Below are 56,305 nucleotides of genomic sequence, written 5' to 3' on the forward strand. Positions count from 1 at the left end.
CAATCCAGAATTGCGAGTTCGATCCAAGAACTGTGCATGCAGCTTGATCCTTGATTCGAAAGCTGTACGGCAGGGTGCTCCGTACAGTCAACGCGCCCTAGATATCTGCTGTCAGCCTCATGAGCACCACCAAAACAGTTGCTTAGGTTGTGAAAACTGTGCTTGTCTGGTTCTTGTTGGGCGGGATGGAGCGCTTTCGATGGTTGAGGCTGGAATGAGGGGCAGATGTTTCTTAGGTCCTTGAAAAGAAATGCTAAATTACTTCTAGCCTCATGTGTTTGTTTGATTGGCTGTGCGCCGCTTGACTATTCCTCCATTTCTAAGAATGGGCGCTTTGAAGGCCGACTTTTCGTGATGTGGATTGGAGAGGGGTCTCCGTATTTGGGCGACGGGAATTTTGTTTTTGTTCCCAATCCGAATGATCCTCTTCGTTTTACACGCTACGACGCGGCTGGTAATCAGGTTGGTGAGACAATACGCCCGGAACTGATGTACACGGATGGCGGATCAATCCCTAAGCTAGCCTCTGCCTTTAGGGGCTTTTCCCCATGGGGCTACGCTCCGGCATATATGATCCACGATTGGCTCTTCATTGCTCACCACTGTTTGGTCGATGGGGTCCCAACTGAGGAAGAAGCGAAGATGAGCGACCTTACGTTTAGGGACTCGGCCGTAATCATAGCGGAATCCATCAAGGCTTTGCAGGTTTCCGGGCAGGTAAGCAGGAATGACATAGCTGCGTCTACAATCTCATCAACAGTTGCTGGACCAATCTCAAGTGCGCTTTGGAACAGAAATGGAGCTTGTGAAGGTCATCGTGTGTCTGAGGAGCACAGGATTGCAGCGCTCGCGGCATTTCCGGACGGCATTCGAGCTGATGCGGGGGACGTCGGTCTTGATCCAGACTTGCCCATTCCCGACGGCGGTTTGATCATTGGGCCAAAAGCTACAGTGATAGGCGAGTTTGGGTTCTAGCGAGGCGAAGTTTTGGTAGGTGCATCCATCAAATCTCGGCGAGCATTGATCGGTTTGGTCAGTTATCTGACCTTGGCCGCCTTTGTTCACGCCCTCCATGCTGAAGACAGCACTGAGGGATATTGCAGTCCAATTATTAACGGAGTTGCTAGCGGAGCAAACGTAACTATTGAATGCAACCTTACGCGAGAGGAAGCTATCAGCGCTAGCTCTGAGAGCTTCGAAGAGGCTTATTGGGCTTTGAGCCGACTTACTGGCCAGCAATTCAACTACCTACTGCCACTCCTGCATGCCTTCTCCCAAGATCCATCTCAAGAAAAGTGGGATGCAGTTCAAGCGGAAGTGAGTGAAATCGCCAATCTAGTTACGCACGCGCGGGAAGCTTTGTTCGTTTTTGAATCGACCCTCACGATTGATCGGAAAAATGACTTTCAAAGAATTCACGGTCTACTTTCGAGCAGACGCATTGCGCTTTTATACATTTTTGAAAACGAGTCTGCAGAATTCGAAGTTTCCGGCCTTCCAGAAGGCCTCGAAGCGATCGATGAATGGATTTCGTCGTACCAGAAACTCATGATAGACTTAGAACAAGAGATGTCGAAGGTCGTTGAAGCGATAAAGACGATTAGCAGTTGATCGGCGGTGGTCATGCACGGAGTCTGCCCTTGATGGCTTGATTTAAGCGCTGATGGGTGCATAGTTGAAGTAAATTTTCATTTTGCCGGGCTCGCCTGCTGAGGAACTCAGTTAGGTGAGACAATTTATGGGTTTTGATGGGAGACGTTATGATGAAATCTAGATTGCTTTTTACTGCTTTGATGCTGCAAGGTGCGATAGCATCCTCCACACACGCACATAGTACTTCGGAAAACGAAGTTGGCATATTTGGCCCCCCGGAGATTTTGGAGGATGAACAGCAGCTTATTGATGAAGGGCTCGGTGCAGAACAATCGGTGGTGGATCAGTTCAAAGTTTGGGAGGCTGGACAGACGTTGAAGGTTTGCTTCTATTCGGGGCAAGAAGCAGCGAAGCAGTTTTTTGTTGATACAGCAAATGTTTGGGACGAAATCACGTCTATCTCGTTCGACTTTGGTACAGCACCTTCCTTTTACGGATGTAGCGCTTCTGGAGACTATCACATCCGAGTGGCTCTGGCACCCGGGGGCGGGAACTGGTCGTACGTTGGGACTGACTCCGCCAAGGTTTCTCAAGCAAAACCCTCATTGCGTATTTCGATGGCGGAGCCATTCAGCTTGATTAGTCGGCGTTCAGTGGGTGGCACAATCCTCCATGAACTCGGGCACGCTCTTGGATTGAAACATGAGCACCAGAGCCCAGAGGCAAACTGTGAGGACGAAATTGACTGGGACAAACTGTACGCAGAGCTCGCAAAGCCGCCAAACAAATGGGACAAAGACAAGGTTGATCACAACCTTCGCCCACTTGTAGCTTCGCAGCGCTTGCGGACCAGTGAGTATGATGCAAAGTCCATAATGCACTATGCCCTCCCTGCAAGCTGGTTCAAACAAGGCAGCGCTGCTAGTTGCTACATCAAAAAGAATACCAGCCTCTCCGACTTGGACGTTGCCGCAGCGGAGGAAACGTATCCCAGTCTCCCGCAAAAACAGGATGACTACCTAAATAGGCTACACTCATCGTTGGCTGTTAGACTTGAAGAAGAGGATGCGCCCGATGAAACGCTTGCGACTCTAAGTAACTTAATCAACGCGGCGACCGCCTTTGTCCCTGACCGTGAAGTAGATGCTGATTTGCAAGGTAAGGTTACGATTATCGGTTCTCAAAGAACTTCTGGCGATTGCTCACCAATAATCAATGATGCTGGTGATGTAACAATCACCTGCAATTGATATGCGGCCATCTCATCTATTGTGGGCTTTCACCTTCACTTTTTGCGGCGTGGAGGCGTCTTCTGCAGAAGAAGTTATTACAAGTGGCCGATGCAGCCCTATAGTTATCGACGCGGGCAACGTACGCATTGATTGTGGTGGAGTACCTGAGGAAGTACTCGCACCACTCATTGAAGAAATCACTGCCCGAAGTCTTGCGCTTGATGAAGCCAACGAACGTGCGGAGAAATGGGCCGAAAGATATTTCGAAGTCGTAGATGAATACTCAAAAATTGCAGCATTTATGACCGTTGAAGAGAGGGAAAAAGCGTCTTCGCTAATTGCGAGCGGTGACATCGCCGGTGCAGAAAGTGATCTCGCAGCTTTACAGATGCAGATAGACGGCATTCGAGCGAATGCTAGAGCCGAAATGGTCCAAACGATGCAACAGATTGCTGAGCTCGGTCTAAACCCCGGTGGGGTTGTCGTTGATCGATTAAAATGGGAGGCTGGAAGTCAATTAAAAGTCTGCTTTTTTGATGGTAGCCGGGAATCACAGAAGAAGGTTGCTGATATCGCGAACAATTGGTCGTTGTATGGGAATATTTCTTTCGATTTTGGATACTCGCTTGAGGGCTTCCCCCGCGTCTGCCACCCTAATGAGAGAAATGAAATCCGAGTGTCTCTCCGTCCAAATCCCCCACGTAATACTACTTTCATCGGAAGGTCCGCACTTAGCAAAGGCCAAGATGAACCAACAATGTGGCTATACAATCATCAAGAAGGAACTGTTCTTCATGAGTTTGGTCACGCTCTTGGTCTGAGTCACGTGTTTTTCCATCCTGAGTCTTGCGTTCAGGATATCGATTTTGCTGCTGCGGTTGAGTATTTCGGGAGTAGATTTGGTTGGTCAGAGACGCACGTAAGAGTTAATTTGCGAACATTACCGGGAGACGCAGAGGGATATTCGATGTTAGGCTTTGATCCTACATCCATCATGCAGTTTAAGTTGCCTGACGAGATCTTCGCCTCGCCAGAGGACAACTGTACTAAGAACGTGGACTCACTTTCACTACAGGACAAATTGGCTATTTTCCGGATGTACCCAATTTAATTGTAAGTGTACGAGCGAAAGTCTTTTCACATAAGAATTTGCGGTAGTTTGCAGGCGGTTGATAATTACGTTGGACTACCAGTCGCAAGGTTGAAGCCAATGTTGAGGATTGGATTTGCAGCTATCAATATTTTCCAACATGCCTTGAGCATAAGAATTTCCTAACACTGCTGCTCTAGCATAGAGCGTGCGAGCCTTCCTAACATCCTTTGGTAGACACTCGCCGTAGAGATGATGTCTAGCAAGGTCGCTTATAGCATCCGGGTATTCAACCGCTGCAGCCCGTTGATAGTAGTCGACTACTTTGTTGCAATCGATAGGTACAACCAGTTCGTGGTCCAATATCCAAGCGACACCTCGATATCCTCTTGGATCATCTCTGTCTGCCAGTTCTTGCCAGATGTCGAGAGCTTCCTTCCCCTTAATTTTATCCCCTTGGTTCCACGCGTCGATCCAGAGCTCTTGCGCGCGACGGTGCATTGCAGTCGCGTTTCCCATCTGAAAGCATTGTTCTAACTCATCCGACCAATTTGTAGTCTCGCAATCCAAGACGCGTGTGTGTTCTTCAAGCGTTTTTCCCAAACGAAAGCCATCGGGCGCGCGGCAACCACGGTAAGTCAAAAACTCGGTAGAAAATGCCCTCATAACAAAGCCAAAGTGTTCGAACACATGAGCTGGTAGATAGTTATTTGTTGCTTGAAAAGAAATGTAGCTCTCACAAGCCAAGGCCTGCTCACTCATGTTCTCATAACTGAAACCTTCGTAAAGATAGGCTTCCGAGTATACAGGATTAACATCTATTGCCCGTTTGAAAGCTTCTAGCGCCTTTGGATAGTCCTTTTGCCACCAGAAGACCTTTCCCATCTCAAAATGCGCTTCGGCAAAGTACGGGTAATTCTCAATTGCCAGTCCCAGGTTTAGGAGCGCTCGCTCGTTCTGTTGTTGAATGAAAGTGACATCACCACCGACTCCAATCGCCTCAACATGTCGGAGCGCTGTTCTAAAATGCGAGATCGCTTTGCCGTATGCGGCGTGCAATTCTGCGAGTTTTATTTGAGCCGCTTCTTCGAAACGACCCCCGGGGTATCGGAGCAAGTAGTTTTCGAAATCGATCATTTTTGTAGACGAAGAAATCGCATCCCAGTACGCTTGTTCTGCAGTTAAGCCACATTTGAGATCAACTGAACCTTCAATATCTATGAAGATTGGAGAGCAATCCCCGGATGTATACAAGGATTGGATCTCTGGGGAGTTCGCGTTTGCCGGCAGGTATGGAACAGCGGAAAAAGCAACTGCGGCAAGAAATCCCTTCACAACAGAATAAGTCAAATTGTCCCCCTTGGCTTCGGGCACGAAGTTAAGATCAGAATAGACTATTGTTGACCATGCAGCAAAGGGTCTCTCTTTTTAAATTGCTCAAGTGCTCTGTTAAGTTGTTTATGTCGTCGATCGGCAAGAGCTGCAGGGTCTCTCAGTTTCGATGGTTTTTGAGAGGTATGCAGGCCTGTCTGGAAAACGAAAGAAATTTATCGGCAGGTGCTCTCGGAACTGTCTCTTGAAAACCTTGTCTCTCGCTTGGCCTGCGTTTTCGGGCGGTTGAGAAGCACCCCAGGACCGGATACTCGCTGCAGGCTGACTAAGAAGGTACTAGCTTGGCTCTGACTCGGCATTCGCCGCTGAGCCAACGGAGGTCCGGTGTTGGCAATGATTTCCAGTTGAACTCGGATCGGCTGATGGAGGATCGGACCGAAGCCATAGCAATTTAGCGCGGTTGGGGATGCTGCATGTGCGGATCGTGTGCACAGGATGTCTCGGCTCTCACCTTTGTCGTCGTGAGGGTTGAAAGAGCACGGTTGGCCCTGTTGCACGATGTGGTGGCCACTTCTACGCCGCAAGCCGCGGGACCATGCTCTCGACCAACCGCAGAAATCGTGAGTTGCGAGCCCCCGCAACCAACGATACTTGCGATGCCTCCGCCGGTCCTGCCGCGGAGGTTTTTGCTTTTCCCCCACCCGGGCGCCGGGATCGTCTGCTGCGCCCTCCCGCAACCAAATATACCAGATAAAATAAACAACATGGCGCCCCAAGGGGCGCTTCTGGCGTTCGTAGCACTGGATGTGTGGAAACACAGATTTGGCCCGAGAAATATGGACAGTTGAGCTAGGTGGATTTCCCGCTCCTGATCCGGCAGCGTGCCGGGACGAAGGAGCGACGATGGCCAGACGACCCAGACGGAACCACAGCCCTGCATTCAAGGCGAAAGTCGCATTGGCAGCTTTGAAGGGCGACAAAGCGATGAGCGAATTGGCGACGCAGTTTGACGTTCATCCGAACGAGGTCGAGCAATGGAAAGACCAGCCCCTAGGCCGCGTGACAGACGTTTTTTGACGACAAGCCGAAGGCGTCGAAGGAGCCCGAGATCGATGTCAAATCGTTGCACGCGAAGATAGGCCAGTTGACGCTGGAAAACGTTTTTTTGGGCGAAGTGCTCGCCAAGGCCGGTCTGTTGAGAACGCTTGCGGGGTCTCACGGCAGACGCAATGCTCCAGCCCTTGTCGCTCCCAGTCCTGCCAGCCGACAACCACCATCCCTTTCGTCCTTCCTCATGTGAGCTGTCTTGAAATCGTAGGCTGCATCTCTTTGACCATAAAGGACGAGGGACTGTGAACCGTTCTGGTGATGTGGCTTTTGTGGGCGGGCGGTTTCTGTTAACGTTGGTTTAACAACAATACCGCCAGAGACAGGCAGTCGAGCATATGCAAACAGGCTTTCGAGGCACCTACGTCATTTCGTGGGGGCAGACCGAAGTGGATGGTCTGCCGGGGGCGCCGGTGTCGGCATTGGCCGCCGGGGCAAGCTGGCGCTGGCGCGGGGCGCCGCTGCGGGTCGACGGGCCTGGCAATCTCCTGGAACTGGAACCTGGCGATGCGGAGCGGGATCTGCGGCGCAATGCGGCGCGGTCCGTGCGCCGGTTGGTCGGGCTGGCGATCGAACCCGGACCGCAGGGGCGGGACCGCCCGGCTGCCCGGCCGGAGGAGGACCGCCCGGAGACGGTGCTGCGGGATCGTTATTTCGTGGTGACCGACGGGCGGCGCAATTACACGGTGACGCTGATTGATGTCGGGCCCGTGCAGCGGCCGCTGTTGATGTTTGTCGATTCTCAACCTCCGAACGACAGGGACCTGTGGGTCGTCGATGTGCGGATGGACACAGGCGACCGACGCGATGTGCGGTCGCATACCGGCGTGATCTGTTTTACCCCCGGAACCATGCTGCGCACCCCTGCGGGGGCGGTACCGGTTGAACAGCTGCGGGAAGGCGACTGGATCCAGACCCGCGACAGCGGCGCCCAGCAGATCCAGTGGATTGGCGCGCGGCGGATGACCGGCGCACGGCTGTTCGTCGCGCCCGAGCTGCGCCCGGTGCGGATCAAGGGAGGGGCGCTTGGCATCGAGCGGCCCGATGCGGATCTGCTGGTCTCGCCGAGCCATCGCATGCTGCTGCGAGGGCCGCATGTGCAAAGCCTGTTCAACACGCCCGAGGTGCTGGTTGCGGCGCGCGATCTGATCAATGGTCGCGAGATTGCGGTCGATACGCAGCTGCGCGAGGTCACCTATATTCATGTCTTGTTGGCGGAGCATCAGGTGCTGTGGGCCAATGGGGTCGAGACGGAGAGCTTTCACCCCGCCCAGGCGGCGCTGAGCGCGCTGCGCGATGAGGATCGCACCCGGCTGTTGCAGCAGCTGCCGGATCTGGAAGTCGATGCGATGCGCTATGGCGAATTCGCGCGCCGCAATCTCAGCCAGCCGGAGGCGGCAATCCTGCGACATGCAGCAGCCTGACCGCCTGTCGGCCGCGCGCTGAGACCGTGCGACTGCGCCGCTCGCGGAGCCGTTTTTCCCTCTGCCTTTGGCAAGGCGCGATAGGGGCGGAAAAGCTGGTTGACTCTCTCTCGCCCTCGTCTATACACGCGGCTTCATTGGTGTTGGCGGCTCCCGCAAGGGAATGCCTGTCATGCCCGAAGAGCGCAAGGATCACCCGGTCCTTCGCGACACGGAGCAAGAGGACAACGCCCTTCGATGCAGCCCTTTGGGGTGCGACCAAAACTGAAGGAGATCAGCCGTGACCAAACGCACGTCTGCCAAGTACAAAATTGACCGCCGTATGGGCGAGAACATCTGGGGCCGTCCGAAGTCCCCGGTGAACCGTCGTGAATACGGCCCCGGCCAGCACGGCCAGCGCCGCAAGGGCAAGCTGTCGGATTTCGGTATCCAGCTGCGCGCCAAGCAGAAGCTCAAGGGCTACTACGGCGACCTGACCGAGAAGCAGTTCCGTCGCATCTACGCCGAAGCTGAGCGTGTTAAAGGCGACACAGGTGAAAACCTCATTGGTCTGCTGGAGCGCCGCCTGGACGCGGTTGTGTACCGTGCCAAATTCGTTGCAACCGTTTTTGCGGCCCGTCAGTTCGTGAACCACGGTCACGTTCTGGTCAACGGCAAGCGCGTGAACATCCCCTCCTACCGCGTGAAGGAAGGCGATGTGATCGAGGTTCGCGAGAAGTCCAAGCAAATGACCGCACTGCTGGAAGCTGTTCAGCTGGCAGAGCGTGACGTTCCTGACTACGTCGAAGCCGACCACTCCAAGATGACCGCCACTTTCGTGCGCGCACCGGGCCTGTCCGACGTGCCGTACCCGGTTGTGATGGAACCGAACCTGGTCGTCGAATTCTACGCCAAGAACTAAGTCCTGTCCGAACCGGACACGACAGAAAGGGGCTGCCATCTGGCGGCCCCTTTTTCATTTGCCACCGCAGCGGAAGGTCACTGGTGATCGCCTGGGATGACAGGCGCCACCCGCCGCTGCCGCCATTTGCGATTGCCAGCTGCCCCTTTGCGGACCTATCCTTTTTGCAGACGCCCGCTCAGAGGCGATGAACAGGAAGGTAGACGATGAAAATGACCCGTATTCTGGGGATGGCTGCAATGGCAGCTGTCACCGCAACACTCACAGCAACACTCTCATGGGCGGCGCCCCTGCGTCTGACCCCGGCCAACCCGCAACCGACGGGGCTGAAGCCGGGTCTGACGGTGCGCTATGCCTATCCCGACGACGTCAAGACGCTGCGCGCCGCTGCCAAGGCGCTGGAGGCCGGAGCTGAGGTCGGACCGCCGCTCAAGGGGCTTGACTATCGCGACACCAGCATCGGGCAGAATGCCCTCACCTCCAAACGCTCGGAGCATGTCGCGGCTGACATCCGTGGCTATGTGCGTTTTGATGCGCCGGGCATCTATACGATTGATTTCCTCACCAATGATGGCATCCGGGCGACGATCGGCGGCAAGGTGGTCGGCAAATTTGATGGTCGGCAGACCTGTCAGGAGACCTTTGCCCAGCAGGTGGAGGTGCCGCAAGCCGGCTGGTATCCGATCCATGTGCTGTATTTTCAGCGGCTGAATACCTCCTGCCTGCATATGCGCATGGGGCCGCAGGGCAGCCGTGTCACCTGGATGCCGAACAAGGCTTTTGGCCGCTGACAGGACTGCGGATTGGCGGTGACCGGTTGCGGGCGCCTGCGGCTATAGCGGCAGCGGGCGTCCTTCGGCGATGGCTTCCATGGCGAAATACGACGTGACGCTGTCCAGCTCGACACCTTCGATCAGGCGCTGGTAGACCTTGTCGTAACTGGCCATATCCTCGGTCACGACCTTCAGCTGGTAATCGTAATCGCCGCCGATGCGGTGGAAATCGACCACCTCGGGGATGGTCAGCACATGGCGGCGAAAGGTCTGCAACCATTCCGCCGAATGGTGACGTGTGCGCAGCATCACAAAGACCACCAGATCCAGCCCCAGCTGCTTGCGGTCCAGACGGGCGGTGGTGCCCTGCATCAGGCCGCTTTCGCTCAGGGTTTTCAGGCGTCGCCAGCAGGCGTTCTGCGACAGGCCGACCTGCTCTGCCAGATCGCGCTGCGAGAGGCTGGCGTCACGCTGCAGGGCGCGCAGCAGGGCCAGGTCGATGTTATCCAGCTTATGGGTCATGGCACCATCATGGCGGCGGGCATGGCGGAGTTCAATCACTCAGTGCAGCCAACGGACAAGACCGGGACATTGCAATCCGGCAAGAGGCGTCTTGCCGCTTTCCCATTGCTGCCAAGGCGGTTATTACGAGGCGGCATCAAGGAGCATCTACCATGACCCACATCGCGCCGCAGCCTGGCATATTGGACATCGCCCTTTATGAGGGCGGGGCTGCCCATGTGAAAGGGGTGAGCAATGTGACCAAGCTCTCCTCCAATGAAAACCCATTGGGGCCAAGCCCGAAAGCCATTGAGGCAATGCAGGCGGCGGTCTCTCAGATGCACCGGTATCCGAGTTCCGATCACAGCGCCCTGCGTCAGGCGATTGGCGAGGTCTACGGCCTGCCGGCGGAGCAGATCATCTGCGGGGCGGGCAGTGACGAGATTATCACCTTTCTCTGTCAGGCCTATGCGGGGCCGGGGGATGAGGTTCTGTTCACCGAGCATGGCTTTGCCATGTATCGCATCAGCGCCCTGGCGGCCGGGGCGACCCCGGTCGAGGTGGCGGAACGCGAACGCGTCACCGATGTCGATGCGCTGCTGGCCGGATGCAGCGAGCGCACGCGGCTGGTGTTCATCGCCAATCCCAACAATCCCACCGGCACGATGATCGGCACCGCTGATCTGGCCCGGCTCGCCGATGGTCTGCCACGGGGAGCACTGCTGGTGCTGGATGGCGCCTATGCGGAATATGTCGAAGATTATGACGCCGGGGCCGAGCTGGTGGCCAGCCGCGACAATGTGGTGATGACGCGCACCTTCTCCAAGATCTACGGGCTGGGTGGCGCTCGGGTCGGCTGGGGCTATGCGCCGAAAGTCATCATTGACGTGCTGAACCGGGTGCGCGGTCCGTTCAATCTGTCGTCCACCGCGCTTGCCGGGGCGGAGGCAGCGGTGCGGGATGCGGAGTATACCGAACATTGCCGTCAGGAAAACGCCAAGTGGCGCGGCTGGCTGGCCGAGGCGCTGGCGGAGTTGGGTGTGCCCTCAGACACCTCCTGTGCGAATTTCATTCTGGCGCGCTTTGCCAGCCCGGAAGAAGCGGGCGCCTGCGATGCCTTCCTTCAGTCGCGCGGGCTGATCGTGCGCCGGGTGAGCGGATACAAGCTGCCCGCAGCGCTGCGGATCACCGTGGGCGATGAGACCGCATGCAAGCAACTGGTTGCGGCTGTGAAGGCGTTCAAGGATGGCGCGGCATGAGCGCGCCGATCTACAACCGCATCGCGCTGATTGGTCTTGGCCTGATCGCCTCCTCCATGGCACATGCCATTCGCCGTGGCGGGCTGGCAGGCGAGATCACCGGCTATGCCCGCAGCGCACAGACCCGCGAGACCGCGCGCCGTATCAACTTGTGTGATCGTGTCTGCGAGACGGCTGCGGAGGCGGCGCAGGACGCTGATCTGGTCGTGCTCTGTGTGCCTGTGGGGGCGATGGATGCTGTGATGGCGGACATTGCGCCGGTGCTGAAACCCGGTGCCACGGTTTCCGACGTGGGGTCGGTCAAACGCCATGTGATCGACGCGGTGTTGCCGCATATCCCCGACGGGGTGCATTTCGTGCCGGCCCACCCATTGGCGGGCACCGAACATTCCGGGCCCGAGGCCGGGTTTGCCGAGCTTTATGACAACCGCTGGTGTCTGCTGGTGCCGGTTGAGGGCTGCGAGCGCGCCCCGGTGGACCGGTTGCGCCGGCTCTGGGAGGGGATGGGCTCCAACGTCGATGAGATGGACGCGGATCACCATGATCTGGTTCTGGCGGTGACCTCGCATGCGCCGCATCTGATTGCCTATACGATGGTCGGCGTGGCTGATGACCTGCGCCGGGTGACCGACAGCGAGGTGATCAAATACTCGGCTGCGGGATTTCGTGACTTCACCCGGATTGCCGCCTCCGATCCGACCATGTGGCGGGATGTATTCCTGACCAACAAGGATGCGACGCTGGAAATTCTGGGACGTTTCACCGAGGAGCTGTTTGCCCTGCAACGGGCCATCCGCACCGGGGATGGGGAGCATCTGCACCAGTATTTCACCCGCACCCGGGCCATCCGCCGGGGCATTATCGAGGCCGGGCAGGATACGGCGGCGCCGAACTTCGGCCGCGAGACCAAGTCATGAGGCGCGGCTGGCGGTCGGGGGCGCAGGCGGTTGCGACGGTAGCCGGGCTGATCGTCATGATCGCCGTCAGCGCCGGGGCCACTGCGGCCAATGCGCCTGACCGCTCGCTGCGGCCCAATGCGCGCCCGGATCCGGCGGCTGTCGCCGCTTTGACGCCGACGCCCGCCGCTGCTGCGGTCACCGTTTCATCGGATCTGCGCCCGCAAGGGCGACCGCCGTCTGAACAGGCCGTCGCCATGGCTGCGCTGCGCCTGCCGATGATGCCGACCGGTCCAGAGGCCTCTCTGCGTCCACATCTGCGGCCCGGCGATCTGGCGGAGAAAATCCTGTTCGGCAAACGCAAACGCCGCAAGACCTCGGTCTGCGGTGATATCGACATTCAGGGAGCAGAGGTGGGTGCCGTACCAGGGCGTCTGAACGGCTGCGGCGCAAAGAACGCGGTGCGGGTGCGCTCGGTTGCCGGGGTGACGCTCAGCCAGCAGTCGGTGATGACCTGCGACACCGCCCGCGCGCTCAAGAAATGGGTGGAGCGGGATGTGGTCAAGGCCTTTGGCCGGCGTGACAAGGTGGTGGCCCTAAGGGTGGCGGCGCATTATTCCTGCCGCACCCGGAACAACCGGCCGGGCGCAAAGATCTCAGAACATGGTCGGGCCAAGGCGATTGATATCTCGGGCTTCGTTCTGGAGAGCGGCAAGGTGATCACGGTGCTGAAAGGCTGGACCGCGCGCGCCACGCGCAAGGGGCTGCGGAAGATGTGGAAAGGTGCCTGTGGCCCGTTTGGCACCGTGCTGGGGCCGCTTTCGGACCGGTACCATCTGGATCATTTCCATCTGGACGTCGCCCGCCATCGCGGTGGTCCTTATTGCCGCTAGCGCAGGATCAGACGGGGCGCTGGACCGATCGGCAGCGGACCGAGCGTGACATAGCCGGAGCGCAAAGTCAGCGGCAGATCAAGGTCGCGATGGTTGCCGCCAAGCCCGGCAAAGACCCGCAAAACCCGCTCAATCCCGGAGCGCGCAGTCGGGTGCAGGCTGCCTGAGGCTTCGGCCATTTGCAGGATGTCCTGCCAGTTTTCAACCTGAAGCGCGAGATCGCCCTCTGGCAGGCCGGTCTCATCCAGACGCAGTTCGCCCGTCGCCTTGATGCGCATCGGGCCCCAGCGGGCCTCGGCCAGATGCAGCGATATCTGGCGCGGCTGCGGGCGGCGCAGCTCAATCGCGCTGCGGTTCCAGCTGGTGTCGAAGCCCACATTCATGTCGAGCGTGACCGTCTCCAGCCGCTCGGGAAGCCCCTCGGTCGCCGCCAGCCGCTGGCGCAACAGCGGGTGAGGGGACACACCCTGCGCATCGGCGTGGATCTGGTAGTGGTTCTGCGCATCGGTCCGCGTCATCTCCAGCAGGACCGCCTGACCGCTCAGCTCGGGTTTGCCATTGCTCTGTATCGTCCAGTTTCTGGCCATCATGTGCAGCTGTTCCAGGTCCAGCGCGGATCCCGGTGCCAGTTGCAGCTCGGCCCGCAGCCCCTCGGCGTGCAGGATCGCGGTGCTGTCGAAATAGGAGAACCGTTGTGGTGTCGGCGGCAGCAGAAGCGTCACGGTGCCGGGCCAGAGTGCAAGGCTGCGGATGTCGAGCCAATCGGCACGCCATGCGGTGCCGGTGCCCGGATCGGCGAGGGCCGGGGTGGTGATCCGGTGATGGTGATAGAGTGGATAGCCCGAGGTGCGCAGCGTGGCATAATCGGCCTGCCAACCCTGCCGCTGCTGCTCGGCAAACCAGCCATCCAGCCCCTGACGCAGGCCCCAGGCGGCAACCGCCCAGTAGAGGCTCCAGACGGAGATCGAAATGAGCAGCATTTTTGTCCAACGGATCATCATTCGGCCTCTTTTCTGGACGTGGGATTTGATGTTTATAGACCGCGATCAAAAAAGGGCCAGCGTCATGACCATGTGGGTATTTGGATACGGATCTTTGTTGTGGAATCCGGGTTTTCCGGTGGCCCGCCGCGAAGTTGCGACCCTGCCGGGCTATGCGCGGTCCTTCTGCATGAAGTCGATCCATCATCGCGGCAGCGAGGAGAAACCCGGTCTTGTGCTGGCGCTGGATGCCATCGAAGGGGCGGCCTGTACCGGAATCGCGCTGGCGGTCGAGGCTGGCCACGAAGAGCAGACCTTGCTGGAACTGCGGGCGCGGGAGCTGATTTCCTCGGCCTATGTGGAGAAGGATCTGACGGTGCAGCTGGCCAGCGGCGGGGAAGTTACCGCCGTGACCTATGTGATTGATCCCGATCATATCCAATATTGCGGCGGCATTAGCCTCGAAACTCAGGCGCAGATCATTGCCGAAGCGGTTGGGGGACGTGGCCCCAATACCGAATATCTGTTCAATACGGCCGAGCATCTGGCGGAGATCGGGCTGCGCGACGCTGATTTGGATTGGCTTGCGGCGCGTGTGCGGGATCTTGCGTCATAAAGCCTTGGCTCTTTTGAGGATTTGCCTATAGGCTCCGGTTCTGCAAGAGCACCAAAAAAAAGTGTCAGGAGCCACAGCTATGGCGCAGCCAGACCGCGAAAGCAGACCGCAGTTTTCCCAACCGGTACGCCAGATTATCATGATGCTGATCGCTCTCGGGCTGTCAGGGTTCGGGGCCTTTGTGGCGCTGCCGCGCGTTTTGCCGGTGTTTGAAGCCAACCCCTGGCTCAACGGGTTTATCGGTCTGGTGTTTGTTTTCGGCGTGATGGCCTGTTTCTGGCAGGTGCTGCAACTGATCGGGTCGGTACGCTGGATCGAGGCTTTCGCTGCCGGGGTCGCCAGAGAGGATGTTCGCCCGCCGTCGATGCTGGCACCGCTGGCGTCACTGTTGCGGTCGCGGGGCGCGCGGATGCAGCTTGGCTCATCATCGACCCGCTCTATCCTCGATTCCGTTGCGACCCGGATCGACGAAGAGCGTGAAATTACACGCTATATCGTTAACCTACTGATTTTCCTTGGCCTTCTGGGGACGTTCTATGGTCTTGCGACCACGGTGCCAGCGGTGGTCGATACCATCCGCAGCCTCGCCCCGCAGGAAGGCGAGGAAGGGATCGCAGTGTTCAACCGGCTGATGACCGGGCTTGAGGCGCAGCTGGGCGGCATGGGCGTTGCCTTTGCCTCGTCTTTGCTGGGGTTGGCGGGATCGCTGATCGTCGGGCTGCTTGAGCTGTTCGCAGGCCATGGTCAGAACCGGTTCTACCGTGAGCTTGAAGAATGGCTGTCGTCTTTTACCCGCGTCAGCTTTTCCTCAGGCGAGGAGACAGGCGGCGGTGAAAACACGGCACTTGCAGGTGTGCTGGACAGCATGACCGAGCAGATGGACGCGTTGCAGTCGATGTTTGTGCAAACCTCCGAAGCCCGCGCCGGGGTGGATCAGAAACTGTCCGAGCTGGTGGATGCGATTACAGATATGAACCGGCGGCAGGACCAAACCGAAGGCACGGCCCGGGCGCTGGAGCGGGTCGCAGTGGGGCAGGAGGCCCTGACCGAACTGATGCGCGCCCATGGCGACGTCGGGTTGGATGCCGAAAGCCGGATGCGGCTGCGCTCTATCGACGTCCAGATGCTGCGCATCCTCGAAGAAATCTCCGCCGGCCGTCAGGAGAGCCTGGCGGAGCTGCGCAAGGATATCGACCTCCTGGTCAAGGCCTTTGCCCGACCGCGTGGATTGGGTCGCACCGCACGCGGCTCCGAGGACTAAGCGATGGCCCTGTCACGTCGCACCGGACAACGTTTTCAGGCCTCGATCTGGCCGGGGTTCGTGGATGCGATGACGGGTCTGTTGCTGGTCCTGATGTTTCTTCTGACCATCTTCATGGTGGTTCAATTTGTGCTGCGCGAGACGATTTCGGGGCAGGAAAGTCAGCTGGATGAACTGGCCGCGGAAGTCGGGGCGCTGGCGGATGCGCTTGGGCTGGAGGAGCGGGCCAACAGCCAGTTGCAGGCCCGTCTTGGCGCCTTGTCGGCGACGCTCGGCACCACGCAGGGCGCGCTTGAGGCTGCCGAGGCGGAGCTGTCGGCGGCGCGCGGAGAGATCAGCGATTTTGAGGCGCAGGTTGCGCAGCTGTTGCTTCGCCAGGAGGAGGCCAATGCCACGATCAGTGATCTGACCGCACAGCGCGCGGCGTTGCAGGCCTCGCAGTCTGAACTGGAAGGCGAGCGTGACGCGCTCTCGCAGGCGCTGGCTGCCAGCCGCAGTGAAATCGACGCCCAGACGGAGGCGGCCCGGCTGGCTGCGGCCAAACGCGAGGCGCTGGAGGCACTGGTTGCCGATCTGGAGACTACGGCGGCGGATGCCACGGCAGCGGCGCAGCAGCTGGAAACGGAGCTCACCTCTGCCGAGGCAGCGCGCCTTGCGGAGGCGGCTGCCGCCGAGGCGCTGCGCAACCGGCTGCAAGATGCGGATGCCGAACTGACCGCCATGACCCTCGCGCTTGAGGCGCAGCGGCAGGCCGCCGAGGATACGCTGACATTGCTTGCCGCTGCTGAAACGGCCAAGGACCAGCTGGATGCGCGGCTGGCCGAGGTTCTGGACGCGCTCGACAGCGCACAGGCAGCGAGCGCGGACCGGGATGTTCTGGCCGAGCGGCTGACCCGTGTCTTGGCGCAGCTCGATGCCACACAGACACGCGCCGATAGCGAGGTCGCGGCATTGCAGGAAGAGCTGGACCGGCTGCGGCAGAGCCGTGACACCGCGCAATCGGATCTTGAAACCACCACGGCGGCGCAGGCCGAATTGGAACAGCGCCTGCTGGAGGCGCTGGGCAAATTGGAACAGGCCAATGCAGCTGCTGCGGACCGGGATCTGTTGCAGCAGCGATTGCTGGCGGCCCTGAGCGACGGCAAGGATCAGGCCGCCGAAAGCGCCGAGCTGGCGAGCCTTGCAGAGCAGCGTGCCGCCCTGCTGGCACAGGCCCGCGAGAGCCTGAACGCCGAGCAGGCCATATCCGAGGAGGCGCGGCGTCAGACCGCACTGCTGAACCAGCAGGTCGCCGCCCTGCGCGAACAGCTTGGCGGTTTGCAGGCTCTGCTGGACGATTACAAAGCCCGTGATGCAGCACAGTCGGTGCAGATGCAGAACCTTGGTCAGGATCTGAACGCTGCCCTGGCCCGGGCCGCCGCCGAGGAACGCCGACGTCGGCTGCTGGAGGAGAGTGAGCGCAAGCGACTGGAGGCTGAGGCAGAGCAGCTCAGCTCCAAGGCGCAGGATCTTGAGCAGTATCGTTCAGAGTTCTTTGGCAGGCTGCGCGATGTGCTGGGTAATCAGGAAGGGGTACGGATCGAAGGCGACCGTTTTGTCTTTGCCTCGGAAGTGCTGTTTGCCCCCGGAAGCGCCGATCTGTCGCTGGAAGGGCGGGCTGAAATCGCCAAGGTCGCAGGGATCCTGCAGACCGTGGCAGCGGCCATTCCGCCGGAAATCAACTGGATCATCCGGGTTGATGGGCACACCGATGACACCCCGCTGGGGGTGCACCCGAAATTTGCCGATAACTGGGAGCTGAGCCAGGGCCGCGCGCTGTCGGTGGTGCGCTACATGGTGCAGGCGCTGGGCATCCCGCCCGAGCGCCTGTCTGCCAATGGATTTGGTGAATATCAGCCGGTGAACCCAGCCCCGACTGCGGCCGCACGGGCGCAGAACCGCCGGATCGAGCTGAAATTCACCGAGCGCTGAGGTGCCATTGCCGGTGCTACCGGCGCGTGATCTGCGCTGCTGCCTGGGTGCGCAGTTTGCGGCGGGCTGCCAGTCGCGAAATCAGTGCTTTGGCTTCGGCGGTGGGCTCCTGTTCGATACGCCTGTAGTCACTGCCATCGCGTTGCCGGGTCAGCAATCCACAGGAAATCATGGTGCGCCGCAGGGTTGCGGGATCCCTGAAGCGATGTTCGCCGATCAGCAGCGCATTCACCTGCGCCTCCTGCAACGCCCTGTCGGCCGGAAAGACCGACCAGAGCCCAAACAGCGCAAGCGTCTGCACGGCGCGTTTTGACGGCCAGCGCAGCAGCCGTCCGTCGTCATCGAAATGGCCCAGCGTGCGCTCGATCAGCCGATGATCAGCCGCCGGCGCCATTGTGGTTTTCGCGAGCCGTCGGGCCGCTGCCTGTATGGCGCGCTGGTGTTGCAGGTTCTGAAAACCGGCGGCGCGGGCGAGCATGTTCATCAGTGTCAGATGCGAGGGGCTGGCCTCGCCCAGTTGCCGGGACAAGGCGCGGGAGAAATGGGACAGGTCATCCACCTGTAGGGGAAGCGGTTTTCGGGTCATATTGCATCCAATCGGCGCCTGTGCGGGTCGTTGGTCGCTGTCCTGACGACGCGGCGCCATCTGCAATGGAAACCGTTCGGTGATATGGCAGGTTTAGCTCTCCCATGCGGGAGCAGCGACGCCTCGGTGTCTGCCGACCGTGGCAGCAGATTAGCCGCTGAGAGCGGCAAGGCCAAGAGGGCTTGGCCCCGCCGTGTCGGTGAAGCCCTATTTCACCGTCATTTCCTGGCGCTGATCATCTACGACCTGGCCGTCGCGCAGCAGTGTCGCGGTTGCGATGTAGCGGCCGGGTTGCAGCCCCGATCCACGGATCCGTTTGCCCGCGGCGCGGTACAGCTGCGCTTGGGTTTTTTCCAGCGGTTCGGTCTGCTCCAGCAGGGCGCCCTGCGGCCCGTCGATACGCAGCACCAGATGGTCACCGCTGCGGGCGCCGAAGGCATAGGCCCAGAACACGATTGCGCCGCTGCCGGATGCCAGCGGCGACTGATCGGCGATCCCGGCCTTGATCGCGGCAAATTTCGGAACATGGTCGGCAAAGCCGCTGCCCAGAAAGCCGCCGGCCTGATAGGTGATCTCCTCGGCCCAGAGCGGCGCGCCGATGTCGGCACCGCAGCCCTGCTCCATCCGGGGGCCAAAGGGGTCTATGGTGATACCATCCTTGCGCACGGAAAGATGCAGATGGGGAAACTGGGTGTTGCCGGAGAGGCCGATTTCCCCAAGCGGTGTGCCGGCCGTGACCCTGTCGCCGGAGCTGACCTGGATGGACCCACGTTTCATGTGGCAATACTGAGTTTCCCAGCCGCCGCCGTGGCGCAGCAGAACCCCGTTTCCACATTCCCGCCCCTCGATCGCGGGGTCGTCCGGCCCGCTGGAATAGCGGTCCTCCATCCCGTCGCGGCTGCCGACCACGGTGCCATCCGCCGCGGCAAAGACAGTGACGCCGGCCTCCATGTCGCTGAGATAGGGCAGGGCGATATCCGTACCCTTGTGGCCGTCATAGGTGAGGGGATTGCAGGTGAAATCCTGTGTCGCCGGTCCGATGGCGCGATCGACATATTGCTGGATCTGGCAGCTGTCGCCGAGGGTACAATCGACCGGCCAGTCCAGAACGAGATCGCTCGCCGCGACGGGCGCGGCGAGCGAGGAGAGAAATGCCAGGGGCAGAAGACGCATTGGCTGTTACTCGGCCGTAAGCAGCGGCGGCCTGTCCCCCGAGATGCGAGGCTTGGCCGGGCCTTCGATCCTGAGATCCAGTTTGCCATCCTTAATGCCGACCTTGACCAGGCCCCCCTTGGAGAGTTTGCCAAACAGCAGCTCTTCCGCCAGCGGTTTCTTGATGTGCTCCTGAATGACACGGCCCAGAGGACGCGCGCCCATGCGGTCGTCGTAGCCTTTGTCAGCCAGCCATTCTGCCGCCTTGCGGGTGAGTTCGATCGAGACATTGCGGTCCATCAGCTGGGCTTCCAGTTGCAGGACAAATTTCTCGACCACCTGCAGGATGACGTCCTTGGGCAGCGGTGCAAAGGAGATCACCGCGTCCAGACGGTTGCGGAACTCCGGGGTGAACGTGCGTTCGATGGCGGCTGTATCCTCGCCTTCGCGGCGGTCACGACCAAAGCCGATGGCGGCCTTTGCCTGCTCGGATGCGCCGGCATTCGAGGTCATGATCAGCACGACATTGCGGAAGTTCACGGTGCGGCCGTTGTGATCGGTCAGCTGGCCATTATCCATGACCTGCAACAGGATGTTGAACACATCCGGGTGCGCCTTTTCGATCTCATCCAGCAGCAGCACGCAGTGGGGATGCTGGTCAACACCATCGGTCAACAGCCCGCCCTGATCAAAACCGACATAGCCCGGAGGCGCGCCGATCAGGCGGGAAACCGCGTGTTTCTCCATGTATTCGGACATGTCAAACCGCAGAAGCTCCACACCCAGCGTATCGGCGAGCTGTTTGGCGACCTCTGTCTTGCCGACGCCGGTTGGGCCTGCAAAGAGATAGTTGCCGATGGGTTTTTCCGGTTCGCGCAGACCGGCACGGGCCAGTTTGATGGCGCTGGACAGCGCCTCGATCGCGTTGTCCTGACCAAAGACCACCCGTTTCAGCGAGCGCTCCAGATCCTTCAGCACCTCGGCGTCGTCCTTGGAGACGTTTTTGGGCGGGATGCGGGCGATCTTGGCGACAACCGCTTCGATCTCCTTCACACCGATGGTTTTGCGGCGTTTGCTTTCGACCACCAGATGCTGTGCGGCACCGGCCTCGTCGATGACGTCAATCGCCTTGTCCGGCAGTTTGCGATCATTGATGTAGCGGGCGGAGAGCTCCACCGCAGATTTGATCGCATCGCTGGTAAAGCGGATGCCGTGATGGTCCTCGAAATAGGGTTTCAGCCCTTTCAGGATCTCGATAGAATCCTCGACCGACGGTTCATTCACATCAATTTTCTGGAACCGGCGGGACAGCGCGCGGTCCTTCTCGAAATGCTGGCGGAACTCCTTGTAGGTGGTGGAGCCCATGGTGCGCAGCTTGCCGCCCTGAAGCGCGGGTTTCAGCAGGTTGGACGCGTCCATGGCCCCGCCGGAGGTGGCGCCTGCGCCGATCACCGTGTGGATTTCGTCAATGAACAGAACTGCATCGGGGTGATCTTCCAGCTCGGTAACGACGGCTTTCAGACGTTCCTCGAAATCGCCGCGGTAGCGGGTGCCCGCCAGCAGCGCGCCCATATCCAGCGAGTAGATGGTGGTTTCCGACAGAACCTCGGGCGTCTCACCGGCGACAATCTTGCGCGCCAGGCCTTCGGCGATGGCGGTCTTGCCAACGCCGGGATCGCCAACCAGAAGCGGGTTGTTCTTGCGGCGGCGGCACAGAACCTGGATGCAGCGCTCAACCTCGTGGCTGCGCCCGATCAGCGGGTCAATGTCGCCCTCGCGCGATTTTTCATTGAGATCGACGCAGTATTTCGCCAGCGCGCTCTCTTTCTTGTCGCCCTCGGTGGTGGGCTGGGGCTCTTCCTCGACTTCGGGGGAGCCGGTGACGGGCCGGGACTCACCAAAGGCCGGATCCTTGGCCACGCCATGGGCGATGAAATTCACCGCGTCATAGCGGGTCATGTCCTGATCCTGCAGGAAGTAGGCCGCGTCGCTCTCGCGCTCGGCGAAGATGGCGACCAGCACATTGGCGCCCGTCACCTCGGTCCGGCCGGAGCTTTGAACATGGATGGCGGCGCGCTGGATCACGCGCTGGAAGGCCGCGGTCGGTACCGCTTCGGAGCCGTCGATGTCGGTGACCAGATTGGCTAGATCCTCATCGACAAATTCGACAAGGGTTGCACGCAATTCGGTGAGGTCGACACTGCAGGCGCGCATGACGCGGGCCGCGTCCGGCTCATCCAGCAGGGCCAGAAGCAGATGCTCCAGGGTTGCGAATTCGTGACGCCGTTCGTTTGCCAGCGCAAGCGCGGCGTGAATGGCCTGTTCCAAAGTGCTCGAGAATGAAGGCACGGGCGTGCTCCTCTTGGTCTTGGGTTGGCGTTGAGGCTGTGGGACGGATGCCTAGCCTTCCACAGTCCAACCATGTCCTGATAGTATTAGAGTTTGGTTGATACGTGCCCGGCTTCAAGTTCTTTCTTGCAATTTCTTGTCACATTTCTCGTGACTGTGCCGTGAAACGGCAGCCGGGGCGGTTAAAACTTGTCCTTTCGCGCCCGGATTTCAGCAAAGACCTTGGTCGCCGGCGCCCCGCCCATGCCAAGGGCATCCTTGACGCTGTCGAGATGGGCCCGCAGGAACGGGTTGGTGTCCAGCTCCTCTTGCAGGCGTGACGGGACTGTTGGTCGCCCTTCTGCACGGTCCGCATCAATCGCCGCGCAGCGCTGTTGCAGCGCCGGGTTGTCCGGGTCGATGGTGAGCGCGAAGCGGGCATTGGACTGGGTGTATTCATGGCCGGAATAGACCGTGGTGTCGCGGGGCAGGGCGGCGAGTTTCTGCAGGCTCTGCCACATCTGGTCGGCAGTCCCCTCAAACAGGCGGCCACATCCCAGCGCCATCAGGCTGTCGGCTGTGAAAACCGCTGAGGACGCCGGGAGGTGAAAGGCAATATGGCCGAGGGTATGGCCAGAGACATCCAGCACATGGACCTCCTCGCCGAGGCAGCTGAAGGTCTCTCCCTCGGCCACCGCCAGATCTAGATCCGGCAGGCGATGGGCATCGGCGCGCGCGCCGACGATCTGGCAGTCATAGGATGCACGCAGGTCGGCGACCCCGTCGATATGATCCCAGTGGTGGTGAGTCAGCAGGATCTGATCCAGCCCCCAGCCGCGCCTGTCTAGCTCCGACTTGATGGCCTCCGCTTCCGGCGCATCAACCAGCGCGGTCTGACCGGTGGCCGCATTGTGCAGCAAAAAGGCATAGTTGTCGGACAGGCAGGGCAGGGTGACGATTTCAAGGGGCATGGTCATTCGCTTCTCGATGGGTAAACTGACGGCGACTGGCCTCAGATTGGCCCAAGCAACGGACGCCCGCAATGCATGTTGATGTTCAGGATCTGAGGAATTTCTACTATCGCAGCACCCTGGGGCGGGCGGCGCAGGCGTCGATCCGCGGTCGGCTGCTGGAACTATGGCCCGAGGCGGCCGGGCTGACGGTCGCGGGGTTTGGGTTTGCGGCACCGCTGCTGCGCCCCTATCTGGCGGAGGCACGGCGGGTGATTGCGCTGATGCCCGGGCCGCAGGGGGTGATGCAATGGCCGGCCGGGCTGCCCAATGTTTCGGTGCTCTGCGAAGAGACCTCCTGGCCGATTGAAACCGGGCATGTGGATCGGCTGGTGCTGCTGCACGGGCTGGAGACCTCGGACCGGCCGTCGCATCTGCTGGAGGAATGCTGGCGGGTGCTGGGACCGGGGGGGCGCGCCGTCTTTGTGGTGCCCAACCGTGCCGGTCTCTGGGCGCGCTCGGATGTGACCCCGTTTGGCTTTGGCCGCCCCTATACGCTGAGCCAGGTGGAAAATCAGCTGCGCCTGCATCAGTTCACCGTCGAGCGGCACTCAGCCGCGCTTTATCTGCCGCCCAGTCAGCGCCGCTTCTGGCTGAAGTCCGGGCCTTTGTTTGAGCGGATGGGGGATCGTCTTCCGGCGATGCTGGGGGGCGGTGCGTTTCTGGTGGAGGTCAGCAAGCAGGTGCATGTCCAGCGCGGCGAGATGACCCGCCTGCGCCGTCCCAACCCGATCCGGGTGCTGGAAGGGTTGTCCAATCCGATGCCCGAACCGGCGTGACGGGGGCGATTTCAGGGGCGGGCGGATGCGTCCGGGCGGTCGTCGATGTCGTTTGCGGCATATGCACAGGGTGACGGCAGGTCGCCTGCAAACGACGCCGCGTCGCGACGTCTGCGGGCTGGACAGGTGGCGCAAAATGGGGCGCGATGAGAGGCTATGAAATAGGCGGTTCTTAATCTTTGGCAGGTGGCGCAGGATGACCTTGCGGAAGGCGGCTTCGGGTGCTCTGGTGCTTGATTCCCCGCATATGGTTCAAAATCGCGCTTTCAGTGCTCGTTTTCGACGGTTTGGAGGTTTTTTTGTCCTCAGGGCGTGATTTTTGCTGATTTGGAATCGCAAAATTGACGCCTAAAGTCGGTTTTTTTGACGCATGTTCTGTCGTTTCATCGAGTGTTATTGCCTAATCACTTGAAAACGCTTGAAACTTCCTTTTTTACCTCGCTGTCCAAGGCAGTTGATAGGTTGCCAACGCTCTGCTACATCCACGCTGATTTTGACGCCCCACCAGATTGTGGGGAGACCTCACGCCCCCGGACGCCACCTGCAAGGGTTAGCCAACCGGGGCCAATATCGGAAGGGTGGACGTGTCCGAACCAGCTTCGATCTCCGCAGGCATTGCCGCGCGCTATGCCACCGCGATCTTTGAGATCGCCGAAGAGAGCAAGGCGCTTGATAGCCTTGAAACCAGCATCAATGACCTGTCTGCCGCGCTGGCGGATAGTGAAGATCTCCGCGACCTGATCACGTCACCCCTGGTGTCGCGTCAGGAGCAGGGGGCTGCGATCACCGCAATTGCCAAGAAAATGGGCCTGGCCCCGGTTCTGGCAAATGCGCTGTCGCTGATGGCCGAAAAGCGCCGCCTGTTTGTGGTGCCTGCGCTGCTTGAGGCTCTGCGCGCACGCCTGGCCGAAACCCGTGGTGAGATTACCGCCGATGTCACGTCGGCAAAGGCGCTGACCAAGACCCAGAGCGAAAAGCTGGCCAAGACACTGGCCGAACGCACCGGGAAAAAGGTCGTGATCAATGCAACCGTCGATGAAAGCATCATTGGCGGTCTTGTCGTTAAAGTGGGCTCGAAGATGATCGACAGTTCGATCCGCTCCAAGCTCAACTCCCTACAGAACGCAATGAAAGAGGTCGGATAAATGGGTATCCAAGCAGCAGAAATTTCTGCGATCCTGAAAGACCAGATCAAGAATTTTGGTCAAGAAGCCGAGGTGGCAGAAATTGGCCGCGTGCTGTCCGTTGGTGACGGTATTGCCCGCGTCTACGGTCTCGACAATGTCCAGGCCGGCGAGATGGTCGAATTCCCCGGCGGCATCATGGGCATGGCGCTGAACCTCGAATCCGACAACGTCGGTATCGTTATCTTCGGCTCCGACCGTGACATCAAAGAAGGTGACACCGTCAAGCGCACCAACTCCATCGTGGACGTTCCCGCTGGCCCCGAGCTCCTCGGCCGCGTAGTCGACGGTCTGGGCAACCCGCTGGACGGCAAGGGTCCGATCAACGCGTCCGAACGCAAGGTTGCCGACGTGAAGGCACCGGGCATCATCCCGCGTAAATCGGTTCACGAGCCGATGGCAACCGGCCTGAAATCGGTTGACGCGATGATCCCGATTGGCCGTGGCCAGCGAGAGCTGATCATTGGTGACCGTCAGACCGGTAAAACCGCCGTTGCGCTGGACGCCATCCTGAACCAGAAAGTCTACAACGACGCCGCTGGTGATGATGAATCCAAGAAACTGTACTGTGTTTACGTCGCGATCGGCCAGAAGCGCTCGACCGTGGCCCAGCTGGTGAAGAAGCTGGAAGAAACCGGTGCGATGGAATACTCGATCGTGGTTGCCGCAACCGCGTCCGAACCGGCTCCGATGCAGTTCCTGGCGCCTTACGCCGCGACCGCGATGGCCGAATACTTCCGCGACAGCGGCAAGCACGCGCTGATCGTTTATGATGACCTCTCCAAGCAGGCCGTGGCCTATCGCCAGATGTCGCTGCTGCTGCGTCGTCCGCCGGGCCGTGAAGCCTATCCTGGTGACGTTTTCTACCTGCACTCCCGCCTGCTGGAGCGTTCCGCGAAGCTGAACGAAGAATTCGGTGCCGGCTCGCTGACCGCGCTGCCCGTGATCGAAACCCAGGGCGGCGACGTGTCCGCGTTTATTCCGACCAACGTGATCTCCATCACCGACGGTCAGATCTTCCTGGAAACCGAACTGTTCTATCAGGGCATCCGTCCTGCTGTGAACACCGGTCTGTCGGTGTCGCGTGTGGGCTCCTCGGCTCAGACCAATGCAATGAAATCCGTTGCTGGTCCGGTTAAGCTGGAACTGGCTCAGTACCGCGAAATGGCAGCCTTTGCTCAGTTCGGCTCCGATCTGGACGCCGCGACCCAGCAGCTGCTGAACCGTGGTGCCCGCCTGACCGAGCTGATGAAACAGCCGCAGTACGCACCGCTGACCAACGCCGAGATCGTTTGTGTGATCTTTGCAGGTACCAACGGTTACCTCGACAAAGTCGACGTGAAAGCAGTCGGCCGTTACGAGGCTGGCCTGCTGGCGCATCTGCGCAGCAAGCACCAGGACCTGCTGGATTGGATCACCAACGAAGACCCGAAGATCAAGGGTGATGCAGCCGACAAGATCAAAGCAGCTCTGGACGCGTTCGCAGCTGACTTCGCTTAAGGGGGGATCAGGCGTTGCCTAACCTTAAAGACCTTAAAAACAGGATCGCGTCGGTCAAATCGACCCGCAAGATCACCAAGGCCATGCAGATGGTCGCGGCCGCAAAACTGCGCCGCGCCCAAGAGGCCGCCGAAGATGCACGTCCCTATGCCGAACGGTTCAACGCCGTTATGGCCGGGCTCGCCGCATCTGTCGGTGGCAGCGATTCTGCACCCAAACTGCTTGCCGGCACCGGTAGCGACCAGGTTCATCTCCTGGTCGTGCTGACCGCCGAACGCGGGCTTTGCGGGGGCTTCAATTCCAACATCGCCAAGCTGGCCCGGGTGGAAGCCCAGGCGCTGAAGGCGGCGGGTAAGACTGTCAAGATCCTGACAGTCGGCAAAAAAGGCCGGGACGCGATGAAGCGCGACCTTGGCGAATATTTTGTCGGCCACGTGGATCTGAGCGACGTCAAACGTGTTGGCTATGCCAATGCGCAGGACATCGCCAAGGACGTTCTGGCCCGCTTTGATGCCGGGGAATTCGACGTTGCGACGCTCTTTTATGCGCGGTTCGTGAACGTTGTGACCCAGGTGCCGACAGCCCAGCAGGTGATCCCGGCGTCGTTCGATGCCACGGAAGACGCGGCTGCGACCAGCTCTGCGGTTTATGACTACGAGCCCAGCGAAGAGGCCATTCTGGCCGACCTGCTGCCGCGCGGCGTCGCAACGCAGATCTTTGCAGCGCTGCTGGAAAATGGGGCCTCCGAACAGGGTGCCCGGATGAGCGCGATGGACAACGCGACCCGCAACGCGGGCGAGATGATCGACAAGCTGACCATCGAGTTCAACCGCTCGCGTCAGGCCGTGATCACCAACGAGCTGATTGAAATTATTTCGGGCGCCGAGGCGCTCTAAAAGAAAACCGGAGACGAAACATGGCAAATGCAAAAGGCAAGGTGACCCAGATCATCGGCGCCGTTGTGGACGTGCAATTCGACGGCCACCTGCCGGCGATCTTGAACGCGCTGACCACCGACAACAATGGTAAGACCCTGGTTCTGGAAGTTGCCCAGCACCTCGGTGAAAACACCGTCCGTACGATCGCTATGGACGCGACCGAAGGTCTGGTTCGCGGTCAGGCTGTTGCCGACACCGGCGCACCGATCTCGATCCCCGTCGGCAACGCGACCCTGGGCCGCATCCTGAACGTCGTGGGTGAGCCCGTGGACGAGCAGGGCCCGGTGAACGCAGCGGAGACCCGTTCGATCCACCAGCCCGCACCCGAGTTCAGCGACCAGTCCACCGAATCCGAAGTGCTGGTAACCGGCATCAAGGTGATCGACCTGCTGGCCCCCTACGCCAAGGGTGGTAAAATTGGTCTGTTCGGCGGCGCCGGCGTTGGCAAAACCGTTCTGATCATGGAACTGATCAACAACATCGCAAAAGTGCACTCGGGCTTCTCCGTGTTCGCCGGTGTTGGTGAGCGGACCCGTGAAGGCAACGACCTCTACCACGAGATGATCGAATCCAACGTTATCAAGCCCGATAACCTGGAAGAATCGCAGGTGGCCCTGGTTTACGGCCAGATGAACGAGCCTCCGGGTGCGCGTGCCCGTGTTGCTCTGACCGGTCTGACCCTGGCGGAACAGTTCCGTGACCAGTCGGGCACCGACGTTCTGTTCTTCGTGGACAACATCTTCCGCTTCACCCAGGCGGGTTCCGAGGTTTCGGCTCTGCTCGGCCGTATTCCTTCGGCTGTGGGCTACCAGCCGACGCTGGCCACCGACATGGGTGCGATGCAGGAACGCATTACCTCCACCAAGAACGGCTCGATCACCTCGATCCAGGCTGTGTATGTTCCCGCGGACGACCTTACCGACCCGGCACCGGCAACCACCTTTGCCCACCTGGACGCGACCACCGTTCTCAACCGTTCGATCTCGGAACTGGGTATCTACCCGGCTGTTGACCCGCTCGACTCCACATCGCGCCTGATGGACCCGTCCATCGTGGGCGAAGAGCATTATGCTGTGGCCTCCGACGTTCAGCAGATCCTTCAGCGCTACAAGTCGCTGCAGGACATCATCGCGATCCTCGGCATGGACGAACTGTCCGAAGAGGACAAGCTGACCGTGACCCGCGCGCGTAAGATCCAGCGCTTCCTGTCCCAGCCGTTCGACGTTGCAAAGGTCTTTACCGGCGCAGACGGCAAGCAGGTTCCGCTTGAGGACACGATCGCGTCGTTCAAAGCCGTTGTGGCTGGCGAATACGACCACCTGCCCGAAGGCGCCTTCTACATGGTTGGCGGCATCGACGAGGTGATCGCTAAAGCCGAGAAAATGGCTGCTGACGCGGCCTAAGGAGGGCCCTGATGGCTGATACGATGCAATTCGACCTCGTGAGCCCGGAGCGCCGCCTGGCGTCGCTCCCGGTGACCGCGGTAATGATCCCCGGCGCGGAAGGCGACATGACGGCTATGGCCAACCATGCGCCGACCATCACCACGCTGCGTCCGGGTGTCCTGCGGGTTGAAGGCCCGCAAGGCACATCGGAATATCTGGTCACCGGTGGCTTTGCTGAAATCGGCGCTGACGGTCTGTCTGTCCTTGCTGAAAAGGCAATCCCCATGGACCAGCTGACGCGCGCGCAATTGGACGAGCTGATTGAAGAGGCCCGCACGACCTACAAGACCGTGCAGGAAACCGATCAACCGCATGGTCTCGTCGAAGACGCGGCCAAGCTGCTCGCTGACATGGAAGCCCTGGGCACCCACATGAGCCTCTGATCCGTCAGAGCCATGGCAAAACACGATAAACCGGCCCCTTGCGGGCCGGTTTTGTTTTTTGGCAGAGTTGCAGGACAGGCGGCGCACTCGCCCGCGCCCTGTGCACCAGGCTTTGCGCAGGTCGGGCGGTGCGCAGAGCGGGCAGGGAAGAGATCGGGCAGGGGTTCAGGGGGCGGAAACAGTATGAAACGTGTACAGAGCCCCCGCCTTGGGGTGGATCAGGGCGATATCGAGATCTTCTCGGAGTTCGAGAATGGCGGCAGCATGTGGACCGGAACCGGCCCGCGCGAACGCCGCCGCGAGGTGCGCTTTTCCGAGCCCTTTGCCGAGCTGCCTGCGGTGCATCTCTCCAGCTCGCTGGTGGACATCGATTCAGGGGCCGCCATCCGGGCGGAGCTGGTCGCCGAGAAGATCACCCACCAAGGATTTGACGTGGTGTTTCGCACCTGGAATGACAGCCGCGTCGCGCGGATCCGGGCCTCCTGGCTGGCGATCGGTACGCTGCCCTTTGCCGATGACTGGGACGTGCCCTAACTCGGGTCTCTGTCGCGGTCAAAACGGGTCAGACCCGGAAACGCGGGCAGCCAGCTTTCGCGGCGCAGGCACCAGCCTTCGTAGCTTGGCAGCAGCCCGTCCGTGGTTTCGAGCGCACCCAGATGCAGCTCGATCTCATCGCCGCTTCGGGCAAAAACCGACGAGCCGCAGATACCACAGAAATGGCGCCCCCTGTAATGCTGCGGCCTGCCATCAACAGTGACAGCCGATGCCGGGAAAATCGCAGCCGCGTAGAACAACGCGCCATGGTGCTTGCGACAGTCGCTGCAATGGCAGATGCCAACCCGGAGCGGCGCACCGGAGGCGCTGATACGGATGGCGCCGCATAGGCAGCTGCCTTGATGGTGCTGCATCCTCCTGCCTCCCCGCTTTAAGCCACGCGCCAAGCCTAACGTGCTGGGCGGCGTGCCGTCGATAGCGGCAAGACGAAAAACCCCACGCGCCGGGTTCCGGGCGTGGGGTCAAAGAGCTTGGCCGATTGGCGGCGCGGTTTAGCCGTTGCGCGACAGCGACTCGTAGATCGGAACCAGCGTCTTGTCCTCGAACAGAGAGGACACGGAGGTGCCGTGCCAGATATTGAGAATGGCCTGAGTGAACAAGGGCGCGGTCGGCAGGATGCGAATATTCGGCGCGCCAAGGACCGCTTCGGTCGGCTGAATGGTGTCGGTCAGCACCAGCGATTTCATCACCGAGTTTGTCACGCGCTCAACAGCCGGGCCGCTCATCACACCATGGGTGATGTAGGCGTGGACCTCCTTGGCCCCATTGTCGAGCAGCACCTGCGCCGCCTTGCACAGGGTGCCGGCTGTGTCGCACATGTCGTCGATGATCAGGCAGATCTTGTCGGTGACATCGCCAATCACGGTCATTTCGGCGACCTCGCCGGCTTTCTCGCGGCGTTTGTCGACGATCGACAGAGGCGCGTTGATGCGCTTTGCCAGTTCACGGGCGCGGGCCACACCGCCGACGTCCGGTGACACGACCATGAGTTCGTCCATGCTGTCCTTGAACTGGTTTTTCACATCCAGAGCAAAAATCGGCGAAGCATAGAGGTTGTCGACGGGGATATCGAAGAAGCCCTGGATCTGGGCCGCGTGCAGATCCATTGTCAGAACCCGTTCGATTCCCGCACCGGTCAGCATATTCGCCACCAGCTTGGCCGAGATCGGCGTGCGGGCCTTGGTGCGGCGGTCCTGGCGGGCATAGCCGAAATAGGGGATCACGGCGGTGATACGCTGGGCAGAGGAGCGGCGCAGGGCATCTGCGATGATCAAGAGCTCCATCAGGTTGTCATTGGCCGGGTTCGAGGTCGGCTGAATGATGAACATGTCCTCACCGCGGACGTTCTCATAAACCTCGACGAAGATTTCGCCGTCGTTGAACCGCTCGACCCGGGCATCTACGAGGCCCTGATCAACGCCGCGGTGCATCGACATGCGGCGGGTAATGGTTTCGGCAAGCGGAAGATTGGCGTTCCCAGCAATCAGCTTGGGTTCGTTCAAAGTCGGCATTGGCTGTTATCCCCAGGCAGCAATGGCAGTGTGACAGATTCGTGATGTTGAACCCCGCTTAGCATGGGCGTACCGTCGCGCCTAGATTTAATGCGGGAGAACAGGCCCATGGTGGCAAACGACAGGGCAGGGGAAACCTGCTGGAGTTGCGCAGAGGAGCAGCGAAGAAGGACCTTGGTCGACGGTGGCATCGCGACCGCAAAAGGGCAGTCATGATGGCGGAAATCTCGGCCGGGCTGGCGCAGCCCGTGGTCACCCATTCCTTTGGTCGCGGCAATCGGCAGGTTCTGGGAGTCCATTGCTCCCTTGCCCATTCCGGTGCCTGGCGTGGTCTGGCGACCATTCTGGAAGAACATGTGACGATCTCAAGTTTCGACATGCTGTCGCACGGGCGCAGTCCCGATTGGGACGGTGAGGGGCTTTTGCAACTGCGCAATGCCGAGGCCGGGCTGGCCCTGATCGAGTCGGAGAACCTTGCCAAGGACGGGCCGATTGACCTGCTGGGCCATTCCTTTGGTGCCACGGTGGCGCTGGCAATGGCGCAGATGCGGCCTGACCTGGTGCGCTCTCTGGTGATGATCGAACCTGTGTTTTTTTCGCTGGGGACAGCGACGACGACCGATCCCGAGGCGCTTGAGGCGCTACGCCGGGACCACATGACCGTTCGCGAAACCTATCTCAACGGCGATGTGGAGCAGGCGACTCGCCTGTTCAACCGGGCCTGGGGAGCAGGCCATCCGAAATGGCCAGATTTGCCCGAAAGCGCCCGCAGCGCCATGGTCCGCAGTTTTCCGGCGGTGATGGCCTGCGATACGCAGATCTACGACGATATGCTGGGCGTGCTGGAACCGGATAAGCTGGCGCTGCTGACGATGCCCTGTCTGCTGATTGATGGCGGCAAAAGCCAGCCCATCATGCATGAGGTCATTCGCGCTCTTGCCGCACGACTGCCGGAGGTGACCTGCCGAAGGGTCGAGGCGGCGGGACATATGCTGCCGATCACACATCCGGCCGAGACGGCGGCTCTGCTGCAAAGCTTCTGGCCGGACGTGGCGCTGGCGCAGGCCTAGGCCCTAGCCGATGCTGCACGGCCCCGAGGGGGCGTTCCCGTAGCAAGAACCCGAAGCGCGCCAGAGGCGGCTTCGGGTTTTTCAGCTTGCGACGTCAGGGCGCGTGAGTTGGCCTCAGAGATCGGTCACCGTGGTGACGGTTTCGCGGAAATAGTCAATCTTGCCGTCCTTCTGATGGGACAGGATGAAGGTCACGCTTTCCACCATACGATCCCGCACCGCGTAGTGATAGCGCTGCTGGAACCGGGTGTTATACCAGCCATCCCCCAGATCCTGTGATGTCAGATCCACGATTTTTGTTCCCTGAGGGAAAACTTCGGGGCCAAGCCGGGACAGGATCACGCCAAAGCCCTCGATATCGGTGGCCTGTTGCCAGCTGACGTCGACGCCATCGCTGTCGCGGTAATGGTCGATGCGAAAATCGATATCCGGCGCGATAAAGCCCATCAGGGCGGGGTCGCCTGCCTCGAACAGGCGCAGCAACTGCTCGATTTCGGGGGCGGTTGTGGCTTGGGGCGCGGGGGCGAGGGTGGTTGCGGACATGATGCTCTCCTGTTGAGTGGTGCCGACAGGATGGCAAAGATACCGACTATAGGGAATTGCTCTGGAGGCTATCCATGTTATAGTTTGAAGCTATGGATGATCTGACACCGCTACGATATTTCCGGGCTGCCTATGAAATGGGAACCTTCAGTGCTGCGGCACGGGCCTGCGATGTGCGCCAGCCCTCGGTCTCGGCGGCAATTGCCCGACTTGAGCAACGGTATGGCGGCCCGGTGTTTCGGCGCGGCCGGGATGGTCTGACGCCAACCGCGCTCGGGCATGAACTCTATCAGCAGGCAGGTGGGGTGCTGGCGCAGATGAGCCAGCTTGAGGCGCGGCTAAAGGGGCATGTCGAGCAAACGGTAAGGGTGTTCTGCGCGCCCGACGTCTTGATGGCGGCATTTGAGGATGGGCTGGCCCGGATCCGGCGGGCGGAACCACAGGCGCAGTTTCAGTTTACCGAGGATCCCACGCAGGCGGATCTGCATTTTGCGGCTGAGAGCTGTCTGCCACGGGGCTGCGGTTTTCATCCGCTCTGGCAGGAGCGCTATGGTCTCGGTCTGCCCTCTGGGCATCCTCTGGTGGCAAAACCGCAGCTGACGCTGGCAGATCTTGCGGATGAGGCCCTGATTGCGCGCCCCTATTGCCCCAGCGCGGACCGGTATCTGGCTGAACTGGCGCGGGATGACGGCGGGACGGGGCTGCGGGTGGCGGCCAGCGCAATACATGATGCCCAGCTGATGGATCTGGTGGCTGCCGGTTTGGGAATGGCGCTGATGCCAATGTCCCATGGCGATGCTCACAGGGGCATTGTGCTGCGGGAGATTTCGGACGTCGACCCGGTAACTCGGGTGGTTGGTGTCGGCTATCGCAAAACAGGATTTGCCGACGCTATGGCGCGGCATTTCCTGAGCCGCCAGAGCTTCATGGGTGCTGGCGCCGGGGGTGGCAGCGCTCCGGGTGGCGGGCCTGCGATGACCGCTGAGCCGATGTGACCGGGAGCCGCCGGTGGGCGGCAAACCGGCGTCCCATTGGGAGGTGGCGGCCCAACCGCGATATGTGTCAGAGAAGCGCGAGAAACGCGTCTATCTGGTCGTCTTCTATGGACCAGTCGCAGACGAACCGCGCGGTGACCTCTTCGTCCGCTGCGCCTTCCAGGCCGCCGTCCCAAAGGTGATAGACCGCGCCGGCGTCGAACAGCCTCTGGTGGGTGGCGCGTGGCAGGGCGGCAAAGATCATGTTGGCCTGCGGATCATGGCTGAACCGGGCGCCTCTGCTGCGCAACCCTGCCGCCAGACGCGCTGCCTTGGCATTTGCCGCGCGGGCGTTGTGCAGCCAGAGATCATCAGTCAGATAGGCCAGCATCTGCGCTGACAGATAGCGATGCTTGGAGAACAGATGCGCCCCGCGTTTGCGGCGATATTCGAACTCCTGAGCTTTGGCAGGGTCAAAGAAGATCACCGCCTCAACCCCCATGCAGCCGTTTTTGGTGCCGCCAAAAGACACCGCATCCACGCCTGCTTTCCAGGTCATCTCGGCGGCGGTGCAGCCCAGCGTCACCAGCGCATTGGTGAAACGTGCACCATCCAGATGCACCGGCAGACCGTAGGATTTTGCAACCTCGCAGAGCGCGCGCAGCTCTTCGACCGAATAGACCGTGCCAAATTCCGTCACCTGCGTGATCGAGACGGGACCGCGCTGCGGCCCGTGGACGCCGCGATTTTCCTCGCCCTCAAGGGCTTGGCGCAGATCGGCGGGGGTCATCTTGTCAGCATCGGTCACCAGCGTCAGCTTGGCGCCGCCGGTGTAGAACTCAGGCCCGTTGCATTCATCGACGTTGATATGGGCCTGTCGGGTGCAGAACAGCGTCTGCCAGGGCTGCGACAGGGTCGAAAGGGCCAGTACATTGGCGGCCGTGCCGGTTGCGACGAGGTAGATCGCTGCGTCCGGGGCGTCAAAGATCTCGCGGATGCGGGTGGTGACCTGTGCCATCTCGTCATCTGCACCGTAGCCCATGGCATAGCCAGTGTTGGCCGTTGCAAGGGCTGCCAGAATTTCAGGATTGGCCGGACCGGAGTTGTCAGAGGCGAAATGCATTTAGAGCGGCTCCTCGATTATATGCTCTTCCCAGTCTTCTTCGGGAGTGTCGAATTCCGATACGGTCCAGCCCCGCACCGAGACACCGGCCTCATGCACGCTTGCGGGATCACCGGTGATCAGCGGGTGCCAGTCGGGCAGCGGCTTGCCTTCCCAGAGCAGGCGATAGGCGCAGGTCTGTGGCATCCAATAGGCGTGGGTGTCCAGATTGTCGGGCTTCAGCACGATACATTCGGGGACAAACTGATGGCGGTTCTCGTAGTGGGCGCAGCGGCAGGTGGCATCATCCAGCAGACGGCAGGCAACCCGGGTCAGCGCCACTTCGCCGCTGTCTTCATCCTCCAGCTTGTTCAGGCAGCATTTGCCACAGCCATCGCAGAGCGCTTCCCACTCGCGATTGTTGAGCTTTGTCAGCGGCTTCTTTTCCCAGAAGCGCTTGCCCAGCCCGTTGCGGTCAATGCCCTGGCTCATAGCGCCGCCAACAGCTGGCGCGCCGTGATGCAATCAGCGTCCATCTGGGCCAGCAGCCCCTCCAGCCCGTCAAAGGTCATTTCCGGGCGCAGGTATTCGACCAGCCCCACAGACAGCGTCGCGCCATAGAGGTTGCCGGTGAAATCGAACAGGAAGGTTTCAATATTGGGATGGCTGCCATCGAACATCGGGCGTACTCCGACGGAGGCGGCGCCATGATAGCTGCCCCGATAAGGGCCATCCAGCACATCGACCAGAACGGCATAGACGCCAAAGGCGGGCTGATGCAGCCCGTCGATCGACATGTTCGCCGTGGGATAGCCCAATTCGCGGCCGCGTTGTTCGCCGCCAATGACCTCGCCTTCGATCCGGTGCCAATGGCCGAGCATATTGGCGGCATCGCGCGGCCGCCCGTCGCTGAGCGCGCGGCGGATGGCGGTGGAGGAGACCGTGTCCTCGGAATATTCCATCAGCGGCGCCACGGTGACGCCGAACCCCATCTGGTCGCCAAAACGCTGGAGATCGTCGGCAGAGCCGGCGCGACCCTTGCCGAAACAGAAATCCGAGCCGACGACGACATGACGCAGGCCTAGACCGTCGGCAATCACCTTGCGGGCAAAGCCCTCGGGCGTGAGACCGGAGAGGGCGGCATTGAAATTCAACTGGTAGAGACGCTCCACCCCCAGTTTTTCCAGCCGCGATGCCCGGGCTTCGGCCGACATCAGGCGAAACGGCGGGGCATCGGGGGCGAAGAACTCCCGCGGGTGAGGTTCGAAGGTCAGGACCCCGAGCGGCGCCTCGGGCACAGCGTCGCGGGCCAGGTCGATGACCGATTGATGGCCGCGATGGACACCATCGAAATTGCCGATGGCGGCAGCGGCCCCACGATCCTTTGGATCTACGAATTGAAAGTCACGGATAATGCGCATGGCCACTGCCTAGCTGCGCCGGGGCGCGCTTGCAAGAGCCATGCCACGGGGCGCCACAGCTTGGCGGCCATCGCGTCAGTCGAACTTGCGTGACGGCGCCATCACCATGGCTTCGCCGACCAGCACCTTCTTGCCCTCCACCATGCAGCGGCAATCCAGCTTGACCCGGCGTTTGTCGATCTCGATGCCGGTCACCTCGACCTCCGCAAGCACGAGATCGCCGGGGCGGACGGGGGCAAGAAACTTCAGGGACTGGCTCATGTAGATGGTGCCATGGCCGGGCAGTTGCTCGCCAATTACGGCAGAGATCAACCCGGCAGTCAGCATCCCATGGGCGATGCGCCCCTGAAACATGGTGTCCTGCGCGTAATCTTCATCCAGATGCACCGGGTTGTGGTCCGTTGAGACCTCGGCAAACATCTCGATATCCTTGTCCGTCACCTCTTTGCGCAGATAGCGGACCATCCCCATTTCGATATCTTCGATGCAGATCGTTCCGCGCGGAAAATTGTCCAACATATGCCTCTCCTGTTGCCGTTGCTCTGCGAAAAATTGCGCGGTGCTGTCTATGGGTTGCGGGTCGAACCTGAAACAATCGGGCAAATGCAGACTTGTTACGGCAACTTTATTACTTTGCAGTCGCAGAAAGGCAAGTGTTTTCTCCGTTAGCGCAATCTGCCGATAGAATAGGTCGGTGCAGATTTTTCCTTTTCCAAATAGGTGCTTAGAGCGGCTTCATCGGGCTGGTGGTCGGTTTGGGTTTCTTTTGCTGCAAGTCCACCTGTAATGAAGAGTGAGTCCAGACCTTCGCCCATTGCGCCCGAGATATCGGTGTGGGGGCCGTCACCGATCGCCAATATGTCACGGTCGGCGATATCCAGGCCCAGCTCCGCCAGACGCCGCCGCGCCAGATCGTAGATCGGCGGGTGGGGCTTGCCGAAGTACAGGCTCTCGCCGCCCATTTCCGAATAAAGCCGCGCCAGCGCCCCGGCGCACCATTCGCGCGTCTCGCCGCGATCAACCACGATATCGGGATTGGCGCAGAGTAGTTTCAGCCCCATCTGCTTGGCATAAAGGAAATCCGGGCGGTTCACATCCGGGTCGGCCTGCGTATCGAAGGGGCCGCAGCAGACAATGCCTTCGGCCTCCTTCAACGGAACGCGGGTCACATCAATCGGATCGTCCAGCATCTTCAGCGGCTCAAAGAAGCCGGCATCGCGCTCCCATTCACCCATGAAATAGACCTTGCGGCCAACGGCACCGCTGAACATGGCGGCGCGTGCGGAATCGCCGGAGGTGGCAATGGTGTCATAGGCATCCTGAGGGACGCCGAAGTCGCCAAGCTGTGCCGCAACCCCCGCCCTTGGCTTTGGCGAGTTGGTCACCAGCACAACAACACCGCCTGCCGCGCGATAGGCCTGCAAGGCAGCCACGGCCTCGGGGTAGGCGGTGATACCGTTGTGCACACAGCCCCAAAGATCGACAAACAGGGCTTTGTACTGGCTTGAGACCTCGGCGAGGGAGGCAATGAGTCGGGTCATGGGACAGGTCTTTCACATGGGATTTCGGCTGTTCAAGCTATGCCAGAGCCTGCGGAATTTGACCAGATCGGCGATGTTTCCGGTTTTTTAACAACAGAGGCGTAGAACAGGTCGAGGCTACAACCCAGAGGTGTGCGGTAATGTTTCGAACGATGTCAACAAAAACCCGATTTATTATTTCGGGTGCGGTATCCGTTTTTGCGATTGTTATATTGGCTCTGATATCTGTCTACAGCCTGTGGCAAAGCGAACTGGAGCTTGAGCGGCAGATTGATGTAACCAAAACGGTGCGCCACGAGCTGAAGGTCGACCTCCTGCATGAAGAGTTGCACGCGGAAGTGATCTATCTCGTGTTTGCCGGGGATCATGCGACCGCAGCCGAGAAAGAGGCGCTGCGCGCACGAGTGGTCCAGGCCAGCGAGGAGCTTCGCAAGAATCTGGAATTGCTGAAAAACGATTCCTTGCCACCAAAGGCGCTGGCGCAGGTCGAGGGGATGGTGGCGGAGGTTGATACCTTTGTCGGTCAGGGCGTCGCCCTGGCAGAGCTGGCCGTCACCGACCCGGTCGCCGCGGAGGCTGCTGTCGATGCCTTTCAGGACAGTTACGCGGCCCTCAATGAGAAATTGCACCCGTTGAGTGACTGGATTGAAACCTCGGCGGTCGAAACCGCAAAGGCGGCGCGGGCACATGACATGCTTCTGCTTTATGTCCTCCTGGGAACATCCGCCCTGTTGGTCTTGGTGACGCTCTATAACGCGCGCAAGATGACCATGAACATTGTGCGCCCGATTGATCGGCTGCGCGAAGCCCTGCGCGAAGTCGCAGAAGGGGATTTTGGCATCAAGGTCGCTGAGCGGATGCGCGGTGACGATTTTGGCGAGATTGCCCGCGATATCGACCGTGTGTCGGCCCGGGTCATCAGCGAGCTGGAGAAACAGAATACCCTGCGTGTGGAGGGTGAGCATGTCATCGACCGGCTGCGTCAGGGCCTGCAGGCGCTGGCGTCCGGGAACTTCAGCGTTCGCATCGCAGAGAGCTTTGGCGAGGCCTATGATCCGCTGCGGATGAATTATAACGAAACGGTCGATAAACTGAATGAGGTGATGGCCCAGGTGGTCAAGGCAAGCGCCGCGATCCAGGCGCAATCCGATGAAATCCGGTCCGGTGCTGAAGACATGTCTGCCCGCACCGAAAGCCAGGCGGCCACGCTGGAGCAAACGGCTGCCGCACTGGAAGAAATGACGGTCAGTGTCAACAACTCCGCCCAGAACGCCAAAGCCGTCGAAAGCGCTGTGGATTCCGCGCGCAAGGATGTTGAAAACAGCGGCCGGGTCGTGGAGGGCGCGATCGAGGCGATGAATGAGATCGAACGCTCGTCCGGGCAGATTTCGCAGATCATCGGCGTGATCGACGACATTGCCTTCCAGACCAACCTGCTGGCATTGAACGCTGGTGTCGAGGCGGCGCGGGCAGGTGAGGTCGGCCGCGGTTTTGCCGTCGTCGCCTCCGAGGTGCGCGCTTTGGCGCAACGGTCATCGGATGCCGCCAATGAGATCAAGTCGCTGATTTCGGCCAGCACCAGAACGGTGGAAGAGGGCGTGGAGAAGGTCGATAGCGCCGGCAAGGCCCTGTCGCAGGTTGTCGGCGAGGTGGTCAATATCGCCACGCTTGTCTCTGGTATCTCTTCGGAATCCGGTGAGCAGGCGCAGGGGCTGAACGAAATCAACATCGGTGTTGCCCAGCTGGACAATGTCACCCAGCAGAATGCCGCGATGGTTGAGGAATCCGGCGCTGCCATCCTGAAGATGAACAGCGAGACCTATGGTCTGAACCAGATCGTCAGCCAGTTTGTCCTGCTCTCAGCAGATGGTGCCGCAGGCCGCGCACCCTCAGCGGCGGAGCGCGCAGCGGCCGTTGTCGAGGCAGGTCACCCGGATGAGGAGCGTTGGGAAGACTATAACGAAGTCTCCGCCCATGGGCCTGTTTCCGGCGATGGCATCGATGACTGGGACACCGACCGCGCATCGCTGCACAAGTCCGTGGGGTCGAAAGCAGGGGGTGCCGGTGACGATTGGGCGGATCGGGATGCGGTTGCCAATTTCGCCTGACGGCCTGACGGCCTGAGCGCCTGATAGTCGTCTGTGGGGCACGGTAGGCAGCTGACCACGCGCCGGTTTCAGGCTTGCCGCCTGCCGCGCGTGGCGGCCTGTCACCTGGGATCGGGCGTCAACTTCGCCCGGTGCAATCTGAACCGACCGGCCTCGGTCAGCCGATGCCTGTGAGCGAATCGGGCGCCCGCGACTTTATGGCAGGATTGCCTGCGCCAATGCCTTTGCATGACGGAAATGCCAATGCCGGTCGATAGATCCACGTCACCTCTGGCGGTGCTGGCTCCTTTGCCGAGGCGCTGACGCCGGTCGCGGCGCTTTGGCCCCTTTTGCACCGGGGCGGGCTGGGATGACTTAGGTATCCGTGACTTACTTTCGCCCTGAGGCGTGATTTGCTGGAGTGTCATCCGGGGACCGCGACACGGGCAACCACAGCAATTGGTCAATGCGCACCGCAGATGCGGCAAACAGAGGTCCGGGGGGATCAGCAAGAGGGTGGCGATCGCTCTGCGCGTGCTACCAGCACCTGGTTGCCGGTCGATCCAAACACGCGGTGGTATCACCCGGAGATCGGACCGCGGGCTACTGCAGGTCCATCATAAAAGATGCGGGCCTCCTCAGAAGACCCGCATCTTTCGCATTTCATAGGCTCGAAGGCGCCGGGCCTTAGATTGCCAGATTGGGGATGATCTGTTTCTTGCGGCTCATGATCCCCGGCAGCACAACGCTATCGCCCTCCGCTGTGGCGCCAAAGCTCTTGGCGGCGAGGGTTTTCACCAGGTCGTTGGGCACCAGAAGGGTGGCTTCTTCCTTCAGGATATCCACCACAAAGAGCAGAACCTGATCAACGCCATCTTCGGCAGCGACGGTTGTCATGGTTTCCATCAGCGACGCCTTGCGATCCAGCACCACGGCGGGAGCGGTGGTTTCCAGAACCGAGACCCGGAATTTGGTGCCTTCGACCGCGTATTCCTTGGAATCCATCCGCAGCAGCTCTGCGTCGGAGAAGGCCGAAACATCGGATTTCGCGGCAAACATCTCGGCGGCATAGGTGGCGATATCGACGCCGAGATCTTCGGCCAGGCTATAGGCCACGGCTTTGTCTTCCTGAGTGGTGGTCGGCGAGCGGAATTCCAGCGTGTCGCTCAGAATGCAGGTCAGCATCGCGCCTTTGATCTCGCGTGGTGCCTGCGCCAGATCGCTGCCGATCATTTTCCACATGATGGTCGCGGTGCAGGCGACCGGCTCGATGCGGATGTCGATGGGGCCTTTGGTTTCCAGCCCGCCGACCAGTTTATGATGGTCGATGATCGCACGAACGTCAGCGCCATTGATATTGGCGGGCAGTTCAGCCGGGTTGTTGGTGTCAACGATGACGACAGGCTGATCATCGGCCACATCGCTGATGATCTCCGGCTTTTCCAGCCCCCAGTGTTGCAGCATGAAGGCCGCTTCGGTGTTGGGGTCGCCCAGCAATTTCGGAGCGGCTTCGACGCCTTTGATCTGGTTCAGATACCACGACCAGATGATGGCGGAGCCGGTGGAATCGGTATCGGGGGATTTATGGCCGAAGACGAAGGTAGTCATTGAAGTGTGTCCTATGCAGATGCCGGAATTTTGCGCGTCTTATAGGTGGGGGCGGCGATCTTGTCACCCCGGCCCGTTGTCTCGTCAATGCAGCTATGCCGTCCGTGCAGATCAGGGCAGCGCAGGCGCGCCAGGGGCGCCAATGGCTGCGGATCATTGCCCTGATTTGACGAATGGCTTTTCCTCTGCTGCGGCTGGGGGTAGCATTGCGCCATGACCCGCGAAGATCAGCTTTATCCGCCCGTGAAGGCCCTGTTGGAACAGCAGGGGTATACCGTGAAGGGGGAGGTGGGGGCCGCTGATGTGGTTGCCTGCCGGGGCGATGAACCACCGGTTATTGTCGAGCTGAAGTTGCGGTTTTCACTGTCGCTGTTCCATCAGGCGATCACGCGGCTTGCGCTGAGCGACCTCGTTTATATCGCTGTGCCGAAACCCGCTGGCCGCCAGGCGCGGCGGGTGCTGAAGGACAATCTGGCGATGTGTCGGCGTCTGGGGCTGGGGCTGATCACGGTTCTGCCGGATGGTCGGACGGAGGTCCAGTGTGATCCGGGGCCTTACGCGCCGCGAAAATCGGCCAAGAAACAGGCGCGGCTGCTGCGCGAATTTCAGCGCCTGCAGGGGGATCCGAATGCCGGTGGGGCCACCCGCCACGGGATCGTGACCGCCTATCGCCAGGACGCCTTGCGCTGTGCCGCCCATCTGGCAGACCACGGGCCGAGCAAGGGGGCCGCCGTGGCCAGGGCAGCGGGCGTCCCACAGGCCACCCGGATCATGGCGAGCAATCACTATGGCTGGTTCATGCGGGTCGCCACCGGCATTTATCAACTGACCGAGGCCGGTCAGGCGGGGCTGGTTCATTGGGCGCATAGCTGGGAAGCGATGGGGGCCGACGATGGGACAGCGGCCGAGGTGGGCCCTGCGTGATAGCCGCGGCAGAATATTGCCATAAAATTTCCCAACCAACCTGTTGACAGGACCGCACGCCCTGCCTAGCTATTCCTTCGTTAGCACTCGGCAGTATTGAGTGCTAACACCCTCTGCGGGGAGCAGGGGGGCGAGACAACAACCTTTGAGCCTTTAAGGAGCTACAAAGATGGCATTGAAACCGCTTCATGACCGCGTGCTGGTCCGTCGCACCGAAAGCGAAGAAAAAACCGCCGGTGGTCTGATCATCCCTGATTCCGCCAAGGAAAAGCCGAGCGAAGGCGTTGTCGTCGCAACCGGCGAAGGCGCACGCAAGGACAGCGGCGAGCTGATCGCAATGGCTGTTTCGGCTGGCGACAAGATCCTGTTCGGCAAATGGTCCGGCACCGAGGTCACCGTCGACGGCGAAGAGCTGCTGATGATGAAGGAAAGCGACATCATGGGCATCATCGAGTAAGACACCGGGTTTTTCCCAAGTCTGCTCTGATCCCTGATCGCTTAAACCCACAGAATTTCTCTAGGAGAGTAAAAAATGGCTGCTAAGGACGTCAAATTCGACACCGATGCCCGCAACCGTATGCTGCGTGGCGTCAACATTCTGGCCGACGCCGTGAAAGTGACCCTGGGCCCGAAAGGCCGCAATGTGGTTCTGGACAAATCCTTCGGCGCACCGCGCATCACCAAGGACGGCGTGTCCGTGGCGAAGGAAATCGAACTGGAAGACAAGTTCGAGAACATGGGCGCCCAGATGGTGAAGGAAGTTGCTTCCCGCACCAACGACGAAGCCGGTGACGGCACCACCACCGCAACCGTTCTGGCCCAGGCCATCGTCAAAGAAGGCCTGAAGCAGGTTGCAGCCGGTCTGAACCCGATGGACCTGAAGCGCGGCATCGACCTGGCAACCTCCAAGGTTGTTGAAGCGATCAAAGCCTCGGCCCGCGATGTGAAAGACAGCGACGAAGTTGCGCAGGTTGGCACCATCTCCGCCAACGGCGAAGCAGAAATCGGCCGTCAGATTGCTGACGCGATGCAGAAAGTCGGCAACGAAGGTGTTATCACCGTCGAAGAAAACAAGGGTCTGGAAACCGAGACCACTGTTGTCGAAGGTATGCAGTTCGACCGTGGCTACCTGTCGCCCTATTTCGTCACCAACCCCGACAAGATGGTTGCAGAACTCGACGACTGCATGATCCTGCTGCACGAGAAGAAACTGTCGTCGCTGCAGGCAATGGTTCCGCTGCTTGAGCAGGTGATCCAGTCGCAGAAACCGCTGCTGATCATCGCTGAGGACGTCGAAGGCGAAGCGCTGGCAACCCTGGTTGTCAACAAACTGCGCGGCGGTCTGAAAATTGCTGCTGTCAAGGCACCGGGCTTCGGCGATCGCCGCAAGGCCATGCTGCAGGACATCGCAATCCTGACCGGCGGCCAGGTCATCTCCGAAGATCTGGGCATGAAGCTCGAGTCCGTCACCATGGACATGCTGGGCACCGCCAAGAAAATCGAAATCACCAAAGACGAAACCACCATCGTTGACGGCGCTGGCGAGAAGGCCGAGATCGAAGCACGCGTTGCCCAGATCCGCACCCAGATCGAAGAGACCACCTCTGACTACGACCGTGAGAAGCTGCAAGAGCGCGTTGCCAAACTGGCTGGCGGTGTTGCCGTGATCCGCGTCGGCGGCATGACCGAAGTGGAAGTGAAAGAGCGCAAAGACCGCGTCGACGATGCTCTGAACGCAACCCGCGCAGCCGTGCAGGAAGGCGTCATCGTTGGTGGTGGTGTTGCTCTGGTTCAGGCCGGCAAGGCACTGGACGGTCTGGAAGGTGCAAACTCCGACCAGAACGCCGGTATCATGATCGTTCGCAAGGCCATCGAAGCGCCGCTGCGCCAGATCGCCGAGAACGCCGGTGTTGACGGTGCCGTGGTTGCGGGCAAGATCCGTGAATCCTCTGACAGCAGCTTTGGCTACAACGCCCAGACTGATGAATATGGTGACATGTTCTCCTTCGGCGTGATCGACCCCGCCAAAGTGACCCGCACCGCGCTGGAAGATGCAGCCTCGGTCGCAGGCCTGCTGATCACCACCGAAGCCATGGTTGCCGACAAGCCCGCCAAAGAAGGCGCGGCAGGTGGCGGCATGCCCGACATGGGCGGCATGGGCGGCATGGGCGGCATGATGTAATCACAAATCCCCTTGGGATTTGGGATGAGGCAAAAGGCGATTGGCTGCAGGTTCGTTATCTGGGCCAATTCGCCGGAAGCCCACCGCTGATGACTGGAAGAATTAGGGGCTGCCTTCGGGCGGCCCCTTTTCGTTTCGGCGGGGAGAGAGAAGGCCCGCCTTGCGGGCCTGCCTCCGGCGGGAGTATTTTTGGAAAGGTGAATGACGGGGGTGTCGCAGCGTCGGCATGTTTGGCCAGAAAGAGGGGATGATGCCTCTTGTCTCTTCTCTTTTCGTTTTCGAAACAAAGGCCTAAAGTTGCCGCCATGGTCAAAGCAGTTTTTATTCAGTCCTCGCATTCGGGTTATGACGACCAGCCTGGAAAAGCGTATCATTTCCCGAAGAAGCTCTATTTGAGCCGGGTCGAGCAAACCGTGGGCGACTGGGTCATCTTCTACGAGGGGCGGCGCGGCGGCGGTAAAGGGTACCATTCTGTACAGCGTGTCCTGAAGGTGCAGGATGACCCTGAGGACCCAGCATTGGCCTATGCGCTGCTGGACACAGGCAGCGAGCTGTCCTTTGAGAATTTTGTTCCCCGATGGGTAGAGGGGCAGGGACCCTATGAAACCGGGCTGCCACGGTCGCGCGGCAGCAACACAAGCGCGGTGCGGCTGATCTCCGACGCGGATTTTGCGCGCATTATCAATGCCGGCCTGACTGCGCGCGAAGAGCCGAATGCCATTCCGCGAACCGGGGATTTCACCGCGGAGCCTGGTTTTGCCGAAGCACAGGTCGCTTTTGAATCCCCAAATGGACCTCGCGAAATGCTACTGTCCCAGCGGGCCTTCCGGGATCGTAGTTTTGCAAGACAGGTCAAACATGCCTATGGCGGCCGCTGTTCGGTGTCGGGGTTGGAGTTGCGCAATGGCGGCGGACGGCCGGAGGTCGAGGCCGCCCATATCGTGCCGGTTTCGGAATCTGGTCCGGACACGGTGCGCAATGGGCTGGCCCTGTCGGGAACGGTGCATTGGATGTTTGACCGAGGTCTTCTGTCGATCAGTGACGACAATGAGGTGCTTGTTGCGAAGAAGGCGGTGGATGACGCGACGCTGGATCGTTTGCTGCTGCCGGACCGGCGATTGATTGAGCCTGTGAACCCCGCATTCAAACCACACAGCTCATATCTCCGCTGGCATCGGGAGAATGTCTTTAAGGGTTAGAGGCGCTTCGGGGCACATGTTCAGTCGAAGATAGATCTCTGACACGAAAATATCACTGGTCCGAAGTTGGTTTGCACGATAGCAGCCATTTCATGCGCCTGTTTCTTCTTGTCTTCCTCACCATGGTGGCCTTTGCCGCCAATTCCATTCTCAGCCGACTGGCCATCGGAGGCGGGCATATGGAGGCCACGAGCTTTGGCCTTTTGCGTGTGCTGTCCGGGGCAGTCACGCTGGTTGGGCTCTGTGCCCTCAGCGGGCTGTCGCTGAGACGTGATCGACGCCAGACCTTCTGGGGGGCGGCGGCGCTTACGACCTATATCGTCGGGTTCTCCATCGCCTATGAGGACCTGGATGCAGGGCTTGGCGCGCTGATCCTGTTCGGCGTGGTGCAGGTGTCGATGTTCCTGTGGGGGGCGCTGCGGGGCAGTCCGGTCGCGCCGGGGCAGGTCGCTGGCGCGGCAATTGCTCTGGTCGGGCTTGCTGCGGTGGTCTGGCCGACCGACGGTGTGCCAGCGGCGCCGCTGGGGGCCTCATGCCTGATGGCGCTGGGCGGTCTTGGATGGGCGGGCTACAGTCTGCTCGGACGGGGCGCAAAGGCACCACTGGCGGCAACGGCTGTGAATTTCGCGGCGGCGAGCGTGATCATGGTGCCCGCGGTGCTGATCTTCGGCGCGGACATCGTCATCTCTCCATGGGGCGTGGTGCTGGCCATTGTGTCCGGCGCAGTAACCTCGGGCCTTGGCTATGCGCTCTGGTATCACGTCTTGCCGCAGCTTGCGCCCGCCGTGGCTGCCACGGTTCAGCTGTCGGTGCCGGTGATCGCGATCCTCGCCGGTGCGGTTGTGCTGGGAGAGGTGATTGGCCTGCAGCTGACCATTGGCGCGATCGCTGTTCTGGGCGGTATTGCAATCGTCGTCCTGTCTGGGCCGGGGCGCAGGCGGGCGGCGGGCATCCCGGCGGGCAAAGAGGGCTAAGGCGCCGCGTCACGGCTCTGGGAATCGCGGTCTGCTCTTTCCGTTGAGGTGAAATGCCCCTATCTGCGGTGTCACGACCCCTTGAGACCGCGAGCACAATGACCCGACATTCCACCACCTTCTTAGCCAGTATTTCGGCATGTGTCGCCGCGATCCTGTGTTTTGCTCCGGGATTGGCCCGTGCAGATTGCGCGATCCTGCTGCACGGTCTGGCGCGCAGCGAAATCTCGCTGGCGGTTATGGGGCAGGTGCTGGAGGCGCGCGGCGTCAAGGTCGTGACACCCGGGTACCCGTCAACCGACAAACCGGTGGCGGTGCTTGCCGCGGAGACGCTGCCGGATGCGGTCGGGCAATGTGCGGAGCAGATATCACAAGGCGAGCAGATCCACTTTATCACCCATTCGATGGGCGGCATCCTGCTGCGCCACTGGTTGCGGGAAAACCGGCCAGAGGCGCTGGGGCGGGTGGTTATGCTGGCTCCTCCCAACCACGGCAGCGAATTGGTGGACGAACTGGGCGACTGGGAGGTCTTTGGCCTGTTGAACGGGCCTGCGGGGCTGCAACTGGGAACCGGCGAGGACAGCCTGCCCAACCAGCTGCCTGCTGCCAGTTTCCCGGTTGGGATCATCGCCGGGCGCTTCTCGCTCAACCCGGTGTTTTCGGCCATCATTCCGGGGCCGGATGACGGCAAGGTGTCGGTGCAGAGCACATATCTGGAGGGCATGGCGGATCACATCGTGTTGCCCGTGACCCATACTTTCATGATGAATAATCCGCAGGTTATTGCGCAGGCGTTGCATTTCCTCGACAGGGGGCGCTTTGACCCCGATCTGACATGGTTTGAGTCCATCACGGGTGAGATAGAGGAGGCCTGTGCCGGTGGTCGGTGCAGCGCCGATGGGGATCAGCTGCAAGGGGAGGCCCGGCCATGAGCACGCTTGAACTGACATTGACCGGTGCAGATGTACTGCGTCCGGACGGGATGGAACGCGGTGGCGTGCTGGCGCTGGCAGCAGGTCGGATCCAGGCCGAGCGGGCGGGGCGGCAGATTGACCTGACCGGATATCGGATCCTTCCGGGGATCGTTGACTGTCACGGCGATGGGTTCGAACGTCACCTCGCGCCCCGGCGCGGTGCCATGAAACAGATGGTCGAAGGGGTGATCGCCGCAGAGGCAGAACTGGCGGCAAACGGCATCACAACCGGTGTTCTTGCCCAGTTCTACTCCTGGGAGGGGGGGCTGCGCGGTCCCGACTTTGCAGATCAGGTCTTTGAAGGGATCAAATCCGCAAAACCCCGTGTCGTTACCGATCTGATTCCGCAGCTGCGGTTTGAAATCCACCTGCTGGAGGCCTACGATGATCTGCCGTCACAGATCGCGGGATGGCAGGTCCCCTATGTCGTCTTCAACGATCACCTACCTCATGACCGGCTTGCGCAAGGAAAAAAGCCCCCCCGGTTGACCGGCCAGGCGCTCAAGGCAGGGCGTAATCCGGAGGTTCACTGGCAGATGTTGCAGCAGATGCATGCCCGCAGACCCGAAGTGCCCGCGGCGCTGGATCAGCTGGCCGCAAAGCTTCAGGCCGCAGGCGTCTGTTTGGGCAGCCATGATGACCATACAGCGGATGACCGCATCACCTGGCGCCACCGCGGCGCGCGGATCTCCGAGTTTCCCGAAACAATGGAGGCCGCAGAGGCCGCGACATCAGCGGGCGACCCTGTCATCCTCGGCTCACCCAATGTGGTGCGCGGAGGCTCACACAAGGGCAATGCCTCGGCGCTTGATCTGATCGCCATGGGGCTCTGCGATGCGCTCGCCTCCGACTATCACTACCCCAGTCCGCGCCGGGCGGCTCTGATGCTTGAGAAAACCGGTGTTCTGGATTTTGCCTCAGCCTGGAGGCTGGTGTCAGCAGGCCCGGCGCGTATCCTCGGGCTGGAGGATCGCGGAGAGCTAAGGCCCGGACAACGCGCCGATCTCGTGATCCTTGACGCCCAGGGTGGTGTTGCAGCCACGCTCTCGGGCGGCAGGGTCAGCTATATGAACGGCGATGTGGCAGGCCGCTTTCTGGTCTGACAGATCCGCCGCGTCGCCGGGAGGGGAGCGCCGCGCATCAGGCCGGATGGCCCTCTTTGCGGCGCGTAAAACCGGCGGGGCCGCTTTTACTGCCCTGCCGCCATCTTCTGGCTCAAAATATCCCGGGGTTTGGGGCAGAGCCCCAATTAGTCAGGTCTGTGGCAGCTGCACCCGGTTCACATGGCCCATCTTGCGGCCCGGCTTGGCTTCGGTCTTGCCGTAGAGATGGATGGCGCAGCGGGTTTCCTGAGCCAGCTCAGGGATCCGGTCCACATCGGCACCGATCAGGTTCTCCATCACCACATCGCAGTGCCGCTGCCCATCGCCAAGGCTCCAGCCAACAATTGCGCGGATGTGTTGTTCAAACTGATCCACGGCGCAGCCATTCTGCGTCCAATGGCCGGAATTATGCACCCGGGGAGCGATTTCATTCACGATCAACCCCTGTGGCGTGACAAAGAGTTCGACCCCGAGGACGCCCACATATTCCAGCGCATTCAGGATCTTGCCCGCCATCAGGACCGCGTCCATACGCTGTCCGGCGCTGAGGCGCGCGGGCACTGTCGTTGTATGAAGAATGCCGTCGCGGTGAACGTTCTCACCGGGATCAAAACAGGCGATCTCGCCGCTGACGCCGCGCGCGGCGATCACTGAAATCTCATGGCTGAAGGTGACAAACCCTTCCAGGATCGAAGGGGCACCTGCCATCTCGCTCAGCGCGGTGGCTGCGTCTTCAGGCGCCTTGATCCGGGCCTGCCCCTTGCCGTCATAACCGAAGCGGCGTGTTTTCAGGATCGAGGGGGTGCCGATTGTTGCCAGCGCCGCGTCTAGGCTGGCCTGATCGGCAATATCGGCAAAAGCTGCGGTGCTCAGGCCGAGATCCTGCAGAAAGGTCTTTTCGGTCAACCGGTCCTGGCTGATCCGCAGGGCCTCACGGCCGGGGCGGATGGGTTTGTGCCGTTCCAGCAGGTCCAGCGCCGACGTCGGGATGTTCTCGAACTCATAGGTGATCACATCAACAGAGGCGGCAAAGCCTGCCAGCGCGTCCGCGTCCTCATAGCTCGCGGTTGTCACCTTATGGGCGACATCTGCGGCCGGGGGATTTGCACTCGGCTCGAAGATATGCGTGCGAAAGCCGAGACGGGAGGCGGCGACCGACAACATGCGGCCCAGCTGGCCACCACCGAGAATGCCGATGGTGGCGCCTGTGTTCAAACGATCAGTCATCAACCGGTTCCTCTGGGATCGAAGCGGAAAGAGCCGCGCGCCAGTCGTCGAGACGCCGGGCAAGTTCGGGATCCTGCAAGGCCAGAATTCCGGCGGCCATCAATCCGGCATTTGCTGCACCGGCGGCGCCGATGGCCATGGTCGCAACCGGGAAGCCCTTGGGCATCTGCACGATGGAATAAAGCGAATCAACACCGGAGAGGGCGCGGGTCTGAACCGGCACACCAACCACCGGAACGCGGGTTTTCGACGCGACCATACCGGGGAGGTGGGCGGCCCCGCCAGCGCCTGCGATGATCACCTGCAGACCACGTTCGGCGGCAGATTTGCCATAGCTCCACAGCCGGTCCGGGGTGCGATGGGCCGAGACGATCTTGGCCTCATAAGGCACGCCCAGTTCGTCGAGGAGGGTGGCGGCTTCTTTCATGGTTGGCCAGTCGGACTGACTGCCCATGATGATGCCCACTTTGATGTCGGCGGTATGCTCTGGCATAGGCTCGGATCCTGTCATGCCGCGGGCCTGCGAACCCGCTGGGTTGGAGGAAGCGCGCACTATAGAGAACCCTGTGCATCGCGCAATGCGGCATTGGAGCTGTCGGGCGCGTTGGCTGGATGGGGGATCAGGCGATGATATCCGGTGTCAGCCGGTCTTCGATCAAGGCTATCTTGTCTTTCAGGATCAGCTTCTGCTTCTTCAATCGCTGAATGGTCAGCTGATCGCTGGTCCCGCGCTCCTGCAGGGCCACGATTGCTTCGTCCAGATCGCGGTGTTGCCTGCGAAAGACCTCCAGCTCCACCTGTAAAACATCATCGGTTTTCATGGAGATATCGGTTGGTGCGTTCATTGGCGACTCGTCGGCTGGCGGGTTAATCTTTGGCGAATATTACGCTTTTAGAGGCTTTTGCGCCAGCGCCGCGGTGCCTTGGGCTTGTGAAAACAGATAAAACATCCATATTCTTAGGGAAGCGGTCGCCATAATGGGGCCGTCGCCATACGTCGCTTTAGAATCAAGGACGAAACCCGTGTCTAAACTCACACTTGGCTCGTATCCGCATATGTTGGGATTTGAGCAGCTGGAACGCCTGTTGGAACGCTCGGCCAAATCCGGGAACGAGGGCTATCCTCCCTATAATATCGAACAAACCTCAGATCATTCCTATCGCATCACGCTGGCGGTGGCCGGCTTCGGCGAGGCGGATCTGGCGATCACCGTCGAGGACCGTCAACTGGTCATCCGGGGACGCCAGAGCGATGACAGCGATGGCCGGGTGTTTTTGCACCGGGGCATTGCCGCGCGGCAGTTTCAGCGCATGTTTGTGCTGGCGGATGGGGTCGAGGTGGGGGAGGCCATTATGGAAAATGGCCTCTTGCATGTCGACCTGACCCGATCGCGGCCCGAAACCGTGGTTCAGACGATCAATATCAAGAAGGGGTAAGACAGATGCATACAGCCTATCAGTTCAACGATGCCGACAGCCGCATTGTCTATGTCAAGGCGGTTGATGTCGCGGATCTCCCTGCGGAGGTTCAGGCCGGTGCCGCCGGGCGCAGCCACCTCTATGCGGTGCATGATGCCGCTGGTGAACAGCTGGCCCTGGTCAGCGACCGGAAAATGGCCTTTGTTCTGGCGCGGCAGCATGATTATGCGCCGGTGCCGGTGCACTAATGGATATTGCCGCACGGCGTGAGCAACGCCAGCGCAGGTGATTGCAAGCGGATCGGGCGCCATACCCATGGCGCCCTTTTTGTTGGGCAGGCGACAGCTGCGGCGGGGCTCTCAGGCTGTCCGGCAGGCGCTGCGCGCAGGTGCAATCAAAGGGGCAGGCGGCAACTCCGGGCCCAAATCCGCTTGCGATGCCGCGTGCGGCGTGATCTTGCTGACGCAGGACCGTGATCACGCCGGGGAGGGTACATTGCGATACGATTTTGACTGGGTAGATGCCTTTTCGGGCCGGGCCTTTGGTGGCAACGGCTGCGCAGTGGTCCATGGCGGCGCCGGGCTGAGCGATGAGATCTGCATGGCCTATGTGCGCGAGACCTCGCTGGTGGAATGCACCTTCACCGGCCCGTCACAGGTTGCCGATGTGCGGGTGCGCTATTTCCTCGCCAGCCGCGAGATCCCTTTTGCAGGCCATCCGACCATTGCCACCGTGGCAGCCTTGCGCGACCGTGGCCTGATGGAGGGCGATGTGATCACGCTGGAGACCGGAGCCGGTCTGGTGCGGGTGAGCATGGCGGATGATCTCATTGAAATGACCCAGATCGCGCCAGAATTCGGCGCCTTTGCCGATCCGCAGCTGGTCGCGGCGGCGGTTTCGCTGCCGGTGGACGCGATTGTTGGCCGACCGCAGCGGGTGTCGACCGGATTGCCGTTCTGTATCACGGTGTTGCGGGACCGTGCCGCGCTTGAGGCCGCGACGCTGGATGTGCCGGCGCTGGCCCGGCTGGGGGCGGCAATGGGTGCCGACGGAATCGACATGATGGAACCGTTTCTGGTGACCTTGAGCGGTGCCACCGCCGAGGGGGACACATTCTCGCGGCTGCTGATGGCCCCGCCGAGCCCGCCGGAGGATCCATTTACAGGCTCGGCGACCGGCGCCATGGCCGCCTATCTGTGGCACCACGGTCTGATGGAGCCCGACCGTTTCATAGCCGAGCAGGGACATGGCCTTGGCCGTCCCGGTCAGGCTGTGGTGACGCGGGTTGGCCCGGCGGATGCGATTGAGGGCGTGCGGGTGGCGGGCCGGGGCTATGTTCTGATGCGCGGCACCGTAGATCTGCCAGACCTCGGCTGACAGAGGGCGGACTGTGACGCGCGAGCCTGCCATTGCGGTGGTGCCCTATGGGGCAAAGCTGAACCGGGCCTTTGCCAATCGCGAGCTTGCAAGCCTGCACTGGCCGTTCGGTTGCCCCGGCGATCTGATCGGCGGGCGGGTCTCGGATCTTGCAGCGCAAGACCATCTGATTGTCTGGGCAAAAACCGGAATGCACCTGCCGGGGCGCTGGCCCTGTCGGGCGGGGATCTCCATGATGGTGATGGAGCCCAAAATCATGTCGTCGTTGCACCACCGGCTGCTGCCCTGGACCTGGCGGCGGTTCTTTCGGGTGTTCAGCTATAATGAGGACTTGCTGGCGGGCATTGGCAACGGGCTTTTCCTGCCCTTCGGCACCACATGGGTGCCTGAGTGGCAGGAGCTGGCGATAGAGAAACGTGCCGATCTTTCGATCATCGCCTCAGCCAAGCGGGACCATCCGGGCCACAAGCTGCGCCATGACGTGGTCGAACATCTGAGGTGCAGCACGCCCGAGGTGGCCATCCTCGGGCGGGGATACCAGCCGTTTGAGACAAAATCCGACGGGCTGGCGCCCTACCGCTATAGTGTGGTGATCGAGAATGTCCGCGAACGGAATTATTTCTCAGAGAAGCTCATCGACGCGATCCTCTGCGAAACGGTGCCGATCTATTGGGGCTGCCCGAATATCAGCGATTTCTTCGATCCTGCCGGAATGATGATCTGCTCGACCGGCGAAGAAATACGCGCGGGCATCGCGATGATATCGCAGGATGATTACACGGCGCGGCTGCCGACGCTCAGGGCGCTTAAGCCGGAGGCTGCGCGATATGGCAGTATCGAGCGTCGCGCGGCGGAGGCGCTTCGGGCCAGCCTTTAACCCCATGCGTGAGTCGAAAAAGGCCGCCCGATCGGGCGGCCTTCTGTGAGTCTTGCGGGTGGATCAGCCTGCGATCAGCCCCATGTTCTCCAGCTTCAGCAGAACCTGATGGGCGCAGTTGTCGACGTCGACATTCTCGGTCTCGACACGCAGCTCCGGATCAACGGGGACATCATAGGGATCGGAAATCCCTGTGAATTCCTTGATCTTTCCTTCACGAGCCAGCTTGTAGAGACCCTTGCGGTCGCGGCGCTCGCATTCCTCGATCGAGGTCGCAACATGCACCTCCAGGAAGGCACCGAACTGCTCCACATCCTCACGCACGGCGCGGCGGGTGGTGGCATAAGGCGCGATCGGCGCGCAGATGGCGATGCCGCCGTTCTTGGTGATCTCGGAGGCCACATAGCCGATGCGGCGGATGTTGAGGTCGCGGTGCTCTTTCGAGAATCCCAGTTCGGAGCTGAGGTTTTTCCGCACGATGTCGCCATCGAGCAGCGTCACCGGACGGCCACCCATTTCCATCAGCTTGACCATCAGAGCATTTGCAATGGTGGATTTTCCGGAGCCGGAGAACCCGGTGAAGAACACGGTGAAGCCCTGCTTGGAACGTGGCGGCTTGGTCTTGCGCAGCTCGTTCACAACCTCGGGGAAGGAGAACCACTCGGGGATCTCCAGGCCTTCTTGCAGGCGACGGCGCAGTTCGGTGCCGGAGATGTTCAGGATGGTGACATTGTCGCGATCTTCAATCTCGTCGTTGGGTTCGTATTGGGCGCGTTCCTGCACATAGACCATGTGTTTGAAGTCGACCATTTCGATGCCGATTTCTTTCTGATGCTCGCGGAACAGATCCTGCGCATCATAGGGGCCGTAGAAATCTTCACCGGCGGAGTTCTTGCCGGGGCCTGCGTGATCGCGACCAACGATGAAATGGGTGCAGCCGTGGTTTTTGCGGATCAGCCCGTGCCAGACCGCCTCGCGGGGGCCGGCCATACGCATTGCCAGGTTCAAGAGCGACATGGATGTGGTGGCCGCCGGATATTTGTCCAGCACCGCCTCATAGCAGCGTACGCGGGTGAAATGATCGACGTCGCCCGGTTTGGTCATGCCGACAACCGGGTGGATCAGCAGGTTGGCCTGGGCCTCGCGCGCGGCGCGGAAGGTCAGTTCCTGATGTGCCCGGTGCAGCGGGTTGCGGGTCTGGAAGGCCACGATGCGGCGCCAGCCCAGTTTGCGGAAATAGGCGCGCAGCTCGTTCGGAGTGTCGCGACGTCCGCGGAAATCATAGTGGACGGGCTGCTGGATGCCGGTCACCGGACCGCCCAGATAGATCTTGCCTGCGGTGTTATGCAGGTAGTTGACCGCCGGATGGGCGTCATCATCGGCGCCGAACACCTTTTCGGCTTCGCGCGATTTGTTCGGCTCCCAGCGATCGGTCACGGTCATGGTGCCAAGGATGACACCTTCCTGATCGCGCAGGGCGATGTCTTCGCCGATTTCCAGCGATGCGGCAAAAACCTCGGACACATCCAGCGTGATCGGCATCGGCCAGAGGGTGCCGTCCACAAGGCGCATGTTTTCGACAACGCCGTTGTAGTCTGCTTCGCTCAGAAACCCTTTCAGCGGGTTGAAGCCGCCGTTCATCAGCAGCTCCAGATCGCAGATCTGGCGCGGGCTCAGGTCATGGCTCTTCAGCTCTGCGGCTTCGACCTTCAGCTTTTGGGCGGAGTCATAGGAGACATAAAGCTCCGGAATGGGGGCAAGATTATTCTGCATCAACTTGGTCCTGTACTTGAAGGGGACGAGGCCACTGGTGGTCCCAGTGAGTTCAGCGTGAAGCGCGTCGTATTCGGCGAACTTGCGGGCGAGGAACTGATCGGTGAGCCGGATTTTTTCGGCAGCACCTCGGGTGGTAAGCGCATAGGCGAAGCGTTGACGTTTGTCGGGACCTGCGCGATGGCTGACCTTGACAAGACCGGCTTCTGCGGCTGCGCGTAGATGTGCATTGAGCCGCCCAAGTGATATCCCGACAGCCGTCGCCGTGGCCCGCTGCGAGGCGTCTGGCGCCTTGTCGAGCTGGCTGAGGATACGAAAGAGCAGGTCTTCGTCCTCATGGCTGAGTGGTGTGGATCGGGATGGCATCGGGTCGACTCAAAGTGTGTTCACGGGTGAACGCATGTCATGCTTTGCAGTCGCAGCAAAGTCAAAACCCTTTTGAGTTTCGTGAAAAAGACCGCCGTTCCCCTATTGCAACGCAAGCGGAACGGGCGGTCTGTTGTCTCCGGCGGGCCGGGACAGGGGTCTGGCAGTCGGGGCCGCCTTGGGCTCAATCCTCGGCAAATCCCCAGCCGTCTGGCCGAAACCCATGGTCAAGTGCAGTCCGGGTTGCGACCTCTTCGACCATCCAGATCGCTGCTGCGGACAGGATCTGTTCGGGCATCGTCGCGATCAATGTGGCGGGATCATCGCCCTCGGCCTCTGCCCATTGGGTATAAAAGCCCAGATC

General features: G+C 60.6%; 54 protein-coding genes and 1 pseudogene (1 of these 55 cut by a window edge). 34 read left to right on the top strand and 21 right to left on the bottom strand.

The genetic code is table 11. From position 1 onward, the window contains the following. Positions 1-987 precede the first annotated feature (987 nt). The 3 genes from VWZ87_RS11315 (at position 988) to VWZ87_RS11325 (ending at position 3,936) form a co-directional block, all read left to right on the top strand. Complete coding sequence (locus VWZ87_RS11315; RefSeq protein WP_416536978.1) at positions 988-1,611, top strand: hypothetical protein; 624 nt, start codon at positions 988-990, stop codon at positions 1,609-1,611. Positions 1,612-1,760: 149 nt separating this feature from the next. Beyond that, entirely contained in the window at positions 1,761-2,843 is a 1,083-nt protein-coding gene (locus tag VWZ87_RS11320) for a M12 family metallopeptidase (protein ID WP_416547659.1), read from the top strand. A 1-nt stretch (position 2,844) separates the two neighbouring features. Beyond that, positions 2,845-3,936, top strand: coding sequence for a hypothetical protein (locus VWZ87_RS11325; protein ID WP_416534977.1), 1,092 nt, complete (start codon positions 2,845-2,847; stop codon positions 3,934-3,936). A 75-nt stretch (positions 3,937-4,011) separates the two neighbouring features. On the opposite strand, the gene VWZ87_RS11330 is transcribed toward VWZ87_RS11325, so the two are convergent. Next, the gene (locus VWZ87_RS11330; protein ID WP_416534978.1) at positions 4,012-5,265 is read right to left on the bottom strand and encodes a hypothetical protein; all 1,254 of its coding nucleotides are present in this window, start codon (positions 5,263-5,265) and stop codon (positions 4,012-4,014) included. 885 nt (positions 5,266-6,150) lie between these two features. Here VWZ87_RS11330 and VWZ87_RS11335 point away from each other — a divergent pair. The 4 genes and pseudogenes from VWZ87_RS11335 to VWZ87_RS11350 all read left to right on the top strand — a co-directional run. Then, positions 6,151-6,250: pseudogene (locus VWZ87_RS11335) on the top strand (hypothetical protein); the annotation flags it as partial. Between the two features lie 442 nt (positions 6,251-6,692). Beyond that, positions 6,693-7,778 carry a Hint domain-containing protein gene (locus VWZ87_RS11340; RefSeq protein WP_416534979.1) on the top strand — a complete coding sequence of 362 codons (1,086 nt, stop codon included), beginning with the start codon at positions 6,693-6,695 and terminating at the stop codon, positions 7,776-7,778. A 280-nt stretch (positions 7,779-8,058) separates the two neighbouring features. After that, entirely contained in the window at positions 8,059-8,679 is a 621-nt protein-coding gene (rpsD, locus tag VWZ87_RS11345; RefSeq protein ID WP_072505221.1) for a 30S ribosomal protein S4, read from the top strand. A 206-nt stretch (positions 8,680-8,885) separates the two neighbouring features. Then, entirely contained in the window at positions 8,886-9,470 is a 585-nt protein-coding gene (locus tag VWZ87_RS11350) for a PA14 domain-containing protein (protein WP_416534980.1), read from the top strand. A gap of 42 nt (positions 9,471-9,512) precedes the next feature. On the opposite strand, the gene VWZ87_RS11355 is transcribed toward VWZ87_RS11350, so the two are convergent. Next, on the bottom strand, positions 9,513-9,974 hold the full coding sequence (locus VWZ87_RS11355; RefSeq protein WP_340546268.1) for an Lrp/AsnC family transcriptional regulator: 462 nt from the start codon (positions 9,972-9,974) through the stop codon (positions 9,513-9,515). A 152-nt stretch (positions 9,975-10,126) separates the two neighbouring features. Between VWZ87_RS11355 and hisC the strand changes: the two genes are divergently transcribed. Genes hisC through VWZ87_RS11370 form a run of 3 tightly spaced genes read left to right on the top strand, consistent with a single transcriptional unit; the run spans position 10,127 to position 13,001 of the window. Then, entirely contained in the window at positions 10,127-11,212 is a 1,086-nt protein-coding gene (hisC, locus tag VWZ87_RS11360; RefSeq protein ID WP_416534981.1) for a histidinol-phosphate transaminase, read from the top strand. Continuing rightward, positions 11,209-12,129: a prephenate/arogenate dehydrogenase family protein gene (locus VWZ87_RS11365; protein WP_416534982.1), complete on the top strand. Its 921-nt coding sequence runs from the start codon at positions 11,209-11,211 to the stop codon at positions 12,127-12,129. The genes hisC and VWZ87_RS11365 overlap by 4 nt, the downstream gene beginning before the upstream one ends. Next, a complete protein-coding gene (locus VWZ87_RS11370) occupies positions 12,126-13,001 on the top strand; it encodes an extensin family protein (protein ID WP_416534983.1) in 876 nt (291 codons plus the stop codon). The genes VWZ87_RS11365 and VWZ87_RS11370 overlap by 4 nt, the downstream gene beginning before the upstream one ends. Here the strand turns inward: VWZ87_RS11370 and VWZ87_RS11375 are convergent. Beyond that, entirely contained in the window at positions 12,998-14,002 is a 1,005-nt protein-coding gene (locus VWZ87_RS11375) for a DUF2125 domain-containing protein (protein WP_416541669.1), read from the bottom strand. The genes VWZ87_RS11370 and VWZ87_RS11375 overlap by 4 nt on opposite strands. A 64-nt stretch (positions 14,003-14,066) precedes the next feature. Here VWZ87_RS11375 and VWZ87_RS11380 point away from each other — a divergent pair, with 64 nt between their 5' ends. The 3 genes from VWZ87_RS11380 to VWZ87_RS11390 all read left to right on the top strand — a co-directional run bounded on the left by VWZ87_RS11380 (position 14,067) and on the right by VWZ87_RS11390 (position 17,829). Then, positions 14,067-14,597: a gamma-glutamylcyclotransferase gene (locus VWZ87_RS11380; RefSeq protein WP_340546263.1), complete on the top strand. Its 531-nt coding sequence runs from the start codon at positions 14,067-14,069 to the stop codon at positions 14,595-14,597. 79 nt (positions 14,598-14,676) lie between these two features. Then, positions 14,677-15,858: a biopolymer transporter ExbB gene (locus VWZ87_RS11385; protein WP_340546262.1), complete on the top strand. Its 1,182-nt coding sequence runs from the start codon at positions 14,677-14,679 to the stop codon at positions 15,856-15,858. Between the two features lie 3 nt (positions 15,859-15,861). Beyond that, on the top strand, positions 15,862-17,829 hold the full coding sequence (locus VWZ87_RS11390) for a peptidoglycan -binding protein (RefSeq protein ID WP_340546261.1): 1,968 nt from the start codon (positions 15,862-15,864) through the stop codon (positions 17,827-17,829). A 16-nt stretch (positions 17,830-17,845) separates the two neighbouring features. On the opposite strand, the gene VWZ87_RS11395 is transcribed toward VWZ87_RS11390, so the two are convergent. The 4 genes from VWZ87_RS11395 to gloB form a co-directional block, all read right to left on the bottom strand. Continuing rightward, the gene (locus VWZ87_RS11395) at positions 17,846-18,415 is read right to left on the bottom strand and encodes a DUF2087 domain-containing protein (RefSeq protein ID WP_416534985.1); all 570 of its coding nucleotides are present in this window, start codon (positions 18,413-18,415) and stop codon (positions 17,846-17,848) included. A 207-nt stretch (positions 18,416-18,622) separates the two neighbouring features. Next, entirely contained in the window at positions 18,623-19,588 is a 966-nt protein-coding gene (locus VWZ87_RS11400; protein WP_416534986.1) for a M23 family metallopeptidase, read from the bottom strand. Positions 19,589-19,594: 6 nt separating this feature from the next. Further along, the gene (gene clpA / locus VWZ87_RS11405; protein WP_340546258.1) at positions 19,595-21,916 is read right to left on the bottom strand and encodes an ATP-dependent Clp protease ATP-binding subunit ClpA; all 2,322 of its coding nucleotides are present in this window, start codon (positions 21,914-21,916) and stop codon (positions 19,595-19,597) included. Between the two features lie 182 nt (positions 21,917-22,098). Continuing rightward, entirely contained in the window at positions 22,099-22,872 is a 774-nt protein-coding gene (gloB, locus tag VWZ87_RS11410; protein ID WP_416534987.1) for a hydroxyacylglutathione hydrolase, read from the bottom strand. A 65-nt stretch (positions 22,873-22,937) separates the two neighbouring features. Between gloB and VWZ87_RS11415 the strand changes: the two genes are divergently transcribed. The 7 genes from VWZ87_RS11415 to VWZ87_RS11445 all read left to right on the top strand — a co-directional run bounded on the left by VWZ87_RS11415 (position 22,938) and on the right by VWZ87_RS11445 (position 29,668). Further along, positions 22,938-23,684: a class I SAM-dependent methyltransferase gene (locus tag VWZ87_RS11415; RefSeq protein ID WP_340546256.1), complete on the top strand. Its 747-nt coding sequence runs from the start codon at positions 22,938-22,940 to the stop codon at positions 23,682-23,684. 584 nt (positions 23,685-24,268) lie between these two features. Beyond that, positions 24,269-24,829 (top strand): F0F1 ATP synthase subunit delta, encoded by a 561-nt coding sequence (locus VWZ87_RS11420; RefSeq protein WP_340546255.1) that lies wholly within the window; start codon positions 24,269-24,271, stop codon positions 24,827-24,829. Continuing rightward, positions 24,830-26,368 (top strand): F0F1 ATP synthase subunit alpha, encoded by a 1,539-nt coding sequence (atpA, locus tag VWZ87_RS11425; protein WP_340546254.1) that lies wholly within the window; start codon positions 24,830-24,832, stop codon positions 26,366-26,368. A 14-nt stretch (positions 26,369-26,382) separates the two neighbouring features. Then, on the top strand, positions 26,383-27,264 hold the full coding sequence (locus VWZ87_RS11430) for a F0F1 ATP synthase subunit gamma (RefSeq protein WP_340546253.1): 882 nt from the start codon (positions 26,383-26,385) through the stop codon (positions 27,262-27,264). Positions 27,265-27,284: 20 nt separating this feature from the next. After that, positions 27,285-28,709: a F0F1 ATP synthase subunit beta gene (gene atpD / locus VWZ87_RS11435; RefSeq protein ID WP_340546252.1), complete on the top strand. Its 1,425-nt coding sequence runs from the start codon at positions 27,285-27,287 to the stop codon at positions 28,707-28,709. 11 nt (positions 28,710-28,720) lie between these two features. Further along, complete coding sequence (locus tag VWZ87_RS11440) at positions 28,721-29,134, top strand: F0F1 ATP synthase subunit epsilon (RefSeq protein WP_340546251.1); 414 nt, start codon at positions 28,721-28,723, stop codon at positions 29,132-29,134. A gap of 183 nt (positions 29,135-29,317) precedes the next feature. Then, a complete protein-coding gene (locus VWZ87_RS11445; protein WP_340546250.1) occupies positions 29,318-29,668 on the top strand; it encodes an H-type lectin domain-containing protein in 351 nt (116 codons plus the stop codon). On the opposite strand, the gene VWZ87_RS11450 is transcribed toward VWZ87_RS11445, so the two are convergent. Together VWZ87_RS11450 and VWZ87_RS11455 are read right to left on the bottom strand one after the other, a co-directional pair. Further along, positions 29,665-30,042: a GFA family protein gene (locus VWZ87_RS11450; RefSeq protein ID WP_340546249.1), complete on the bottom strand. Its 378-nt coding sequence runs from the start codon at positions 30,040-30,042 to the stop codon at positions 29,665-29,667. The genes VWZ87_RS11445 and VWZ87_RS11450 overlap by 4 nt on opposite strands. Before the next feature lie 138 nt (positions 30,043-30,180). Beyond that, complete coding sequence (locus VWZ87_RS11455; RefSeq protein WP_340546248.1) at positions 30,181-31,200, bottom strand: ribose-phosphate pyrophosphokinase; 1,020 nt, start codon at positions 31,198-31,200, stop codon at positions 30,181-30,183. Positions 31,201-31,415: 215 nt separating this feature from the next. Here VWZ87_RS11455 and VWZ87_RS11460 point away from each other — a divergent pair, with 215 nt between their 5' ends. Further along, positions 31,416-32,270 carry an alpha/beta fold hydrolase gene (locus VWZ87_RS11460; RefSeq protein WP_416534988.1) on the top strand — a complete coding sequence of 285 codons (855 nt, stop codon included), beginning with the start codon at positions 31,416-31,418 and terminating at the stop codon, positions 32,268-32,270. 114 nt (positions 32,271-32,384) lie between these two features. Here VWZ87_RS11460 and VWZ87_RS11465 read toward each other — a convergent pair whose 3' ends face one another. After that, positions 32,385-32,813 carry a hypothetical protein gene (locus VWZ87_RS11465; RefSeq protein WP_340546247.1) on the bottom strand — a complete coding sequence of 143 codons (429 nt, stop codon included), beginning with the start codon at positions 32,811-32,813 and terminating at the stop codon, positions 32,385-32,387. A 92-nt stretch (positions 32,814-32,905) separates the two neighbouring features. Here VWZ87_RS11465 and VWZ87_RS11470 point away from each other — a divergent pair, with 92 nt between their 5' ends. Continuing rightward, positions 32,906-33,808: a LysR family transcriptional regulator gene (locus tag VWZ87_RS11470; protein WP_416601042.1), complete on the top strand. Its 903-nt coding sequence runs from the start codon at positions 32,906-32,908 to the stop codon at positions 33,806-33,808. A gap of 67 nt (positions 33,809-33,875) precedes the next feature. Here VWZ87_RS11470 and VWZ87_RS11475 read toward each other — a convergent pair whose 3' ends face one another. The 5 genes from VWZ87_RS11475 to VWZ87_RS11495 form a co-directional block, all read right to left on the bottom strand. Then, positions 33,876-34,910 carry a threonine aldolase family protein gene (locus VWZ87_RS11475; protein WP_416534990.1) on the bottom strand — a complete coding sequence of 345 codons (1,035 nt, stop codon included), beginning with the start codon at positions 34,908-34,910 and terminating at the stop codon, positions 33,876-33,878. Beyond that, positions 34,911-35,381, bottom strand: a complete 471-nt coding sequence (locus VWZ87_RS11480; RefSeq protein WP_340546244.1) for a YcgN family cysteine cluster protein — start codon at positions 35,379-35,381, stop codon at positions 34,911-34,913. Next, positions 35,378-36,310 carry a bifunctional riboflavin kinase/FAD synthetase gene (locus VWZ87_RS11485; protein ID WP_416534991.1) on the bottom strand — a complete coding sequence of 311 codons (933 nt, stop codon included), beginning with the start codon at positions 36,308-36,310 and terminating at the stop codon, positions 35,378-35,380. The genes VWZ87_RS11480 and VWZ87_RS11485 overlap by 4 nt, the downstream gene beginning before the upstream one ends. Before the next feature lie 75 nt (positions 36,311-36,385). Beyond that, positions 36,386-36,829: a MaoC family dehydratase gene (locus VWZ87_RS11490; RefSeq protein ID WP_416534992.1), complete on the bottom strand. Its 444-nt coding sequence runs from the start codon at positions 36,827-36,829 to the stop codon at positions 36,386-36,388. A 146-nt stretch (positions 36,830-36,975) separates the two neighbouring features. Further along, positions 36,976-37,851: a TIGR01459 family HAD-type hydrolase gene (locus tag VWZ87_RS11495; protein ID WP_416534993.1), complete on the bottom strand. Its 876-nt coding sequence runs from the start codon at positions 37,849-37,851 to the stop codon at positions 36,976-36,978. A 140-nt stretch (positions 37,852-37,991) separates the two neighbouring features. On the opposite strand from VWZ87_RS11495, the gene VWZ87_RS11500 reads away from it, so the two are divergent. Next, entirely contained in the window at positions 37,992-39,959 is a 1,968-nt protein-coding gene (locus tag VWZ87_RS11500) for a methyl-accepting chemotaxis protein (RefSeq protein WP_416534994.1), read from the top strand. A gap of 666 nt (positions 39,960-40,625) precedes the next feature. Here the strand turns inward: VWZ87_RS11500 and VWZ87_RS11505 are convergent. Beyond that, the gene (locus tag VWZ87_RS11505; protein ID WP_416534995.1) at positions 40,626-41,546 is read right to left on the bottom strand and encodes a manganese-dependent inorganic pyrophosphatase; all 921 of its coding nucleotides are present in this window, start codon (positions 41,544-41,546) and stop codon (positions 40,626-40,628) included. A 213-nt stretch (positions 41,547-41,759) separates the two neighbouring features. Between VWZ87_RS11505 and VWZ87_RS11510 the strand changes: the two genes are divergently transcribed. The 7 genes from VWZ87_RS11510 to VWZ87_RS11540 all read left to right on the top strand — a co-directional run bounded on the left by VWZ87_RS11510 (position 41,760) and on the right by VWZ87_RS11540 (position 48,902). Then, entirely contained in the window at positions 41,760-42,470 is a 711-nt protein-coding gene (locus VWZ87_RS11510) for a DUF2161 domain-containing phosphodiesterase (protein WP_416534996.1), read from the top strand. Between the two features lie 169 nt (positions 42,471-42,639). Further along, complete coding sequence (locus tag VWZ87_RS11515; RefSeq protein WP_340546237.1) at positions 42,640-42,927, top strand: co-chaperone GroES; 288 nt, start codon at positions 42,640-42,642, stop codon at positions 42,925-42,927. Between the two features lie 75 nt (positions 42,928-43,002). Next, positions 43,003-44,652 carry a chaperonin GroEL gene (gene groL / locus VWZ87_RS11520; RefSeq protein WP_416534997.1) on the top strand — a complete coding sequence of 550 codons (1,650 nt, stop codon included), beginning with the start codon at positions 43,003-43,005 and terminating at the stop codon, positions 44,650-44,652. Positions 44,653-44,957: 305 nt separating this feature from the next. Further along, positions 44,958-45,851: an HNH endonuclease gene (locus tag VWZ87_RS11525; RefSeq protein ID WP_416534998.1), complete on the top strand. Its 894-nt coding sequence runs from the start codon at positions 44,958-44,960 to the stop codon at positions 45,849-45,851. Positions 45,852-45,943: 92 nt separating this feature from the next. Further along, positions 45,944-46,825, top strand: a complete 882-nt coding sequence (locus tag VWZ87_RS11530) for a DMT family transporter (RefSeq protein ID WP_416534999.1) — start codon at positions 45,944-45,946, stop codon at positions 46,823-46,825. Positions 46,826-46,923: 98 nt separating this feature from the next. Next, entirely contained in the window at positions 46,924-47,757 is an 834-nt protein-coding gene (locus VWZ87_RS11535) for an esterase/lipase family protein (RefSeq protein WP_416535000.1), read from the top strand. Then, complete coding sequence (locus tag VWZ87_RS11540) at positions 47,754-48,902, top strand: alpha-D-ribose 1-methylphosphonate 5-triphosphate diphosphatase (protein WP_416535001.1); 1,149 nt, start codon at positions 47,754-47,756, stop codon at positions 48,900-48,902. Before VWZ87_RS11535 ends, VWZ87_RS11540 begins: the two co-directional genes overlap by 4 nt. A 150-nt stretch (positions 48,903-49,052) precedes the next feature. On the opposite strand, the gene VWZ87_RS11545 is transcribed toward VWZ87_RS11540, so the two are convergent. The 3 genes from VWZ87_RS11545 to VWZ87_RS11555 all read right to left on the bottom strand — a co-directional run bounded on the left by VWZ87_RS11545 (position 49,053) and on the right by VWZ87_RS11555 (position 50,974). Further along, positions 49,053-50,129 carry a 5-(carboxyamino)imidazole ribonucleotide synthase gene (locus tag VWZ87_RS11545; protein ID WP_416535002.1) on the bottom strand — a complete coding sequence of 359 codons (1,077 nt, stop codon included), beginning with the start codon at positions 50,127-50,129 and terminating at the stop codon, positions 49,053-49,055. Beyond that, a complete protein-coding gene (gene purE / locus VWZ87_RS11550; protein WP_340546230.1) occupies positions 50,122-50,622 on the bottom strand; it encodes a 5-(carboxyamino)imidazole ribonucleotide mutase in 501 nt (166 codons plus the stop codon). The genes VWZ87_RS11545 and purE overlap by 8 nt, the downstream gene beginning before the upstream one ends. A gap of 127 nt (positions 50,623-50,749) precedes the next feature. Beyond that, positions 50,750-50,974, bottom strand: coding sequence for a YdcH family protein (locus VWZ87_RS11555; RefSeq protein ID WP_340546229.1), 225 nt, complete (start codon positions 50,972-50,974; stop codon positions 50,750-50,752). A 178-nt stretch (positions 50,975-51,152) separates the two neighbouring features. Here VWZ87_RS11555 and VWZ87_RS11560 point away from each other — a divergent pair, with 178 nt between their 5' ends. The 4 genes from VWZ87_RS11560 to VWZ87_RS11575 all read left to right on the top strand — a co-directional run bounded on the left by VWZ87_RS11560 (position 51,153) and on the right by VWZ87_RS11575 (position 53,802). Then, a complete protein-coding gene (locus VWZ87_RS11560) occupies positions 51,153-51,566 on the top strand; it encodes an Hsp20 family protein (RefSeq protein WP_072505182.1) in 414 nt (137 codons plus the stop codon). A 5-nt stretch (positions 51,567-51,571) separates the two neighbouring features. After that, positions 51,572-51,796 (top strand): DUF1150 family protein, encoded by a 225-nt coding sequence (locus tag VWZ87_RS11565; protein WP_340546228.1) that lies wholly within the window; start codon positions 51,572-51,574, stop codon positions 51,794-51,796. A gap of 247 nt (positions 51,797-52,043) precedes the next feature. Then, on the top strand, positions 52,044-52,925 hold the full coding sequence (locus VWZ87_RS11570) for a PhzF family phenazine biosynthesis protein (RefSeq protein WP_416535003.1): 882 nt from the start codon (positions 52,044-52,046) through the stop codon (positions 52,923-52,925). A gap of 13 nt (positions 52,926-52,938) precedes the next feature. Then, positions 52,939-53,802 carry a hypothetical protein gene (locus VWZ87_RS11575; RefSeq protein ID WP_416535004.1) on the top strand — a complete coding sequence of 288 codons (864 nt, stop codon included), beginning with the start codon at positions 52,939-52,941 and terminating at the stop codon, positions 53,800-53,802. Between the two features lie 63 nt (positions 53,803-53,865). Here VWZ87_RS11575 and VWZ87_RS11580 read toward each other — a convergent pair whose 3' ends face one another. After that, complete coding sequence (locus VWZ87_RS11580; RefSeq protein WP_416535005.1) at positions 53,866-55,941, bottom strand: bifunctional sulfate adenylyltransferase/adenylylsulfate kinase; 2,076 nt, start codon at positions 55,939-55,941, stop codon at positions 53,866-53,868. A gap of 184 nt (positions 55,942-56,125) precedes the next feature. Beyond that, positions 56,126-56,305, bottom strand: the 3' portion of a protein-coding gene (locus VWZ87_RS11585; RefSeq protein ID WP_416535006.1) for a ribonuclease E inhibitor RraB. 153 nt of this gene lie beyond the right edge of the window; the window shows 180 of its 333 coding nt (coding positions 154-333); the start codon falls outside the window, past its right edge; its stop codon occupies positions 56,126-56,128.

It is taken from the genome of Phaeobacter sp. JH20_37 (assembly GCF_048056015.1).
Classification (GTDB): Bacteria; Pseudomonadota; Alphaproteobacteria; order Rhodobacterales; family Rhodobacteraceae; genus Phaeobacter; species Phaeobacter bryozoorum.

Coding starts and splice junctions, on each gene's coding strand:
- VWZ87_RS11320 (WP_416547659.1), top strand. CDS start 1,761: ATGATGAAATCTAGATTGCTTTTTACTGCTTTGATGCTGCAAGGTGCG.
- VWZ87_RS11325 (WP_416534977.1), top strand. CDS start 2,845: ATGCGGCCATCTCATCTATTGTGGGCTTTCACCTTCACTTTTTGCGGC.
- VWZ87_RS11340 (WP_416534979.1), top strand. CDS start 6,693: ATGCAAACAGGCTTTCGAGGCACCTACGTCATTTCGTGGGGGCAGACC.
- VWZ87_RS11350 (WP_416534980.1), top strand. CDS start 8,886: ATGAAAATGACCCGTATTCTGGGGATGGCTGCAATGGCAGCTGTCACC.
- VWZ87_RS11355 (WP_340546268.1), bottom strand. CDS start 9,974: ATGACCCATAAGCTGGATAACATCGACCTGGCCCTGCTGCGCGCCCTG.
- hisC (WP_416534981.1), top strand. CDS start 10,127: ATGACCCACATCGCGCCGCAGCCTGGCATATTGGACATCGCCCTTTAT.
- VWZ87_RS11365 (WP_416534982.1), top strand. CDS start 11,209: ATGAGCGCGCCGATCTACAACCGCATCGCGCTGATTGGTCTTGGCCTG.
- VWZ87_RS11370 (WP_416534983.1), top strand. CDS start 12,126: ATGAGGCGCGGCTGGCGGTCGGGGGCGCAGGCGGTTGCGACGGTAGCC.
- VWZ87_RS11375 (WP_416541669.1), bottom strand. CDS start 14,002: ATGATGATCCGTTGGACAAAAATGCTGCTCATTTCGATCTCCGTCTGG.
- VWZ87_RS11380 (WP_340546263.1), top strand. CDS start 14,067: ATGACCATGTGGGTATTTGGATACGGATCTTTGTTGTGGAATCCGGGT.
- VWZ87_RS11385 (WP_340546262.1), top strand. CDS start 14,677: ATGGCGCAGCCAGACCGCGAAAGCAGACCGCAGTTTTCCCAACCGGTA.
- VWZ87_RS11390 (WP_340546261.1), top strand. CDS start 15,862: ATGGCCCTGTCACGTCGCACCGGACAACGTTTTCAGGCCTCGATCTGG.
- VWZ87_RS11395 (WP_416534985.1), bottom strand. CDS start 18,415: ATGACCCGAAAACCGCTTCCCCTACAGGTGGATGACCTGTCCCATTTC.
- VWZ87_RS11400 (WP_416534986.1), bottom strand. CDS start 19,588: ATGCGTCTTCTGCCCCTGGCATTTCTCTCCTCGCTCGCCGCGCCCGTC.
- gloB (WP_416534987.1), bottom strand. CDS start 22,872: ATGACCATGCCCCTTGAAATCGTCACCCTGCCCTGCCTGTCCGACAAC.
- VWZ87_RS11415 (WP_340546256.1), top strand. CDS start 22,938: ATGCATGTTGATGTTCAGGATCTGAGGAATTTCTACTATCGCAGCACC.
- atpA (WP_340546254.1), top strand. CDS start 24,830: ATGGGTATCCAAGCAGCAGAAATTTCTGCGATCCTGAAAGACCAGATC.
- atpD (WP_340546252.1), top strand. CDS start 27,285: ATGGCAAATGCAAAAGGCAAGGTGACCCAGATCATCGGCGCCGTTGTG.
- VWZ87_RS11440 (WP_340546251.1), top strand. CDS start 28,721: ATGGCTGATACGATGCAATTCGACCTCGTGAGCCCGGAGCGCCGCCTG.
- VWZ87_RS11445 (WP_340546250.1), top strand. CDS start 29,318: ATGAAACGTGTACAGAGCCCCCGCCTTGGGGTGGATCAGGGCGATATC.
- VWZ87_RS11450 (WP_340546249.1), bottom strand. CDS start 30,042: ATGCAGCACCATCAAGGCAGCTGCCTATGCGGCGCCATCCGTATCAGC.
- VWZ87_RS11455 (WP_340546248.1), bottom strand. CDS start 31,200: ATGCCGACTTTGAACGAACCCAAGCTGATTGCTGGGAACGCCAATCTT.
- VWZ87_RS11460 (WP_416534988.1), top strand. CDS start 31,416: ATGGCGGAAATCTCGGCCGGGCTGGCGCAGCCCGTGGTCACCCATTCC.
- VWZ87_RS11465 (WP_340546247.1), bottom strand. CDS start 32,813: ATGTCCGCAACCACCCTCGCCCCCGCGCCCCAAGCCACAACCGCCCCC.
- VWZ87_RS11470 (WP_416601042.1), top strand. CDS start 32,906: ATGGATGATCTGACACCGCTACGATATTTCCGGGCTGCCTATGAAATG.
- VWZ87_RS11475 (WP_416534990.1), bottom strand. CDS start 34,910: ATGCATTTCGCCTCTGACAACTCCGGTCCGGCCAATCCTGAAATTCTG.
- VWZ87_RS11480 (WP_340546244.1), bottom strand. CDS start 35,381: ATGAGCCAGGGCATTGACCGCAACGGGCTGGGCAAGCGCTTCTGGGAA.
- VWZ87_RS11485 (WP_416534991.1), bottom strand. CDS start 36,310: ATGCGCATTATCCGTGACTTTCAATTCGTAGATCCAAAGGATCGTGGG.
- VWZ87_RS11490 (WP_416534992.1), bottom strand. CDS start 36,829: ATGTTGGACAATTTTCCGCGCGGAACGATCTGCATCGAAGATATCGAA.
- VWZ87_RS11495 (WP_416534993.1), bottom strand. CDS start 37,851: ATGACCCGACTCATTGCCTCCCTCGCCGAGGTCTCAAGCCAGTACAAA.
- VWZ87_RS11500 (WP_416534994.1), top strand. CDS start 37,992: ATGTTTCGAACGATGTCAACAAAAACCCGATTTATTATTTCGGGTGCG.
- VWZ87_RS11505 (WP_416534995.1), bottom strand. CDS start 41,546: ATGACTACCTTCGTCTTCGGCCATAAATCCCCCGATACCGATTCCACC.
- VWZ87_RS11510 (WP_416534996.1), top strand. CDS start 41,760: ATGACCCGCGAAGATCAGCTTTATCCGCCCGTGAAGGCCCTGTTGGAA.
- VWZ87_RS11515 (WP_340546237.1), top strand. CDS start 42,640: ATGGCATTGAAACCGCTTCATGACCGCGTGCTGGTCCGTCGCACCGAA.
- groL (WP_416534997.1), top strand. CDS start 43,003: ATGGCTGCTAAGGACGTCAAATTCGACACCGATGCCCGCAACCGTATG.
- VWZ87_RS11525 (WP_416534998.1), top strand. CDS start 44,958: ATGGTCAAAGCAGTTTTTATTCAGTCCTCGCATTCGGGTTATGACGAC.
- VWZ87_RS11530 (WP_416534999.1), top strand. CDS start 45,944: ATGCGCCTGTTTCTTCTTGTCTTCCTCACCATGGTGGCCTTTGCCGCC.
- VWZ87_RS11535 (WP_416535000.1), top strand. CDS start 46,924: ATGACCCGACATTCCACCACCTTCTTAGCCAGTATTTCGGCATGTGTC.
- VWZ87_RS11540 (WP_416535001.1), top strand. CDS start 47,754: ATGAGCACGCTTGAACTGACATTGACCGGTGCAGATGTACTGCGTCCG.
- VWZ87_RS11545 (WP_416535002.1), bottom strand. CDS start 50,129: ATGACTGATCGTTTGAACACAGGCGCCACCATCGGCATTCTCGGTGGT.
- purE (WP_340546230.1), bottom strand. CDS start 50,622: ATGCCAGAGCATACCGCCGACATCAAAGTGGGCATCATCATGGGCAGT.
- VWZ87_RS11555 (WP_340546229.1), bottom strand. CDS start 50,974: ATGAACGCACCAACCGATATCTCCATGAAAACCGATGATGTTTTACAG.
- VWZ87_RS11565 (WP_340546228.1), top strand. CDS start 51,572: ATGCATACAGCCTATCAGTTCAACGATGCCGACAGCCGCATTGTCTAT.
- VWZ87_RS11580 (WP_416535005.1), bottom strand. CDS start 55,941: ATGCCATCCCGATCCACACCACTCAGCCATGAGGACGAAGACCTGCTC.